This is a genomic window from Paenibacillus oceani (genome assembly GCF_014705615.1).
GTDB lineage: Bacteria > Bacillota > Bacilli > Paenibacillales > NBRC-103111 > Paenibacillus_AB > Paenibacillus_AB oceani.
Genome location: NZ_JACXJA010000047.1, coordinates 1 through 57,671 on the forward strand (window position 1 = coordinate 1; position 57,671 = coordinate 57,671).

47 protein-coding genes, 1 pseudogene and 1 riboswitch (1 of these 49 running past the window's edge) are annotated in these 57,671 nt (G+C 54.9%); of the genes and pseudogenes, 13 read left to right on the forward strand and 35 right to left on the reverse strand.

Translation table 11 applies throughout. The features are described 5' to 3' along the window. The 16 genes and pseudogenes from IDH45_RS27605 to ytxC form a co-directional block, all read right to left on the reverse strand. The coding region (locus IDH45_RS27605) for a transposase (protein WP_317891306.1) at positions 1–133 on the reverse strand (133 nt) is incomplete at its 3' end. A 285-nt stretch (positions 134–418) separates the two neighbouring features. Next, positions 419–976 (reverse strand): DUF2062 domain-containing protein, encoded by a 558-nt coding sequence (locus IDH45_RS27610; protein WP_317891303.1) that lies wholly within the window; start codon positions 974–976, stop codon positions 419–421. Between the two features lie 11 nt (positions 977–987). After that, on the reverse strand, positions 988–1,938 hold the full coding sequence (locus IDH45_RS27615; protein WP_190931379.1) for a 4-hydroxy-3-methylbut-2-enyl diphosphate reductase: 951 nt from the start codon (positions 1,936–1,938) through the stop codon (positions 988–990). 68 nt (positions 1,939–2,006) lie between these two features. Continuing rightward, a complete protein-coding gene (locus IDH45_RS27620; RefSeq protein WP_190931380.1) occupies positions 2,007–3,476 on the reverse strand; it encodes a sensor histidine kinase in 1,470 nt (489 codons plus the stop codon). Between the two features lie 3 nt (positions 3,477–3,479). Beyond that, the gene (locus IDH45_RS27625) at positions 3,480–4,166 is read right to left on the reverse strand and encodes a response regulator transcription factor (protein ID WP_190931381.1); all 687 of its coding nucleotides are present in this window, start codon (positions 4,164–4,166) and stop codon (positions 3,480–3,482) included. Positions 4,167–4,322: 156 nt separating this feature from the next. Then, the gene (locus IDH45_RS27630) at positions 4,323–5,867 is read right to left on the reverse strand and encodes a S1C family serine protease (RefSeq protein ID WP_190931382.1); all 1,545 of its coding nucleotides are present in this window, start codon (positions 5,865–5,867) and stop codon (positions 4,323–4,325) included. Positions 5,868–6,054: 187 nt separating this feature from the next. After that, entirely contained in the window at positions 6,055–6,468 is a 414-nt protein-coding gene (locus tag IDH45_RS27635; RefSeq protein ID WP_190931383.1) for a YugN family protein, read from the reverse strand. A 64-nt stretch (positions 6,469–6,532) separates the two neighbouring features. Beyond that, positions 6,533–7,207, reverse strand: a complete 675-nt coding sequence (locus IDH45_RS27640; protein ID WP_190931384.1) for a response regulator — start codon at positions 7,205–7,207, stop codon at positions 6,533–6,535. Further along, positions 7,204–8,280 (reverse strand): HAMP domain-containing sensor histidine kinase, encoded by a 1,077-nt coding sequence (locus IDH45_RS27645; protein ID WP_190931385.1) that lies wholly within the window; start codon positions 8,278–8,280, stop codon positions 7,204–7,206. Before IDH45_RS27645 ends, IDH45_RS27640 begins: the two co-directional genes overlap by 4 nt. Beyond that, a complete protein-coding gene (gene liaF / locus IDH45_RS27650; RefSeq protein WP_190931386.1) occupies positions 8,277–9,296 on the reverse strand; it encodes a cell wall-active antibiotics response protein LiaF in 1,020 nt (339 codons plus the stop codon). Before liaF ends, IDH45_RS27645 begins: the two co-directional genes overlap by 4 nt. Positions 9,297–9,538: 242 nt before the next feature. Continuing rightward, a complete protein-coding gene (locus IDH45_RS27655; protein ID WP_190931387.1) occupies positions 9,539–9,679 on the reverse strand; it encodes a hypothetical protein in 141 nt (46 codons plus the stop codon). 78 nt (positions 9,680–9,757) lie between these two features. Beyond that, positions 9,758–10,288: an RNA polymerase sigma factor gene (locus tag IDH45_RS27660; protein WP_190931388.1), complete on the reverse strand. Its 531-nt coding sequence runs from the start codon at positions 10,286–10,288 to the stop codon at positions 9,758–9,760. A gap of 150 nt (positions 10,289–10,438) precedes the next feature. Then, positions 10,439–11,182, reverse strand: coding sequence for a 3D domain-containing protein (locus IDH45_RS27665; RefSeq protein ID WP_223837014.1), 744 nt, complete (start codon positions 11,180–11,182; stop codon positions 10,439–10,441). Between the two features lie 200 nt (positions 11,183–11,382). Then, a pseudogene (locus tag IDH45_RS27670) lies at positions 11,383–11,703 on the reverse strand (TGS domain-containing protein); the annotation flags it as partial. 341 nt (positions 11,704–12,044) lie between these two features. Next, the gene (gene thrS / locus IDH45_RS27675; RefSeq protein ID WP_190931390.1) at positions 12,045–13,982 is read right to left on the reverse strand and encodes a threonine--tRNA ligase; all 1,938 of its coding nucleotides are present in this window, start codon (positions 13,980–13,982) and stop codon (positions 12,045–12,047) included. 402 nt (positions 13,983–14,384) lie between these two features. Beyond that, a complete protein-coding gene (gene ytxC, locus IDH45_RS27680; protein ID WP_190931391.1) occupies positions 14,385–15,305 on the reverse strand; it encodes a sporulation protein YtxC in 921 nt (306 codons plus the stop codon). Positions 15,306–15,538: 233 nt separating this feature from the next. Between ytxC and IDH45_RS27685 the strand changes: the two genes are divergently transcribed. From IDH45_RS27685 to IDH45_RS27695, 3 genes are all read left to right on the forward strand, one after another. Further along, positions 15,539–16,417, forward strand: a complete 879-nt coding sequence (locus tag IDH45_RS27685) for an SMP-30/gluconolactonase/LRE family protein (RefSeq protein WP_190931392.1) — start codon at positions 15,539–15,541, stop codon at positions 16,415–16,417. Positions 16,418–16,616: 199 nt separating this feature from the next. Next, a complete protein-coding gene (gene rbsK / locus IDH45_RS27690) occupies positions 16,617–17,540 on the forward strand; it encodes a ribokinase (protein ID WP_190931393.1) in 924 nt (307 codons plus the stop codon). Positions 17,541–17,881: 341 nt separating this feature from the next. Then, positions 17,882–19,498, forward strand: coding sequence for an extracellular solute-binding protein (locus tag IDH45_RS27695; protein WP_190931394.1), 1,617 nt, complete (start codon positions 17,882–17,884; stop codon positions 19,496–19,498). Between the two features lie 84 nt (positions 19,499–19,582). Here the strand turns inward: IDH45_RS27695 and IDH45_RS27700 are convergent, their stop codons facing one another. Continuing rightward, entirely contained in the window at positions 19,583–21,850 is a 2,268-nt protein-coding gene (locus tag IDH45_RS27700) for a helix-turn-helix domain-containing protein (RefSeq protein WP_190931395.1), read from the reverse strand. 146 nt (positions 21,851–21,996) lie between these two features. Here IDH45_RS27700 and IDH45_RS27705 point away from each other — a divergent pair, with 146 nt between their 5' ends. From IDH45_RS27705 to IDH45_RS27715, 3 genes are all read left to right on the forward strand, one after another. Continuing rightward, positions 21,997–23,334, forward strand: coding sequence for an ABC transporter substrate-binding protein (locus tag IDH45_RS27705; RefSeq protein WP_190931396.1), 1,338 nt, complete (start codon positions 21,997–21,999; stop codon positions 23,332–23,334). Positions 23,335–23,740: 406 nt separating this feature from the next. Next, positions 23,741–25,693: an alpha/beta hydrolase gene (locus tag IDH45_RS27710; protein ID WP_190931397.1), complete on the forward strand. Its 1,953-nt coding sequence runs from the start codon at positions 23,741–23,743 to the stop codon at positions 25,691–25,693. Between the two features lie 100 nt (positions 25,694–25,793). Then, positions 25,794–27,680 carry a DUF4838 domain-containing protein gene (locus tag IDH45_RS27715; RefSeq protein ID WP_190931398.1) on the forward strand — a complete coding sequence of 629 codons (1,887 nt, stop codon included), beginning with the start codon at positions 25,794–25,796 and terminating at the stop codon, positions 27,678–27,680. 922 nt (positions 27,681–28,602) lie between these two features. On the opposite strand, the gene mqnC is transcribed toward IDH45_RS27715, so the two are convergent. The 7 genes from mqnC to metA form a co-directional block, all read right to left on the reverse strand. Further along, positions 28,603–29,742, reverse strand: a complete 1,140-nt coding sequence (gene mqnC, locus IDH45_RS27720) for a cyclic dehypoxanthinyl futalosine synthase (RefSeq protein ID WP_190931399.1) — start codon at positions 29,740–29,742, stop codon at positions 28,603–28,605. A 206-nt stretch (positions 29,743–29,948) separates the two neighbouring features. Then, on the reverse strand, positions 29,949–31,568 hold the full coding sequence (locus tag IDH45_RS27725) for a type 2 periplasmic-binding domain-containing protein (RefSeq protein WP_190931400.1): 1,620 nt from the start codon (positions 31,566–31,568) through the stop codon (positions 29,949–29,951). Between the two features lie 263 nt (positions 31,569–31,831). Continuing rightward, entirely contained in the window at positions 31,832–32,824 is a 993-nt protein-coding gene (locus IDH45_RS27730; protein WP_190931401.1) for a hydroxyacid dehydrogenase, read from the reverse strand. A 269-nt stretch (positions 32,825–33,093) separates the two neighbouring features. Further along, positions 33,094–34,482 (reverse strand): extracellular solute-binding protein, encoded by a 1,389-nt coding sequence (locus IDH45_RS27735; protein ID WP_190931402.1) that lies wholly within the window; start codon positions 34,480–34,482, stop codon positions 33,094–33,096. A gap of 131 nt (positions 34,483–34,613) precedes the next feature. After that, a complete protein-coding gene (locus tag IDH45_RS27740; protein WP_190931403.1) occupies positions 34,614–35,978 on the reverse strand; it encodes an EAL domain-containing protein in 1,365 nt (454 codons plus the stop codon). Positions 35,979–36,116: 138 nt separating this feature from the next. Next, the gene (locus IDH45_RS27745) at positions 36,117–37,271 is read right to left on the reverse strand and encodes an aminotransferase class I/II-fold pyridoxal phosphate-dependent enzyme (protein WP_190931404.1); all 1,155 of its coding nucleotides are present in this window, start codon (positions 37,269–37,271) and stop codon (positions 36,117–36,119) included. Positions 37,272–37,441: 170 nt separating this feature from the next. After that, positions 37,442–38,398, reverse strand: coding sequence for a homoserine O-acetyltransferase MetA (gene metA / locus IDH45_RS27750; RefSeq protein ID WP_190931405.1), 957 nt, complete (start codon positions 38,396–38,398; stop codon positions 37,442–37,444). A gap of 214 nt (positions 38,399–38,612) precedes the next feature. Further along, positions 38,613–38,738, reverse strand: a riboswitch (SAM riboswitch). Positions 38,739–39,440: 702 nt separating this feature from the next. On the opposite strand from metA, the gene corA reads away from it, so the two are divergent. Beyond that, positions 39,441–40,376 carry a magnesium/cobalt transporter CorA gene (gene corA / locus IDH45_RS27755; RefSeq protein ID WP_190931406.1) on the forward strand — a complete coding sequence of 312 codons (936 nt, stop codon included), beginning with the start codon at positions 39,441–39,443 and terminating at the stop codon, positions 40,374–40,376. A gap of 108 nt (positions 40,377–40,484) precedes the next feature. Here corA and IDH45_RS27760 read toward each other — a convergent pair whose 3' ends face one another. Continuing rightward, positions 40,485–41,516: an HRDC domain-containing protein gene (locus tag IDH45_RS27760; RefSeq protein WP_190931407.1), complete on the reverse strand. Its 1,032-nt coding sequence runs from the start codon at positions 41,514–41,516 to the stop codon at positions 40,485–40,487. A 205-nt stretch (positions 41,517–41,721) separates the two neighbouring features. On the opposite strand from IDH45_RS27760, the gene IDH45_RS27765 reads away from it, so the two are divergent. The 4 genes from IDH45_RS27765 (at position 41,722) to IDH45_RS27775 (ending at position 44,572) form a co-directional block, all read left to right on the forward strand. Continuing rightward, entirely contained in the window at positions 41,722–43,080 is a 1,359-nt protein-coding gene (locus IDH45_RS27765) for a TrkH family potassium uptake protein (RefSeq protein WP_190931408.1), read from the forward strand. A 314-nt stretch (positions 43,081–43,394) separates the two neighbouring features. Next, positions 43,395–43,694 (forward strand): DUF3055 domain-containing protein, encoded by a 300-nt coding sequence (locus tag IDH45_RS27770; RefSeq protein ID WP_190931409.1) that lies wholly within the window; start codon positions 43,395–43,397, stop codon positions 43,692–43,694. Between the two features lie 64 nt (positions 43,695–43,758). Next, the gene (locus tag IDH45_RS34810) at positions 43,759–43,893 is read left to right on the forward strand and encodes a hypothetical protein (RefSeq protein ID WP_263364873.1); all 135 of its coding nucleotides are present in this window, start codon (positions 43,759–43,761) and stop codon (positions 43,891–43,893) included. 379 nt (positions 43,894–44,272) lie between these two features. Continuing rightward, on the forward strand, positions 44,273–44,572 hold the full coding sequence (locus IDH45_RS27775) for a hypothetical protein (protein WP_190931410.1): 300 nt from the start codon (positions 44,273–44,275) through the stop codon (positions 44,570–44,572). A 384-nt stretch (positions 44,573–44,956) separates the two neighbouring features. On the opposite strand, the gene IDH45_RS27780 is transcribed toward IDH45_RS27775, so the two are convergent. Next, positions 44,957–45,880: a nucleoside hydrolase gene (locus IDH45_RS27780; RefSeq protein WP_317891304.1), complete on the reverse strand. Its 924-nt coding sequence runs from the start codon at positions 45,878–45,880 to the stop codon at positions 44,957–44,959. 141 nt (positions 45,881–46,021) lie between these two features. Between IDH45_RS27780 and IDH45_RS27785 the strand changes: the two genes are divergently transcribed. Next, positions 46,022–46,798, forward strand: a complete 777-nt coding sequence (locus IDH45_RS27785; RefSeq protein ID WP_190931411.1) for a helix-turn-helix transcriptional regulator — start codon at positions 46,022–46,024, stop codon at positions 46,796–46,798. 333 nt (positions 46,799–47,131) lie between these two features. Here IDH45_RS27785 and IDH45_RS27790 read toward each other — a convergent pair whose 3' ends face one another. The 4 genes from IDH45_RS27790 to IDH45_RS27805 form a co-directional block, all read right to left on the reverse strand. After that, positions 47,132–47,602 carry a GNAT family N-acetyltransferase gene (locus tag IDH45_RS27790; protein WP_190931412.1) on the reverse strand — a complete coding sequence of 157 codons (471 nt, stop codon included), beginning with the start codon at positions 47,600–47,602 and terminating at the stop codon, positions 47,132–47,134. A gap of 99 nt (positions 47,603–47,701) precedes the next feature. Further along, positions 47,702–48,571 (reverse strand): 5'-3' exonuclease, encoded by an 870-nt coding sequence (locus IDH45_RS27795; RefSeq protein ID WP_190931413.1) that lies wholly within the window; start codon positions 48,569–48,571, stop codon positions 47,702–47,704. A 147-nt stretch (positions 48,572–48,718) separates the two neighbouring features. After that, positions 48,719–51,178, reverse strand: a complete 2,460-nt coding sequence (locus IDH45_RS27800; protein WP_190931414.1) for a sialidase family protein — start codon at positions 51,176–51,178, stop codon at positions 48,719–48,721. Between the two features lie 153 nt (positions 51,179–51,331). Then, the gene (locus IDH45_RS27805) at positions 51,332–52,648 is read right to left on the reverse strand and encodes an ABC transporter substrate-binding protein (RefSeq protein WP_190931415.1); all 1,317 of its coding nucleotides are present in this window, start codon (positions 52,646–52,648) and stop codon (positions 51,332–51,334) included. A 194-nt stretch (positions 52,649–52,842) separates the two neighbouring features. On the opposite strand from IDH45_RS27805, the gene IDH45_RS27810 reads away from it, so the two are divergent. After that, the gene (locus IDH45_RS27810; RefSeq protein WP_190931416.1) at positions 52,843–53,691 is read left to right on the forward strand and encodes a helix-turn-helix domain-containing protein; all 849 of its coding nucleotides are present in this window, start codon (positions 52,843–52,845) and stop codon (positions 53,689–53,691) included. Positions 53,692–53,788: 97 nt separating this feature from the next. Here IDH45_RS27810 and IDH45_RS27815 read toward each other — a convergent pair whose 3' ends face one another. The 5 genes from IDH45_RS27815 to IDH45_RS27835 all read right to left on the reverse strand — a co-directional run. Beyond that, positions 53,789–56,353: an S-layer homology domain-containing protein gene (locus IDH45_RS27815; RefSeq protein WP_190931417.1), complete on the reverse strand. Its 2,565-nt coding sequence runs from the start codon at positions 56,351–56,353 to the stop codon at positions 53,789–53,791. Between the two features lie 141 nt (positions 56,354–56,494). Next, on the reverse strand, positions 56,495–56,881 hold the full coding sequence (locus tag IDH45_RS27820; RefSeq protein ID WP_190931418.1) for a LytTR family transcriptional regulator DNA-binding domain-containing protein: 387 nt from the start codon (positions 56,879–56,881) through the stop codon (positions 56,495–56,497). Positions 56,882–56,942: 61 nt separating this feature from the next. Beyond that, positions 56,943–57,140, reverse strand: a complete 198-nt coding sequence (locus IDH45_RS35125; protein ID WP_317891305.1) for a cyclic lactone autoinducer peptide — start codon at positions 57,138–57,140, stop codon at positions 56,943–56,945. Then, on the reverse strand, positions 57,059–57,586 hold the full coding sequence (locus IDH45_RS27830; protein ID WP_190931420.1) for an accessory gene regulator ArgB-like protein: 528 nt from the start codon (positions 57,584–57,586) through the stop codon (positions 57,059–57,061). Before IDH45_RS27830 ends, IDH45_RS35125 begins: the two co-directional genes overlap by 82 nt. Continuing rightward, positions 57,579–57,671: the final stretch of a hypothetical protein gene (locus IDH45_RS27835; RefSeq protein ID WP_190931421.1), read on the reverse strand. 549 nt of this gene lie beyond the right edge of the window; only the last 93 of its 642 coding nucleotides appear in the window; its start codon lies beyond the right edge, outside the window; it ends in the stop codon at positions 57,579–57,581. Before IDH45_RS27835 ends, IDH45_RS27830 begins: the two co-directional genes overlap by 8 nt.

The following is a 57,671-nucleotide window of genomic DNA, read 5'->3' on the forward strand; positions in this document are numbered from 1 at the left end:
CGCTTTCAATTTCAGATATAGTGAAGTTGTTATCGGATGCAATCTGAACAAGAATTTCTTTTAGTCTTACGTCGATTTCTTCCACAAGTATCTTGTGTCGGTACTTTACGCACCATACGATGTGGTACTGAATGGCCTAGACGTAACCACGACCACGCTTTATTTCTGACATATAATCACCTCTGATTACAGGGTAACATATGTCAGCGTCGTTCACCTATAGAAACCTTGACATTAAAGGGATTGTTGTAATAGTCACCTAAACATGTATCGGATCGTTTACGTGGCATAAGCCACGCCCTATCCGATGTTTTCTAACTCATGACTAAAGTCACGAGTTTGCGAAAACTATGCATCAAAAAAACGCCGTCGGCACAGGCCTTCGGCGTGTTTGCGTTCATTTCTATCCAAATAGAAGTTAACGGTTCGTTTCCTTCAACACCAGCGCAAGCTGATCCCGGCGCATCTTACGCCGCTCGGTACGCTTCCTGGCGAATAACTCCAACACATATTTGAGCGGCATATACAGCACTGCCGCCAATATCGCCCCGTCGACGATCCCCCCGGCGATCAGCTTCGCGTTGACGGCCAGCGCCTTGCCGATCCAATGTGGCAGCACGGCAAGCCATTCGTCGAACCGGTCCGGTACCAGAAGTCCGCCGACCTTCGCATTCAGGAAAGCGACCGGAATGTAGATGATTTTACCGAATACAAAGCCGATCAAAGCTGCGGCCAGACTAGCCCGAAGCAAGTAAACGAGCGGGAAGATGAGGAAAAACGCAAGCCCGAACGTAGGCAGCGTGAACATCTCTATCGCGAGGCCGATCGAGAACCCCATGGCCACGATCGCGGCCCCGCCTTTTGCGCGCGTCAGCAGCAAGTACTGGTACTTGAACCAGCGGCCCAGTCCCCGAATATACTTGCGTAGAAACATTTTGTTATCGGCTGTTGTTCGACGCTTGACTTGCTCCGCCACGGCTCATCATCCTATTCTTTGGTGTTTAATTTGACCGGCGGCAGCAGCTTGCTCTTATTGATCGTCCGCTTGATTTCCCATGTCTCGGGAGCTTCCGGATCGAACTGTTCCAGATACGTAATGACTTCCTTCGTAATCGGGGTTGGCGTCGAAGCGCCCGAGGTTACGCCGACTTTGCGAATGCCGAGCAGCCATTCCTTCTGGATCTCCGATACGTCGGATACCCGGTACGCTTTCGTTCCGGCAATTTCCTCCGATACTTGCGCGAGCCGGTTGGAGTTGTTGCTGCGCGGGTCGCCGACGACGATGACGAGGTCGGCCTCCTTCGCCTGCTCCGCGACCGCCTCCTGGCGAACCTGGGTCGCGAGGCAAATTTCGTTGTGAATCTCGGCCTGCGGAAATTTCCCGATCAGCCGGCTCATGATGTGACGAATGTCCCACTGGCTCATCGTCGTCTGGTTCGTAATAATGATCCGGTCGGCGCTAAGCTCAAGCCGGTCGATTTCCTCTTCCTTCTCGATCAGATGCACATGGTCCGGAGCGATGCCGATCGCGCCTTCCGGCTCGGGATGCCCTTTTTTGCCAATATAAATAATCTTGTACCCCTGCTCCGTCTTCTCCCGGATCAGGTCGTGCGTCTTCGTGACATCAGGGCAAGTCGCATCGACGACCGTCAACCCTTTATCTCTCGCACGGCGACGGACTTCGGGCGATACTCCGTGAGCGGTAAAAATAACCGTACCTTTATCGATTTGGTCCAATATTTCGAGACGGTTCTCCCCATCAAGCGTAATGATACCGTCGTCCTCAAAAGCTTCGGTGACATGACTATTATGCACAATCATACCCAATATATAGATCGGCCGGGGCAAATCGAGGTTGCGGGCCGTCTGACGGGCCAGCACCATGGCGTCTACGACGCCGTAACAATAGCCTCTCGGAGATATTTTCAACACTTCCATCGCTAGTCATCGCCTGCTTTCGCACCGGATCGTCCGGGAAGTCAAATATTCCATCTATTATATCGCATTCATTCCGTAGAGGGAAGCGAACCGAGCAGCGGCAGCCAGACGACAAATGTGGTACCTTCTTCCTTGCGCGTCTTCACCTCGATCGACCCGCCGTGCTGATCGATAATCCATTTGGCGATCGAGAGACCGAGGCCGGTGCCGGCCTTTTTGCCGCGGGACGGATCGGCCCGGTAAAACCGTTCGAAAATATGCGGGATCTCGTCCTTATCCATTCCGATTCCCGTATCGCTGATCCGGAGCCCCACTTGCCCGCCCATCCGCAAAGCATCAAGTTCGACCTTGCCTTCATCAGTATATTTGAACGCATTCTCAATCAGGATAAACATCAGCTGCTGCAAATAATCTTTGTTGCCACTTACGGCGGCGCCCTCCAGCGGCTCCAGATCGCCGATCACCCACTCCACGGTGCGCGGCAGAAACTGCGCCCGGCGGATGACCTCGTCCACTAGCGGTTTCAACTCGACCGTTTCCCGGTTCATCGAAAACCCGGCATCGGCGCGCGCCAGGGACAGCATATCGTTGACGAGCCGGCTCATCCGCTCCGCCTCTGAGGCGATGTCGTGCATCGCTTCCAGCGAAAGCTCCACGCTTTCCTCTCCGGCCGGTCGGGCCGGAAGATCGCCATCCGGTCTCCTGCCCTCAATCGCCGGCAACGCCTTCCACATTTTCTCAAGAAAATCGACATTGCCGCGAATCGTCGTAAGCGGCGTACGCAGCTCATGCGAAGCGTCCGACACGAACCGCCGCTGCGCCCGGTAAGCGTCATCCAGCTCCGAATACATAATCTGGATACGCGACAACATCCCGTTAATCGTGTCCGTCAGCCGGCCGATCTCATCCTTCGGCCCGTTATAGTCGATCCGCTTGTCCAAGTCGGCGCTTTTTTCGATCGCATTGGCAGCGGTGATGACGTTTTCGATCGGCTTCAGCGCCTTGCGGGATAAAAACCATCCGGCCGAAGCAGCGGAAACGATGGCCATTAACCCTACGAGAATAAGGATAAGATTCAAATTATTCAAAAACTGCTCCACGTCATCCACTTGGGTCGCCACCTGTAAAACACCTACCAACGAGCCTTCCAGCACGAGCGGGCTGTAATACATAAGCAGTTTAAATTGGCCTATTTGGATCATCTGGTACGACCCTTTGCCTTGCAGTGCCAAATTGATGTTTTCTTCTGAATAAGGTAAGTTGCTGTTCAAATTGCTCGATCGTTTGACTTGGCCCTGGATAGATATGCTCTGCATGTAAATGCCGGAAGACTTGAATTCGCGAAGATCCGGCAAGCTGTAAAGGAAACCGAATCCACGGATTTCCCGGTTCACTTCTTGGGCCTGAATGACCAATTCGTTTCGCAAGTCGGTTCGCATTTTATAGGACAAAAACGTATACAGGGCAACCCCGAATACGAGAATAGTAGCAGCCAATATACCCGAATACCAAAGCGTCAACCGCAGACGTATCGACATCCGTCATTCCCCTCTCAGCACGTAGCCCGCTCCCCGCACCGTCTGAATGATCCGCTTTTCCCCGTGGTCCTCCAGCTTTTGACGCAGCAAGGCGATGTACACTTCAAGCACGTTTGATTCCCCGCTGTAGTCGTAGCCCCATATTTTCTCCATAATCGTATCCCGCGACAGCACCCGCTTCGGATTTTGCATGAACAGATGCAGCAGCTCGAACTCCTTGGTCGTCAGCTCGACGAGCCGCTCCGCGCGGAATACCTCCCGGGTGTCCAGATCCAGCAAAATATCATCGTACTGGATTCGATTCGTCCGCTGTTCCTCAGCCCCTCCGCGGCGGCGGAGCAAGGAACGGACCCGGGCCAGCAGCTCCTCCAGGGCAAACGGCTTCACCAAATAATCATCGGCGCCGAGATCAAGCCCCTTCACCCGGTCCGCAATCTCGTCCTTGGCCGTCAGCATCAGAATCGGCACCTGACTCCCGCCCTCGCGTACGCGGCGGCATACTTCCCATCCATCCATATGCGGCATCATCACGTCCAGGATGAGCAGATTCGGCTCCAGAGCCAGCATCTGCTTCAACCCTTCAGCCCCGTTGTTCGCCGTTACGACCGAATACCCTTCGAACGCAAGCGACCGGCGCAGCATCGACGTAATTTTATCATCATCGTCTATAACCAAAATATGCTCTCTCAAGCGGCTCACCCTCCTGCCCATCCAACAAGCTTCTTATCCTTCTATCGTATAATACGCCCGGATACGAACGCAAACAGCCGCACCCGAAAAAAAGGAAAGCAGCGGAACGTTCGTTCGTCCCGATCTGCTTTCCTCGCATCGCCCGCGTATCCGGTATTATTTGTTCATGTCGCCGAGCGTCACAGCCGTCGTCAGTTTCGAGCCGCTCCGCACGATCGTCATCGTCACTTTATCGCCGACCTTCATGCTTTTGATTTTCTCCCGGAATTTCTCGACGTTTTGAACTTTCTCTCCGTTGATGTCGATAATGACGTCGCCCGGTTGAATATCCGCTTTCTCGGCAGGTCCGCCCTGCGTAATGGAGCCTACGATGACGCCGTCCGTATTTTCAAGCTTGAATTCCTGCACCCAGTTCGGCTGAATGTCCTGGATGCCGACGCCGACATAAGGAATCGGAATTTTCACGTTGTTTTTCAAGTTCTCCAGCACCGAGGTGACCGTGCTTGTCGGAATGGCGAAGCCGATTCCTTGCGCCTGGGCGCTGACCGCCGTGTTGATCCCGACAACTTGCCCTTTCAGATTGAGCAGAGGGCCTCCGGAGTTGCCCGGGTTGATCGAAGCGTCGGTTTGCAGCAAATGTTTGTATTCGCGGGTGCCTTGGTTGTCCGGGATATCGATCGGGCGTTCCTTCGCGCTCAGCACCCCTACGGTTACCGTATGGTCGAAGCCGTACGGGTTGCCGATCGCCACGACCCATTCGCCTACGGCGATATCGTCGGAGCTGCCCATTTCCAGGAAGCTGAAGTCTTTGCCGTCCTTCTTCTCGATCTTGAGCACGGCCAGGTCCAGACTGTATTCCGACCCGAGCAGCTTCGCCTTGAACGGCTCGCTGTACCCTTGAACCTCAACTTCGATTTCGTCGGCCCCGTTCAGGACGTGCTCGTTCGTCAAAATATAGCCTTCCTTGTCGAAAATAAAGCCGGAGCCCATTCCCGCGGACTGGCGCTGATTGCCGTTATTATTGGGCGTCTGCTGCCGCTGTCCGTCGCCGAAGAAGAAGTTGAAAATGTCGTTGTTCGTGCTGCTTCTCGAACGGTTGCTCGCTTTGACATACGTGTTGATCTTAACGACAGCCGGGCTCGCGTAGTTAACGATCTCGGAAATGTTCCCCGGTCGTACGACCGAATCGAGCGCAGCGGTAGTCGCTCCTCCGTTGCCTCCGCTTCCATTCGCCTTGTTCACGATACCGGAACCGCTGCCGTTCACGGCCGGGATCGCCCCGGAGCCGCCGAACAGATCCATTTTGTCGGATGCGAACATCAGTCCCCCTACAAGTACGGCCCCAGCCATAAAAGCCGAGAAGTACGACTTGAAGGAAGATTTTTTCTTGGCGTTGTTGTACTCCCACTGGTTTTGCGACGGAGCGACGGACTGCATGTGGCGGTCCTGCTCGGGCGAATAACCGAAGTACGGACGCACCGGGCGCGGCGCCGTTATCTCCACCTGCGACGTTCCCCGCTCGGATGAAGCGGTCGTCGTCTCTCCCTGCTCTTCGGGAATCGATTTGAAAGGTCCGTACGAGTAGTAGTACGAAGGCTTCTCGGTTTTATGTTCGTTCTGCCCGTCGTCATGGGCGCTGCGGTTAGGGGTATCGTCCTGCGGCTTGAAGAAGTCGCTGTAATCACGTTTGTTGTTGTCCATTGTAGATCTCCTCCTCCGGATTCGTTCTCCCTGGCGGTTAACGAGTGGTGCTGTTCCTTATGTCTATATATTGCACCCGCAACCTTAAACGAACCTTAAAACAAACTAAAAGGAATCTAAAAAAGCCGTGTACCCTAGGGATCTTGTCACTACGAGAAACGATGCACCTGAAAACGCCGAAAAGGGGCTATACCAGCCCCTGTTCCACCTCGCGAAGCAGCTCCTTCGCTTGAGTCACCCAATGATCTTCTACGCTCGCGTCTTTGTCGACCGGGTCCTGAAACTGGTCGATCAGCGCCCCGTACGTACGCGGGACTGCTTCCGAATCGAGTCCTTCGTTGTAAATATGTTTCAGCACAAACGGCGTGCCCATCATAATCAGCGTCCCCGGATTGGAAGTCTCGGCGCCTTCCAGACGGCCGCGGGTCACCTCGAACGGCAAGCGCAGCCACACTTTGTGCTCTTCGTCCAGCGCCCGGTCGAAGCATCCCTGCGTGTAATCCCAGTTGCCTCCGAGCGTAAATTGAAACTGCTGGACATGGTCCCTGACATGATCGAAATGGTCCGTGCGGCTCTCAAGAGCAGATGGTATCGGCTTCATGGCTGGCTCCTTCGCTTTTTCCAATAGCTTGGGCCAAACCGGCATAATTTATCCCTTCTTCCATTTAAGCGTCGGGATTGCCGCTCCATCCTTTCCGGTGGGCATAGATGGCCAGCTGCGTACGATCCTCCACCTCGCACTTCATAAGGAGGTTGCTGACATGCGTTTTTACCGTTTTGATGCTGATGTGCAGCTCCTCAGATATGTCTTTGTTCGACTTGCCGTCTGCGATGAGCAGCAACACTTCCTTCTCTCGGCTGGTCAGCCCTTCACCGTTGTCTTGTCCGGACTGGGTCGATCTTTGGCGCAATCCCCGGGTCAGCGCCTGGGACACCTCGGCATTCATCACCTGCAGGCCGCGCAGCGAACTGCGGACGACGTGTGCGAGCTCGTCGGAGGAAACGGTCTTCAGCACGTAAGTAACCGCACCGGCTTCTACGGCCTGAAGCACTTTCTCATCCTCCAGGAAGCTGGTCAGCAAGATAACTTTAATCGCCGGATAAAGCCGGGTGACTTCCCTCGTCGTTTCAACTCCGTCCATAATCGGCATCATCAGATCCATCAGGATCAGATCGGGCAGATTTTCCTCGCTTGTCTCCTTCAGCCTCGTCAGTGCGTCTCTGCCGTTCGCCGCTTCGCCGGTAATAACGAAATCGCCCTCCAGCGATAAATACGTCTTCAACCCGAGCCTCACCATATCGTGATCGTCGACAATCATAATTTTCATCTGTTCCGTCATTCCGATTGCTCCTGTTCCGTTTCAGATTGCCCGCCGCCGGATTCGTCCTCATCCATAAATTTAGGGATGCTGATCTTGATCCGGGTTCCGGCCCCGCTCTTGCTCCAGATGTCCATCTCTCCTCCCAGCTTCTGCGCCCGCTCCCGCATCGTCGACAGTCCGTAGGAGTTCATGCGGATCGAATCGCTGGAGAAGCCTTGTCCGTCATCGTTCATCTGCAGCACGTACTGATTGCCGTTATCGTGAAGCGTCAGTTCGACGTGGCGCGCCGACGCGTGCTTGACCACATTGGCCATCCCTTCCTGGACGATCAGGAACAGCTGGTGCTCGATGCCGTCGGAGAGCGGCCCGTCCAGCCGGATATCGATGCTGCCCTGCAGCCCGTTTTGCCTGCAATAATCGGGAAACCATTTGTCGAGCGCTTCGGACAGCCGTTTGCCCTCCAGCTCGATCGGCCTCAGCTGGGCGATCATCCCCCGGAGCTGCTTCTGCGTCAAATTCGACATCGTAACCAGCTGCTCCAGAATCGGCGCCACCGATTCGGTCTGCCCTCGATGCACCATCTTGGCGAGCGAAGAGGCGGACATATGGATCGCGAACATTTGCTGGCTGACCGTATCGTGCAAATCCCGGGCAAGCCGCTTCCGTTCCTCGATCACCGCCGCCTCGTTCGACTCCGCCTGGAGCATCACGTTTTCTTCTCCGACCTTTTGCAGCAGCTTGACCCTCTTCTCGAGCGATGAAGCCATCACGTTAAAATCATTGTATATACGGTCGAACGGATCCATGCCCAGAGGACGGATCCTTTCTCCCAAGTTGCCGCTGGCCAGTTGCAGGATGGCCAGATGCAGCGTATCGATTTTGCGCTGATACCGGGTGACGATCATATAACAGATGGCTATGCCTGACGCTACCAGCAATAACACGTATTCAACCCAAATATTGTTGTCCGAGAGCGCATCGCGCCACAGGAGCCAGCCTGCGCCCATTCCGCCCGTTACGATCGCGAGCGCGGCCAGAAAATAACTCAACAGCTGCCATTTGATATTGCTCGATCTGCTTAACCGATTCATCCGACCCGCTTCACCCTCACATCTCCAACGAATGTGCTGACGTTGATCCGAATCCGTTTCTCGGCATCCCGATATTGGACCGTTTCCTCGTTCATATTGCGGAACAGCCCGCCTTCGCGGCGGTTGAACACGCTCATATCCCCGATAAAGGCCGAGATCCGGACGCTGACGCCCACCTGCACGTCATTAGGCACGAACACTTTTACGTCGCCGACAAAGGCGGATATGTTGATCGTCGTATCGCCGAACGGAATGTCCGCACGCGTCAGATCGATCACCGTATCTCCGACGAAATGGGAGATGTTAAGCGGCTTCAGCTGCCAATAATCGCTTCCGATATGGATGTCGCCGATAAAATTGTGACGGTTGTCGACCCCTTTGCCGGAGCAGCCGTAGTCGTGGTGGCCGAAGTTTTCTTTCCACTCGTCCTTCCACTCATGCTTCCATTCCCGCTTCTGCTGTCTCCAGTCCCGTCTGGCTCTGCGCCGCTCATCGCGGTCATCGGACCAGGCCGGCGGAGGAGGCGGGGGCGGAGGGGCGAACGACGGATCGGCATGTTCGCGCGGCTCGTTCATCCGTGGATCGGGAGCATCCTGTTGATCCAGACTGGAGGAGTACGGCTGCCAGTCTTTGGGCGTGTAGGGCGGCTCCTGCTGCGGCTCCCGCCGGCGGAACAAGATCCGGAGTCCTACCAGAATCAGAATGACGGGAATCGCAAACTTGATCAGATCGGAGATGCCGAAGCCGGGAATCCATCCGAAATTGTTGTTCAGGAATACGAGTCCGAGGGCGATCATGAACAGTCCCCAAACGAACCCTCCTCCGCCGCCCCGATGGAGGCTGCGCTGCGAAAGAATGCCGCTCAGTCCGATAAAGATCAGCACCAACGGCCAGAAATGCGAAATGATGTATCCCAGGTCCATATCGATAATGTCGATCTGGTTCAGCAGAAACAAAACGCCGATCCCGATCAGCACGAAACCGCCGATCGCCTTGCTCCAAAAGTCGCTTCTCATGATCCATTCCTCCATGCTTTGGGTTTGTCACCCTTTTCCGTACTTTCATTGTATGAGAATTCGAGCGGGAAATATAGAGTCGGCGGATTGAAATCGTTCTCGGTCTCGAGACGGATATGATACTTGGCGAAGGTCGTGCCGCGGCGGGGGATTGAGTGCTAACGGCGATCAGGGATAAGAAATAAAAAAAGGCCGTCCCCGGATCGCTAGATCTTCGGGGACAACCCTTTGCTGTCGTATGATTACTCGCGGTTTGCGTTTGCGTTCGCGTTGTTTTTCGCGTTTTTGTTGTTGGCGCGCGCAGTTACTTCTTCAGCAAACTCAGCGTTATTGTTTTGCTGATTTTGCTCGTTTTGTTGGTTGTTTCTGTTGTTTTTCGCCATGTCCACTCACCTCCACGTATTGTATTATTTGATGGAGAGGCAGAAATTATGTAAGGGATCAGCCTGAAATCCAAAACCTCAGTCCGGCTTCAGCATCGGGTCGTTCAGCATCGCCCTCAGCTGCTCCTTGCCACGGTGGATGCGGGCTTTGACGGTGCCGAGCGGCAAATCCATCCGCTCCGCGATCTCCTTGTCTTTCAGATCGTAATAAAATTTGTATGTTAAAATTTGTCTCGTCTTCTCCTCCAGCTTGGCAATTTCCTCGAAAATAATGTTGCGCAGCACCCGGTCCTCAACCCCTTCGGATGAAGCCAGCACCATCCCGTCCTCCTCCGGCGAACAAAGCGAAACGGCAACTTTACGCTTGATCATGTTATAGGCGGTGTTGGTTGCGATTACTTTGGCCCACTGCATCAGCTTATCCCGGTCGCGCAGCGTGTCGAGCTTACGCAAAATTTTGACCCAAGATTCCTGAACGGCATCCATCGCTTCTGACTTGTTGCGCATAATCGAATACGTTACGATGAACATCTGCTTGTAAACATCCATCAGCAATTCATCTTGCTGCTCCTTGCTGCTTTGGTCCGTTTGAATCAAGCTCGTCCACATCAGGATCATCTCCTATAGAAAAAAAGGAATAGTCCAGCAGTGATGAATGCGCTTTCCGTATGGAACATTTTAGCATATTATAGGTAAAAATAAAAGAAACGAATATCCCGTTTTCGACACGCGGAGTATCCGTTTCTTCTAAATCTTGCATTATAAGGCAATAGAACTCACTTTTCGAGTGGAAACCTCGGACCAGATGTCGTTCCATTGCTGTAAAGTTTCCTCCCGGACGCGTCCTTCGCCCCGTTTGACGACAAATACGTTAACCGTTTTTTTGCCCCATTCTTTGTAAATCTGATCTTTCGTCTTGTAATACAAGTCGATCTTAAAGCCTTTGATCGCAGAGCCGGTGTCCGCTACGATGCCGTATCCGTATCCGGGGATATACAGAATCGTTCCCAGCGGGAACACCTTCGGATCGGCGGCGATCGTCGACAGCACGCCCTGCTGCACCTTGACTCCAGAGTACGTAATGCCGTATTGCGGATGTCCGGGACGTTTGCCGGTCGATTCGACTCCGGCGTAATAGCCGGTAGCTACAACCTCAACCGTCTCCAGAAACTGGGACGGATCGGCGTGAAGCATCGGGAACTGTTTATTTTTTTCGATCAGCTCTTGCCGGGACTTGAGCTTCGACAATCGTTCGATAACCGTGTCGCTGGAAGACGCGGACGCGGAAGCCGCCGCCGTTTGCGCCGGGTCATCCGTCTGGCCGGGCTGCTCCTCCGACGGCGCTGCAGCGCCGATGCCGGCAGATAAGCTGGCCCGGGCTGCCGCCGACTGGGCGTATCCGTCGCCCGACCGGCTTTCCATCGTTCCTCCCACTGCCAGCAGCAGCGCCATCAGCAGCGCCGCCCAAAATCGTCTGGACAGTCGTACTTTCGATGATAACATGATATGGGTTACCTCCCCTTACACAGAAGAGGATGCCCCGATCCGGTTCAGGCTATGCAACAAATACGTTCGGTTATCTTTTGCCCTTCACATCGTCCTCGATCATGCCGCTTACAACGTCTGCCCGGAAGCAGCCGAGGTCGCTCCCGTCCCGCTTGCGGACCGAGACTGTGGCGTCGCGTTCCTCGTTCTCGCCTACGATAATAAAAGCCATCCTGGATAACCGGGCCGATCCCCAGCTTGACTTCCTTGTTCCCGTAGATCTGCTTGAGCGCCTGCGCCATCAGATGCGCCGTACTGTGACGATAGACCTCGAGTCCTTCCGCGCCATCCAGCGTAATAATCTCAACCTTCGCGCTGTTCTCGAGCCTGCAACTTAAATCCACTAATTTGCCGTTTACTTTGGCGGCAGCCGCAAGCTTCTTTAAGGAAGAACTGATCGACCCGGCCACCTCAGCGACAGTCGTACCCGGCACATACTCCCTTACAGACCCGTCCGGCAATTCCACTTGAATCGACATTTGATATTCGTCCCTATTGGTTTATGAGAACGAAAAAACACGCCCATCCCTCGGAAAGGGACGAGCGCTTGTCTCGTGGTTCCACCCTAAGTTCGTACCGCCGCTTCCTTCACCGGCAAGCGCGCGTTACCTTACGGCATCCGGTAACGGGGATGAGGCGGCTGCAGCTAGTGAGACTGGGCCCTAAAGAGCGGTCCGTCCGTTCGCCATAGCGGCTGCAAAGCGGTAAATGTCCGGCGGCGGCTTGAGGGGCTTTCACCTGTTCCCCTCTCTCTGGGAAGCTTTGCCGGCATTCATGTCTTTGGTCATAGCCTGTATCATGAAGTGCGTGAAAAACCTCATTAAGCTTTTTTGCTGCGAATCTCTTCGGTAATCATAGCCACCACGGCATCGGTCCCATGGGCCCCGATATCACCTTCGCCGCGTTTGCGCACCGAAAGCGTTCCGTTATTCACTTCGTTCTCGCCGACAACGAGCATATAAGGCGTCTTCTCGAGCTGCGCCTCGCGGATTTTGTAACCGAGCTTCTCGTTGCGCAGATCCGCTTCGGCGCGGACGCCGGCGGCAAGCAGACGCTCAACCGTTTGCTTCGCGTAGTCGTCGAATTTGTCGGATACCGGGATGACTACGGCCTGAACCGGGGACAGCCAGGTCGGCAGCGCGCCTACGAAGTTTTCCAGCAGGAACGCCGTCATTCGCTCCATCGTGCTCACGATCCCGCGGTGAATGACGACAGGACGGTGCTTGTTGCCGTCTTCGCCGACATATTCGAGGCCGAACCGCTCCGGCAGCAGGAAATCAAGCTGCGCGGTCGACAGCGTTTCTTCCTTTTTGAGCGCGGTGCGGATCTGCACGTCGAGCTTCGGTCCGTAAAACGCCGCTTCGCCTTCCGCTTCGAAGTAAGGAAGGTTCATCTCCTCGACGACTTCCTTCAGCATACGCTGGGACATTTCCCACATCGCGTCGTCCGGGAAATATTTCTCGGTGTCGTTCGGATCGCGGTACGACAGACGGAAGCGGTAGTCTTTGATGCCGAAGTCTTCGTACACTTGACGGATCAGGCCGATGACGCGCGCAAACTCTTCCTTGATCTGATCCGGACGGCAGAAGATGTGGGCGTCGTTCAGCGTCATGGCGCGTACGCGGTGAAGACCGGTCAGCGCGCCCGACATCTCGTAGCGGTGCATCGTGCCCAGCTCGGCTACGCGGATCGGCAGATCGCGGTAGCTTCTCAGATCGCTTTTGTAAATCATCATATGGTGCGGGCAGTTCATCGGACGAAGGACGAGCTCCTCGTTGTCCAGCTCCATTTTCGGAAACATATCTTCCTGATAGTGCTCCCAGTGGCCCGATATTTTGTACAATTCGACGCTGCCGAGCACCGGCGTATACACATGATCGTAACCAAGCGACTCTTCCAGATCGACGATGTACCGTTCGATCAGACGGCGAAGCTTCGCGCCTTTGGGCAGCCACAGCGGCAAACCTTGGCCGACTTCCTTGGAGAACGTAAACATCTTCAAATCTTTGCCGATCCGGCGATGGTCGCGTTTCTTCGCTTCCTCGAGCAATACGAGATGCTCGTCCAGCTGCGCTTTTTTCGGGAATGCGGTGCCGTAGATGCGCTGCAGCATTTTGTTTTTGGAATCTCCGCGCCAGTAAGCGCCCGCTACGCTGAGCAGCTTAAACGCCTTGATCCGTCCGGTCGAAGGCAAGTGCGGCCCCCGGCACAAATCGAAAAACTCGCCCTGATCGTAAATCGTAATAACCGAATCCTGGGGCAGATCGCGGATAAGCTCCAGCTTCAGCGGGTCTTCCATCTCTTCGAAGATGCGGATCGCTTCTTCGCGGCTTACTTCGCGGCGGACGATCGGCAAGTTCTCCTGGGTGATCTTCTCCATTTCCTTCTCGATCTTCTCCAGATCTTCCGAGGAGACCGGCTGCTCCAGATCGATGTCGTAGTAAAAGCCGTCTTCGATAACCGGACCGATGCCGAGCTTCACGCCCTTATCGCCGTATATCCGCTTAAGCGCCTGCGCCATCAAGTGCGCCGTACTGTGGCGGTACACTTCGAGTCCGTCATCGGAATCGAGCGTCACGATTTCCACTTTCGCGTCGGCTTCCAGCTTGTGGTTCAAATCGACTACTTTGCCGTCCACTTTACCGGCTACCGCGTTTTTTTTCAGTCCGGAGCTGATTGATCCCGCTACGTCTTCGATGGTGCTCCCGGTTGCGTATTCCCGGACCGCTCCGTCCGGCAAGGTGATCTTGATCGACATTTTCGTTTTCCTCCTGCTTGTGCCCGGTTAGGGACCGGTTGTTGGACTTGGCGAAACAACAAAAAACACGCTGATCCCGCAAGGGACGAGCGTGTTTGTTCTCGTGGTTCCACCCTAATTCGCTTCGCTGCCGGTCATGGCAGACGAAACCTTATGGCATCCGGTAACGGGGATGAGACGCTGGATTCTACTGCCGCCTGTGCGGGTTCGAGCCAAAGCTGCAAAGGGGTAAATCCGCTGGTCGAACAGAAGGAGATTGCAGCGCGAGTCTCCTCTCTCTGGACAGTCTTGCAGGGATTCATGTCTTTGGTCATTGCTTATTATCGGTTTTATATGCACTCATGATACAAGATCTGTACCGGTGTGTCAATGGCCGCCAATCCGGAACGCTCCGCGTCCCGGTTACGGATAAGACTGGTCTTTGTTCATTCCGCTCAGGACAGTTCCGCACACTTTGCAATACGTGCACACCATCGCCCGGTTCTCAAAGATTTGCATAATCGTCTTGACAATCTGCTCTTCCGGCTCCCGGGTATGAATGACGATTTTTTGCGGCGATACCGAGATGAGCGTGCTCACGATCATATCCTCGAAATTAATCTCCTTGTCGATGAGCTCCATGGTGAACCCTTCAAACTCGGAAGTATTGATCGGTTTCATCTGCTCGTTGTACATCGTAAAGTCGCTGCCGCCGTGATGCATCAGATGAGCGACCGGAATTTTCGTTTCCTGAATGTATACAAAATATTTGAGCAGCGAAATAAACTCCTGATACTGCATATCCATAATGTATTCGTCGATCGCGTACTCCGCCACCTCGCGGAGCTCGCTGGTATAATCGGCCAGCCGGAACCGGATGAAGCCGAGCAGATGCAGCCGGTTATGCTCTTCCAGATAGGCAAACAAAGCATCGGCTATTTTATGCTGCGTCCGCTGCCGCGGCTTGGGCAGACTTTCGCTTGGCTCGGGCTCGCCCAGCAGTTGCTTGCAATATTGCTCAATGGACGTTATTTCTTCCTCTTCGGTATATCGGTACGGTCCCGTGATGATCTCGCGCAGCAGACGCGGCTCCATCTCGTCCAAAATATAGGAGGCCAGCGTATCGGCTGCCATGCGGAATACCGCCGTTCCCGACTCGTCGAGCCGGAATTCGGGCAGCTCCGCCACGCACCGCAGCGTCGTATGCGTCTTGAACGTATCGCATTCGATCCGCACCGGATGACCCTTCCTATGTAAATCCCGGGCGGCAAACGACAGCTTGACGTACAGCTTGTCGATGTAGGACGCCCAATCTTTCGATAGCGTAACGGCAAACAGCTCCACCTGACTCACTCCCTTCTTGCGACCGGTAATACGAACAGCTTCGTACCCGAAGCCTTACATACAGCGGCCGATCCAATTACGGCTTTCTAAAAGTATATGGCTGGAGCAAAGGAGATATACAAACAACAATTTGGCACCTGAACAGCGGTTATCTGATGAGCCGACGAATTGATGACCACAAGCGGACGAAACAGTGTATAATGTAGGAAATATGCCTTAGGGAGGATATCAGGATGTCGCAAGCGGAACTCGCAGTGGACGCCAAAGCGGCGTTGGGAGAAGGACCGAGCTGGGACGAGCGTAACGGCTGCCTGTACTGGGTCAATATCGAAGAAAAAACGTTGCATACATACGATGTAGCCGCGCAAAAAACGGTCGCATCCATATCGGTTCCTTCCAGAATCGGTGCGGTCGTGCCGCGCAGATCGGGCGGGACGGTCATCGTTTTGGAGGACGGCTTCTACGCCTGCGATCCGGCAACCGGAGAACTGATTTTTCTCGGCAATCCGGATGGCCGCAAGCCGAACACCCGGTTCAACGACGGGAAATGCGACGCCGCCGGACGATTCTGGGCCGGCACGATGTCGTTGGACGGAACGCCCGGACAAGGCGCCCTGTATTGCCTGGAACCGGATCTGACGATCCGCACCGTACTGGAAAACGTATCGTGCTCGAACGGACTGGCCTGGAGCCCGGACAACCGCACGATGTATTATATCGACTCCCCTACGAAAAAAGTGATGGCCTACGACTATGACCTGGCCACCGGAGAGATCAGCAATCCCCGGGTAGTCGCGGAAGTAACGGAACCGGGCGCCGTCCCGGACGGGATGACCTGCGACGAGGAAGGGATGATCTGGGTCGCCCTGTGGGGAGGATACGGCATCCGCAGATGGAACCCCGCCACAGGCGAGCTTTTGCTGAAAGTGGACGTCCCGGCCGAGCAATCCAGCTCGTGTTCGTTCGCCGGTCCCGATCTGGATGAGCTGTACATTACCTCCGCAAGAACCGGCATTTCAGAGACAAGTCTGGCGAATCAGCCGCTCGCTGGCGGACTTTTCGTCTACCGGTCCGCTGTTAAAGGTTTGCCTACTTACGGATTCGGCGGTTAATCGGGTTACAAAGGTATCCGGCTTACGGAATTTCGTTCCGGAGCCGGTGCTTTTTTGTGTATAGGCTGATCAAAAAGATAGCCAAATCGTATAAAAGATACCCCAAATCGAGATATCATTGGACTAGATGATTCGCTACTCTACTAAAAGAACGACTATGCAAGAACTAAATCATAGAACTACACAAGGGGGAAGCCCGATGCCGGTCAAAACTCCGCGTATCGTTATCGTTGGAAGCTTAAATATGGACCTCGTCATTTCTATGGAACAAATGCCGAAAGTCGGGGAAACCGTTCAAGCCCAAAGTATTCACTATATTCCCGGGGGCAAAGGCGCCAATCAAGCCGTCGGCTGTTCCCGCCTGGGCGCTCAGATCGACATGATCGGCGCCGTAGGCGGCGATCCGTTCGGCGATCAGATTATCGGTCAAATGAAACGCCATGGAGTGAATACGGAGCATATCTCTGTATTGGAAGGCGTATCTACGGGTACGGCCACTATTTTCCATACCCGTCAAGATAATTGTATCGCCATCGTAGCCGGAGCTAACGAACATTGCTCAGCGGATCAGGTCTCCTCCTGCGAATCGCTTATCCGGCAAGCCGATCTGCTGCTCGTGCAGCTGGAAATTCCACTGGAGAGCGTACGGCAAGCACTCACGATCGCCCGTTCCGCAGGAGTAAAGACGGTGCTGAACCCTGCTCCGGCCAAACCGCTGCCGGATGAGCTGCTTCAGCTGGTCGATCTATTGACGCCCAACGAGACCGAATTTGCCGCGTTGAGCGGCGCGGAGCCCGATTCGGAAGCCGCCTGGCAGCAAAGCATGACCGATTGGGAGCGGCGTCATGGACATAAGGTTGTGGTCACTCGCGGAGCGGCGGGAAGCTCCTATTTGGACGACAGCGGCGCTCTAGTCACGGTTCCGGCCTTGACCGTTTCGGTCGTCGATACGACAGGCGCAGGCGACTCGTTTAACGCCGCTTTAAGCTACGGACTCGCTCTCGGGTGGACGCTTCATCAGGCCGTCTCCTTTGCGGGCAAAGCCGCTTCGCTGTCGGTTACGAAATTCGGCGCGCAGGACGGCATGCCGAAGCTGGACGAGGTTATGGAAGCGGGTCGGTAGTCATTTCTGGCCGGCGTATTCGGAACTATGCCGATCGTTCGATTATATGCGGATCGTCGTAAAAAGCGACAATGCGGCGATAATGAGACGAAAATGCGATATACAACCGTACCGGTGCCAGTTACATTCAATGTAGCTGGCATCGTCCGTTTGTACGGACGTAGCGGAGAGCCCTGTCTGCCCAAGAAGTTCGCATAGTCGTTGAAGGAAAGGAGGAAAAAGAAGTCGCGAATCGTCCCCGGTTATTGTACGATAGGGACAATTACAAGCCAGGCGAACGACTTTGCAGAACAGATTTTGAACATCCTTCGGGATATTCAACGATCGGAAGGGGCTATTCCATGAGAAGCAGAAGGACGATCGCGGCGGCGATCGCTATCGCATCTGTCCTGACCGTTGGATCAGGCTGCCGGCAAGAGTCCCCGGTCAAGCAACCGGAAGACGTTATTACTTCACCCGGGCCGGTGTCCGGCGGAAAACCCGTCCTCCGGGTGGCGACCAACGATAATTACTTTACGGGCAACAGCTATAAGGATCAATTGCCGGTATGGCAGGAAATCGAGAAACGGACCGGCGTTCAAATTGATTGGGAAGTGCTCCCCAGAGAACAATTCGGCGATTCGATCCGGTTGAGGCTGTCGAAAGGCACCGATTTGCCGGATATTTTCTATATCCCGGACAGCGATCCGGTCACGTTGGCCGGCAAGGGGACGATCGTTCCGCTGGACGATCTGATCGCCGCACATGCCCCCAACATAGCCGCCTTCTTGCGGGATAATCCGGAAATCGACAAAAAGCTGCGGCTTGCGGACGGAAAACTGTATGCGCTTGCATCCGTGGTGACCGGCGTCGCCTACACCGATCCGTACGGACTGATGATCCGCAAAGATTGGCTGGATCGGCTCGGGCTGCAGGAACCGTCCACCCTGGACGAATGGCACGCCGTCTTGAAAGCGTTTAAGGAGAACGACCCGAACGGCAACGGTCTTCAGGACGAAATACCGCTGCTGCCGGATTTGGGGCTGAAAGGGTTGAAGCTGTTCGGAAGCGCCGTCGGCGGCCATCTGTTTTATAGCGACGGGTTCTACCCGGATGCGGACGGCACCGTGAAGTATGAGTGGCTGGAGCCGGAAACGAAAGAACTGGTGGAATGGTGGCGCAACTTGTATGCCGAGGGGCTGCTGGCTCCGGACTTTTTGACGAAATCGATGGATTCGTTTCTGTCCGAGGTATCGGCGGGACGTGTAGGCGCGCTTAACGGCTTCCTGAATCTGCGGCCCAAATACGAACTCGGCAATCGCCAGGCGGGCGATCCGCATGCGGAATGGGTGATGACCGCACCGCCAAAAGCAAAGGACGGCAGCGGATTTTATGAGATATACGGTCCGGTCAGCTCCTGGTTCGGCATATCGAGCAGCAGCCCGAATCAGGAACTCGCGATCCGCTGGCTCGATTACATCTATGCGAGCGAGGAAGGCAGCCGGATCGTCAATTTCGGAGTCGAAGGGCTCAGCTATACGATGGCGGACGGCAAGCCGCGGTTTACCGAATATGCGACCAACCATCCGGACGGGTTGGACTTGACCCGGCTGCTCCGATCGTTAGGGGCGATGCCGACGATGCCGTGGATTCGCGCAGACAAAGGACCGCTGTCGTTTCAACCGCAGGCGATGCTCGAATCCGATCCGGTCGGCGCGGAGCTGGCCAAGAAAGTGAAGCCCTATCTGATCCCGGCGATATCGCTGACGCTTCCCACTCCCGAGGAGAAAGAGACGGACGCGCTGTACGGCGCCCCGCTGCGCGCCTATGTCGAATCGGCTTTGGCCCGTTTCATTACAGGAGCGGATCAGATCGACTGGGAGCGGTTCAACGCTACGGTTGCCTCACTGGGTCTGAATCGCGTTCTGGAGGCAAAGCAGCGGCAGTACGACCGCTACAGGGGCGCCCCGGCGCCGTAAGCGCCGTGTACAAGGCCCACCCCGCAGGCAGGCACTGCCGATTCCAGGCAGAAGCGACAGAAGCAAGCTGGGAGTTGTAGGGGCTCACCCTCGGCCGATCCGGTCTTGCAGCGCGATCCGGCGAAATTCGCCCGGCGTAACGCCATATATTTTCTTGAACATGCGGATAAATGAATTGACGTTCCGGTAACCGATCTCCCCCGCCACTTCGCCAATCCGGACGTCTTCGCCGGAGCTGAGCAGTTCCTTGGCCTTGCTCATCCGGAGCGCGTTCAAGTAATCGGTGAAGGTCATGCCGGTTTTGTCCCGGAAATAGGTGGATAAATAACTGCGCGACATTTGCAACTGATCGGCGACCGTCTCCAGCGACAGATCCTGACGGTAGTGCGTCATGATGTATTCCAGAACGAAGTCTTTCACCGGGTCCTGGCGCGCTTTCTTTTCCTGGACCAGCATGCAGGCTTCCTCGGTCATATCCGCGAGCAGGCGCTCCAACTGGCCGATTCCGGTACACTTCCCGATCCGGTCGAAGGGCGAATGACGCTCCATGAAAATTTTCGTATCGAGCTGATAAAACAGCAGCGTTTTCTCGATCTTGGACGATATTTCTTGTCCGAACAAAGCGAACCGATGCGCGCTCGCATGTTTCTCCTCCAGCCTGCGCATACATTTGCCGAGCAGTTCGAAGACGCGGTCCCGCTCGCCGGCCTGCAGCTGGATCGACAGTTCCTGATCGTCTGCCGGAGCGATCAGTAAATCGGGGACGGCAGACGAACGTTTCGTGACGATCTGCGTCTCGCAGGCCAGCCGCCGTTCCAGAAGCATGAGGCAGGCCTCCTCATAGGCCGACGCGAATTCACCGGGACGGCATGACAACGGAGGAACCGCTATCGTCATCAGGAAAAACGTCTGGTCCCGGTCCGCGATATGCTTGAGGCGGTTCAATACGTTCAGAATCTCGCCGGTATCCACTTCGCCGCTCACGAGGGTAAGCACTTGGTCGCGTTCCACTTGCAGCGTGGTCGATTCCGCGAAACCTTCGCCGAGCTGCAGAGCGATCAGCTCCCGGATATAATAGGACGCCTTCTCGCGTTCTTCGGCGGACAGCCCGTCGAACCGGTCCGTGAATGTAAGCCGAAATAGGATCAGCCGGAACGGTTTATCAGTGTCGATCAGCTCGTTCAGGCTTTGCTGATGCATGTTTTTCACCTTGCTCAAGTAGCCGTACGATTTGAGCAGATCGTTCTTCTGAACGAGATCGGTGCGGATTTCACGCTCGGAACGCACGATATCGGATATTTTGTCGCTGATCCAATCCAGCTCGCGAATATTAGTCTTCGATGGCTGCGGAGAGCCCGATTTCTGAAAGCCGGAGATCATCTTGCGGATCGGACTGTTGAACTTGAGACTGAGCACGACCGCCAGGAAAAATCCGATAAGAAGCGCGCTCCCCAGAACGGAAACGAGCACAACGTTAAGCCGGGACACTTGGCCCGCGATATGAGAGAACGGAACGATATTGATATAGGTGAAGCCGGTATCGGCGCCTTTTCTGTAAAACAAGTAGTTATCGCCGCTCTTCACGTGCCCTTCTCCGGAGCCGAAAGACTGCGCAAGCGTATTCATCTCCCACGGCGCACCGTGCTGAAACAACGGCTGGCCGTCCGGGCCCAGAATGAGGAGCTGATTGTTCGGGGAGACATGGAACCGTTCGAACAGCTTTCCCGCGTCGAGAAAAGCAACAATCGCATACGATCCGGATTTCATCAGGATGGGAAACAGCATCCCTTTATCGGAGATGCCGTTGATCGGCGAAGTGGAATAAAAGCCGGCCGCAGGGTACAAGCGGAACGCAGAACTGCCGCTCTTCCATTGTTGCGACCAGAAATCCGCACCGTAACGATCGCTCGCGTATTGCTTCGTGAACAGATCCGGCATGCCGCCGGTCCCGTTTTTCTCCAGAAAGTAAGAACGGTCGGGATTGTAGATGACAATATTGTTCAGAAACAACAGCGGATTGCCAGTTAGCGTTTTCATTTGCTCGATCGCCTGGGCCGCCAGCGTGTAGTTGTAGACGTCCGGACTTTTGCCCAAAGCCGTAACGGGCCGGCTCATGCCGAGCTGCATCAGATTAAACTCGATCAGGTTGAAATGCTTCTCGTAGCTGTCGACCGATTTAGCCAAGCCCAGCATATTGTAGCTGACGATATCCCGGTGAACGTTCGTTTTGAAAAAAGTGAACGAGAACAGATTAAACGAAAGCAGCAGCACGATCAGCAGCAGGAAGGAAGAAAGCAGTCTGACAAATAAGGAATTCCACTTCAGCGACAGCGGAACGAAGCGGTTTATCATAAGCGTTCCTCCTAGCGGTATTCAAGCGATGTAGTAATCGATTTCCATCCTATTTTATTATAGGGTCCGGGCCCGATGCCGGTCAACGGCTGAAATGGGACCTCCCGAACGAATTCATTCGACGACAACGATAAGGGGTGCCAGTCATGAGTAAAAAGGGTTGGACGACAGCGATCAGCGTTCTGGTAGGAGCAAGTCTGCTGACCGCGTGCGGAGGCAATACGACGAGCGAAGGCAACGGGAACGGCGGCAAGGAGACGGCCAAACCGCCTGTCGAAGATCAAGTTAGCCAAGAGCCTGTCGAGCTTGTCATTCAAGATCAGGGCGGAGCTTCGGAGGAAGTATTCAACCAGTCGTACGGCGCTTTCATTAAGCAAAAATTCCCCAACTATACGATCAAATATATTCAGGCGGCGAAAGGCACGACGCTGCAAGATCTCATCGTAGCCGGTCAGCACGTGGATATTATTATCGCAGGCATTAACGGCATGCCGGACCCGCTGTTCGGGCTCGATATGAAGTTCGATATGACCGAGCTGATCAAGAAACACGGCGTCGATCTCAGTAAATTCGAATCGACGCTAATCGACGGGATCAAGACGATGGGCGACGGCAAACTGTACTTCCTGCCGGTGACGAATCTGGTACAGGTGATGTTTTACAACAAAAGCATCTTCGATAAGTTCGGCATTCCGTATCCGAAAGACGGTATGACGTGGGACGAGGTCGGCGAGCTGAACCGGAAACTGACCCGCAGCGAAGGCGGCGTCTCCTATATGGGGTACTCGGCATCCCCCGCCCATATTCTCAATATGAGCCAGTATTCGATGCCGCTCTACGACCCGCAGAGCAAGAAACCGATGCTGACCGACGAACGGTGGCGGCTGGCGCTGGAGACGTATTTCCTGAACCAGGCGACTTCCGGCTACAAGGAATGGGCCACGACGAAGAAAAAGGTGCCGTATTACACCGAGATGACCGCCTCGCAGGAGCTGGCGATGATGGTGTTCAACTCGCAGTTTCCGTTCGACGGCCCTCAGCACGTCAAGGACATCGATTGGGACCTCGTCTCGCTTCCGGTCCTGAAAGACAAGCCGAAGCTGGGCTCGCAGCCGAATCCGAAAACCTTCGCGATCACGAAAACGTCGAAAAATAAAGACGCCGCGATGGAAGTCATTAAATATATGACGTCGGCCGAGATGCAGATGAACTTCTCCAAGCAAGGTTATATGACTGTACTGAATGACGATACGATCAAAAAAGCAATCGGCACGGAAAGCCAGCACAAAGGGAAAAACTGGGGCGCCGTCTATTACAACAACTTCGCTCCAATGGCGTACAAAAGCATCTACGATACGAAAATACTGTCGTTCCTGACGCCGAATGTACTGAAGCTCGTGACGGGCGAAACCGATCTGAACAGCGCGATTCGCAGCGCGCAGGAGCAGGCGGAGAAATATGTGGAGAGCGAGATGAAGAAATAAGAAAAGCTTTTAAACTCTCTATAAAGATAAGAAAAGAAAAGCTTCTAAACGAAGCTTGTTCTACGCGATGAATGACTCTGTGGTCTGTGTAAGAAGGCAGCTTTTTTAGCGAGCAAAATGGGTTCGCCCTTGCTAAAAGCGTATTACGTATGGGCCTTAGAACGAGATAAGAGTCTCTGCCACCCTCTATTTTCGGCCTTTTTGAAAAACCGAAGCGAATAAAGGCGGTTTGCACCCCTTATTTCAATCAGCAAATGGAGTCTGCACCATTTTCGCGGATTTTAGAAGCTTCAAACCGCTCTTATTTCCCTGTCTAAGCTCGGTTCAGACAAAATAAAGGGTGCAAACCACTCTTATCCAAATCAAAGGAAATGCTGCAGCTACTTGAAACACGGGAGGAATTCCGATGAAGGTAACCGACTTGGAACATGGCAAGCTGGGCATCTACGATGTCAAAGATCAGTTGAAGCGGCATGTTTACAGCCGTTCGGCGGAAGCTTTCGCAGCGGGGGACCGGGACCGGGACGAGGTTGTTACGCTGGAGCAGCTAGAACGGCGCAAAAGCCGGATGAGGAGCGCGTTTATTCAATCGCTTGGCGGTCTTCCGCCGAGCGATTGCCCGCTCGATCCGCTCCTTACCGGTACTTTACAGCGCGACGGCTATACGATCGACAAGGTAATATTCCAGTCGCGGCCTAATCATTGGGTGACGGCAAACTTGTACATTCCTGCGGGAACCGGCGCGCCTTCCGCGGCGGTGCTGCATTTGTGCGGGCACAACCCTCTGGCTAAGCAGGGCGACGTGTATCAGATCGTCTCGCAGCATCTTGTCCGCGCCGGTCTGATCGTGCTGACGATCGATCCGATCGGCCAGGGCGAGCGGCTCAGCTATTACGACCGCGATACGAGCGACACCAGGGTTGCCGCCTCCACGCGAGAGCACGAATACGCCGGCAGGCAAAGCTTGCCGCTCGGCGACTGCTCGGCCCGCTACTTCATTCACGACGCGATGCGCGCGGTCGATTATCTCTGCACGCGGCCGGAGGTCGATCCGGCGAAAATCGGCGTCACCGGCTGTTCCGGCGGCGGGATGCAGACAAGCATGATGATGCTGTGCGACCCCCGCATCGCGGCTGCCGCGCCCGCTGCCTTCATTATGAATCGCGAATCCTACATGTACGCGGGACAGGCGCAAGACGCGGAGCAAATATGGCCAGGCCTTGCGAAGCTTGGCTTCGATCACGAAGACCTGCTTATGGCTATGGCGCCGCGTCCCGCGCTCGTCTTGGCGGCAGAGTACGATTTCTTCCCAATCGAAGGAACCCGCAGAACGGTTGAGCGGACGAGACGGTTTTGGGACATGTACGGCAGCTGCGGAGAAGCGGGTCTGGAATATTTCGAAGACGCCTGCGTCCATACGTATTCGCCTCCTATGGCGAAAGCGGCGGCTGTATTTTTCAGCAAACATCTGCTGGGCAAGCCGCCCGTTTGCTCGTGGGAAGGGATACAACCGATTTCCCCGGAGCTGCTTGGGTGCACGAAAAGCGGGCAACTGCGCGGCGACAGAGGCGATGCGCGCGCCATCCATGAGGCGAACTGCGGCCGGCTTGCCCTTCTGGAAGAAGCTTCAACCGCGATGCCGGAGCCGGCAAGGAAGGAGCGGGCGCTCGTCTGGCTGCGCGAGCGGGTATACGGCGGGCGATCGCCCTGTCCGCTTAATCCGCGAAGGGCCGTACTCGGCAAGCTGGACGAGGAGCTCAGCGTCGAACGTATCCTGTGGTGGAGCCAGACGTCGCTGTTCAATCATGGGTTGCTATTCCGTTCAAGCGAATGCGAGGGGCCGGCATCGTCTGTCACGATCGGCCTGTGGGCGCGCGGCACGAAAAGCATCGGGCCACGTCTTCGCTGGATTCGCGAAACGTGCAAGGCCGGCCGGGCGGTATTCGTCCTCGACGTATCCGGCGATGGAGCCGTTATGCCGAACGGCGTTACGGCGGCCGGCGGCATGCACGATTTTTTCGGCACGATCCATAAGTTTGCCACCGATCTGTATGGGCTGGATGACAGCTTGGCCGCACTGCGGACGTACGACGTCGTGCGCGCCCTCGATCTTGTTGAGTCGCTCAGCGGCGGAGAGAATCCCGACATCCGGCTGTATGCGGGCGGACGGTTCGGCATGTACGCAGCATTGGCCGCGATTCTGGACGACCGGTTGAAGCAGGTCGAAACTGTGAACGGGATAAGCAGTATCGCCGACTTCGTTCGTTCGCGTGAGTACGATCCGCTGGACAGCGAAGGCATCATCATGCCCGGTATGCTCCGGTATTTCGACTTGCCGGATATAGAACGGTGGACATAAGGCGTTACAATTCAAAAAGGAGGAAGGAAGGATGCGCAAACCTTCTTGGTCGGCTATTCTGCTATTCTTATTCCTCCTTGCATGCATCGGAGGCGTTATCATGCTTAAGGACCACGAGAACAGCTTGTACTTGGTATACAAAGGGGAACCTAGGGCGGTCATCGTCCGGCAAAATGGCGCGATCGGCAAGGAAGCGATCGACGAGCTGCGCAGCCGGATTCGCAAGGCGACCGGAGCGGACCTACCTGTAGTGGATGCGGAGGAACTGGAACGTCTGGACGTACCCGAGTCCCATATCCGCCTCCTGGTCGGGCCCGGCCCGATGACGGAAGCGGCGGGCATACGTGCCGTTGATCTGAAGCAGGAAGCTTACCGGGTCGCGGTGAGAGACAACCGGCTCGTCCTGACGGGAGCGAGCCATGCCGCCATTTTGTATGCGGTAAGTTATCTCCTCGACGCATCGATCGGTGTCCGTTACTTGTGGCCGGGCGAGCTCGGCACGTACGTCCCCCGCCGGGACACGCTGGAACTGCCCGACATGGACGTGACCCGACAGCCCGAGGCGGAACAGCGGAGATTGCGGGCGATCGAGAAAGGGCCGGAGATCGAGCGCTGGTTAGGCGTCCATCTGATGGGGAGCCGCAGCCAGTTTGCCTTCGGTCATGCCTTCACGGCGTGGTATGACAAATACGGGAAGGCGCATCCCGAATACTTCGCACAGCCGCCTGCCGGCCAGCAGCAGGTCCTCTCCGAACGGGTCAAGCTGGACCTCAGCAAAGAGGCGGTCGATGACGTCATTATCCGTGAATGGCAAGCGGCGGGATCGCCGGACAATTGGAACGTGTCTCCCAATGACGGGAGCGGCTTCTGCATCAGTGCAGATTGCCTCGCGATGGACGAACCGGCCGGGCAATCGATCGACGCGATCTGGAAAGCCGAAGGCCAGCTTACCGCGCGATACGTCAAGTTTTGGAACCGGCTGCTCGGCAAGATGCGGGTCCTCAATCCTAACGTAACACTTTCGACTTACGCCTACAGCTCCTACAAGGAGCCGCCTCCCAACGGCCTGAAGCTGAAGGACGGCATGGTGATCGGCTTTGTGCACACCTTTCAGGCATACGAGCAATGGCAGGGGTGGCACGATACTGGGGCGAAGCTGTTTCTGCGCCCGAACTGGTGGCACTCGGGGGCGATCGCTCCGAATCTGATGCTGCATGCGACCGGCAACTATTTCAAGTTCGCCCAGCAGCACGGCATGATCGGCTTCGACTTTGACAGCATTATGGGGTACTGGGGGACGCAGGGACTTAACTATTACTTAATCGCCCGGCTGTCGGCGCGTCCCGAGTTGTCCGTGGACGACGTGATAGCGGAATACGCCTCCGCCTTCGGGAAGGCTGCTCCGGTCATTCGGGACTATATCGGCTACTGGGAGCGCTTCTCCGAGGAAACGGCCTACAACGTATCCGCCGGCAACGGCGTGACGATGGACCCGAACGGCCGGTTCGAAACCGTCGTCAGGCAGTATGACCTTCCCGGCTCCCCGCTCAACAGCGGCTGGTACACGCTTCCGTACCTGTATACGGACTCGGTGCTCGGCGAAGCCTATGCCATACTCGACCGGGCCGATCAGGCTGTAGCCGGCGACAGGGACGACGCTGCAGAGGAAGTGAAGCAGCGCATCGCCTTTTTGCGCGAAGGGCTGCACCATCTGGAGCTGACCCGTGAGGTGATCCGGTACGGCTATGAGAAGACGCGTCCGGACGGAGCGACGCGGGAGCAATTTATAGCGAAAAGCGAAGAACTCGACCGGTACCGGAAAGAAATCTCGGCCAGACACGTCATCTCGTACGACGCGCTTCTGTCGTCCGAGCAACGGCGGAACATTCCTACGATACTAAGCCGGACGACCGGCTGGGATCAAACGAATCCCGGCGCCGGCGGCCCAAGCGGCGCCGAGCTGGACGAACAATTCCGCGGCTTGTGAGGTGGGTAGCGTGCTACTCACCAATTCCTTGCCTTGTGGCAGGAATTTTCGGGAATAAGTGCCGCGTAAAGCGAGGCTGTCCAAGAAGTCGCCAAAAAGTTGAAGGGACCCGTAAAATAAATTCCTGCCGAAAGGCAGGAATTTATTGGTGAAACCGCCTGGCAATAGCGTTTAGATGGTCCTTTGGCGTGCTAATCCATCCGTTAACGTGTGAGAAGGAATGAGATTGCAATCCAGCGGCTTGCTGCTGACGTTTTGTCGTAACAAATCGACTTCCAGTTGAAGCCCGGCCTGTAAACACCGTTCCTTGCGAACAGCAAGTGTTTCGCTCACGCGCTGGAAGAAACCGCGCGGGCTCAATGACACAATAAGAGTCTCTAGAACCCTTTATTTTCGGCCTTTTCCCAAAATCAAAGCAAATAAAGGCGGTTTGCACCTCTTATTTCAACCCACTAATGGTTTCTTCACCCATTTCGCATAATTAGCAGCTCCGAACCGCTCTTATATCCCTACCCAATAGGATTTTGGACAAAATAACGGGTACAAACCGCTCCTATTCGGGTCCCTGTCTCCGCTTGAAGCAGGGCAGAAAGCCTAACAGCCATTCCATTCCCGATAGGCAAACTGCGTCACTTGTAATAAGACAAGTAAAAAAGGGGACCTTCCTTCGCTTAGATCTATTAAATGTAGAGCCGGAATGGTATGCCTGCTTCTTTACTTCCCGAAGTATCCGGTTCTATAACGCTTCATAGCCCCCTATCATCTCCTCCAAACACTAAAACGCTTGCCCCTACTAATCCCTCCAGGGAGATTAATACAGACAAGCGTTGTAGCTACTACCGTCAATTAACTGTAGTACATACCCGTTAATCTACTTATGAAATATTTACCTCTTTCATCGAAATCGCCCAAATCCCCAACCCTAGTTCTGCATTACAAAATCGTTCTCAACCTTCGCATCCGCATCGTCGAACACGCACAAAATCTCATACTTCGTATTGCGCTGCGCCGGGATTTTGCCCGCTTGGCGAATGAGGTCGAGCGTCGAGCCGATGTTGACCTTGTGCGTCGTGCCTGCGGCCGATACGACGTTCTCCTCGATCATCGTGCTGCCGAAATCGTTGCAGCCGAAATGGAGCGACTGCTTGCCGACCTCCGGCCCCATCGTTACCCACGACGATTGGAAGTTCGGGATGTTGTCGAGCATCAGGCGGCTGATCGCCACGTTTTTCAAGTACGCGTCGGCTCCCAGCTTCTCGGCTTTCAGGTTCGTGTTGTCCGGCTGGAACGTCCACGAGATGAACGCCAGGAAGCCCGGCGACGGGTATTTATTATTAATGCATTCGTCCTGGGCTTCGCGGACGCGCAGCATGTGCAGCACGCGCTCTTCCATCGATTCCCCGAATCCGATGACCATCGTAGCCGTCGTGTTCATTCCGATCTTGTGCGCCGTGCGCATGACGTCCATCCATTCAGTCCAGCTGCCCTTCAGACGGCTGATCTTGCGGCGCGTCCGGTCGTCCAGAATCTCCGCTCCGCCGCCCGGCAGCGAGTCGAGACCGGCTTCGTGAATTTGACGGACAACTTCCTCCAGCGACAAGCCTTCGGAAACCTCCTTCATCTTCCAAATCTCGGCCGGAGAGAAGGAATGCATCGTAATATCCGGGAACCGTTTCTTGATTTCCTTTAAAATATTCGTATAATAGCTGAACGGCAAATTCGGATTCGTGCCGCCCTGCATCAATATTTCCGTTCCCCCGACGTCGATCGTCTCCTGAATTTTCTGGAAGATCGTCTCGTCCGGCAGGACGTAGCCTTCCTTGGAGCCAGGCGCCCGGTAAAACGCGCAAAACCGGCAGTATACATCGCAAATGTTCGTATAGTTAACGTTCCGCCCGATCACAAACGTCGCAACCGGATCCGGATGAAATCTCAGCATGATCTGGTTGGCGGCAGCGCCCATCTTCTCGATCTCGTCGGAGTCGTACAGCGCGAGCCCATCCTCCAAATCCAGTCGTCCCCCCGCCAGCACCTTGTCTAATATGCGGTCGATCCGGCTCATCCTAATCACTCCTTCGCATGTAATTCTATCGTACCATATCGCCCACCGGAAAAACAGAATGAAACTTGGCAATTCATCGACAGGTGCGGACGCGAAAACGCGGCTTACGACGCAAAGAAGCCGCCCCGGATCGGGACGGCCTCCTTGCATGGGTTATGGGTTTGGATAGCTTTGCAAAGCACGTTTCGAATCAAAACACACTTTTTTTATTTGAACGGCTTCAATTGCTTGTCAGCCGGCCTTACTCCGTTGACTTGGTCGACATACGCTTGGAAGATCTCTTTCCCTTTGTACTTGGTCATCAGTTCTTCCCGGTATTTCGGCCAGTTCGATGCGTCTTTGTCGTCCATCAGGGATACCATTTGCAGACGAGCCATTTCCTTACGATAGTCGCCGATGTTCATACCTTGCGGCGGAGCCAGCGTTACAGGCTCTCCCTTATGCTTCGGAATGTCTTGAACGAACTTGAGAACGGCGCGGTCGCGGTCGGATACGCGCGGATCGATGATTTCGAGGCCATGAACCGTCGGATCGTCGAAGTTCGTGAAGAATCTCCAGATGTCCAGGAAGTTTCCGTTTTTCGTAACGTCGGCTTCATAAGCAGCCGGGTCGATCGTAATTTTCTTGCCTTCTTTCTTATAATGCTTGCCTTCTTGACCGTAGTGGGTCATCAGGTAGCCTTCTTCGCTGGCGAGCCAGTCGAGAATTTGAACGGAGCGTTGAACTTTTTCCGGGTTTTTGTCGGCTACAGCTTTCGAGAACAGGAACGGGCTTGCTCCCCCTGGCGTACCTTGCTTCCAGCCGTACGGCTGATCCTTGAACGGGAAGATCGGCTGCCAATCGGCTTTCGGATCGATCAGCTTCGTACGGGTTTGAACACTGGTAGGAACGGAGTCCAATGCGATGTTGCGGTCCGTCGAGAAAAATACGCCGACTTTGCCTTGAGCCGCTTTGTCGAAATGCTGAGGCGTTTTGTTAACGAACCAGTCCGGATCGACTACGCCTGCTGCGATCATTTCTTTAATGTCCGTAATAACCTGCTGTACCTTCGCATCGCTTTGTACTTCTACGAATTCCAGGTTTTTCTCGTCGATCATAAAGTCGGCTACAAGTCCGTTTTTGATCCAGGCCGGGAAGTCAAGCGGAATCCGGTTGCCGGCAGCAGCCGCGCTGAATCCGTACGTATCCTTCTTGCCGTTGCCGTCCGGATCTTCGTGCGAGAACTTCTTCATCGCCGTCATCAGCTCGTCATACGACTTCGGAAGCTGCAGGCCGAACTTGTCGAGCCAGTCTTTCCGGATGTAGAACGAACCATACGTTCCGCGTTGGAACGGCATTGGCGAACGGGAATGCGTGATGCCCTTCAACTGGTAGTTTTTAATTTCGTCTTCCGTGATCCATTTGAAATAGTTCGGCATCGTTTGCTTGGTTACGAATTTGCTCTGATCCGCCAGCAATCCGTCAACCGCGAACTTTTGGCTCGCTGCGCCGTTAGCCAGGAACATGTCCGGATGATCTCCGCCGGTCATGATAACGTTGATTTTCGTATCATAGTCCGTACCGAACGGCAAATATTCTACTTTCAGATTGACGTTGAACTTCTCTTCGATCGTTTTCTTGACGAAGTCTTTGTCGGCCGAAGGCAAGTTCGCCGTTGCAGGCGCGAACAGGAACCAACGAAGATCCAGCTTCTGGTTGTTATTCGCGTTGCCAGCCGATCCGTTATCCCCGCCGGCAGCAGGCTTCTGCTCTTCTTTTGCACCGCAAGCGGTAAGCACCATCGTGCTGGCGATTACGACCGCCCCTAATACTTTCAAAGTTTTCATGGAATGGAATTCCTCCTCCGATATGATGCCGCAGCAGCTCCGGTATTTTGTAAAAAACGTTGGCGACTGATCCCCTTCATCGTGCCCATTCATTCAAATTCAGACGGTTTCCGGCCGTTAGGCCCATTCCGTGATCGACGGTCTCGCCTCACCTCCTGAATAGAATTCTCCACTAGTTTCCTTGGCATTCGGCCAGCAAACGCTTCCACTTGAATTGTAAAGCGTTGACAGGATCAAGATCAATTCCTGTCACGCTGGGAAAACTAGGCAATGACGTGAAGGTTCTGCAGGTTCACTTCGCCTTCGAGCGGCAGACCGGCGATAAAGCGCCGAATTTCTTCGACGGCGTGTCTCGCCATACGCTGCTTGCCATTGTTGACCGCGCCAGCGATATGCGGGATCAAGATGACGTTCGGCAGCTTGCGGAACGGGTGGTCCAGACTCGGCGGCTCCGGTTCGGTGACGTCGATGCATGCCGTGAAGCGCCCTTTGGCCAGTTCGGCCGCCAACTCGTATTCGTGAACGAGGCTCCCGCGTGCAGTGTTAATCAGAACCGCATCGTCTTTCATAATCGAGAACGCCTTCGCATTGAACATATGGTTCGTCTCCGGGATCGACGGAGCATGGATCGAGATGACGTCGGATACTGCCAGCAGCTCTTCGAATTCGACCTTGCGGCAGCCCAGCTCTACGGCTTCCTGGACGGACACGATCGGATCGAACAGGACGATATCGACCTCGAACTGTTGAAGCAGACGAATATAATGCCTTCCGGCTTTACCGGCGCCTACGACGCCGATCGTAATATCGAACATTTCCCGGATATGCTCCTTGCCTTCCTCCCAAGTCCCTTCCCGGGTACTTTGGGAGAGCTCCCACATCCGCTTGAGCGATGTGATCGTAAGCGCGAGCGCGGTTTCCGCTACGCCGACTCCGAGCGCATCATTGGCGCTGCTGACGCGTATGCCGCGTTCGATCAGCTCCGGGGTTACAATTCCTTTCACGGTACCGGCCGCATGAGCTACCAGCTTCAGACGTCCAGCGTCTCGCAGAACATCGGCATCAAAGGCGGGGCATCCCCAGGACGTGATCGCAAAGTCCGCTTCGCGGATCAATTCGGCAACTCGTTCCTTCGAGGGCGCGCCGGGAAGCGTATTGACGACGAGTTCTCCCATTTGACGAAGCTGGTTTAAGTATTTTTCAGTTACAATACTTTCCCAGACGTCGGCACCGGGCAACAAGGCAATTCGATTCATGCTGTTCCCGCTTTCTAATGTCTTTTTTGACTCACAACTAACTCTGAATAACTTCATGATAACGGATCAAAAACGACTTTGTCAAGAAATAAATCGCTTCCAAGTGTGATTGTAACTTATTTGTAACTCACAAAATTCGAATTAGAAGTTAGAATGTGTCTCTTATTATTCCGATTGTTTTAGTGAATGCAGACTGTCGAACGTTGTCGCCTGGCGCTTTACGCCGCTTTTGGCCCGCAAAAAAACCGGCCTGATCGAGGACCGGTTGTTTATGCTTCCTGCCGTTTTTTTCGGCGCAGCTCTTCCAGGGCTACGTCAATTTTGGCGCAAGCCGCCTGCTCGGATTCGAGTCCCGACCAGTACAGCTTCATCTCGTTGATGATCGTCACCAGCATCTCGAACGTTACGTTCAGATCGGTGTACATCCTGTAGGTCGGCACAATATCGCGGTGCATCGGATACCTGATCGGCCGGTACATCGTCTCCAGTCCCATCCACTCGGCGGCAGGCTTCAAGGCCGGGATGCTGAGCGTCCGCTGGCGGATCGACAGTTGGGCCTGGTAAGAGGTCATAAAGTCGATAAAGGTCTGGGCCGCTTCCTTCTGCTCGGACTTGGCGTTGATCCCGAGACCGATCGAGACGAGCAGCGTTTTCGGATTTTCGAAGGATGGAACCGGAGCGATGTCGTATTCGAAGTCGGCTTTCCTCAGCTCGTTCAAGCCGAAATAGGTCGTCATGATCATCGACACCTTCTGCTGCAGGAACAGCTTCTCCGCATCCGCCTCCTCGTAGAAAAACGGAAGGTTCGTCTGACTGAGCAGCGTGTCCCGGCACAACCGAAGCGCCTCCATCCAAGGCGAGCCGTACAGCCGGATCGGTTCGTCTTCGGGCGGCAGCCGCATCCCGCTCTGGAGCAGAAATACCGGCCAACGGTTGCAGGACAGCAGGAAGAAGTAAAAACCGTAACGTTCGCTGGGAACCGACAGCTTCGCCGCGGCCTGCTTCAAATCGTCCCAGGTCCAGCTGCTGTCGGGCTCATGCAGCTGACTTTCCTGAAAATGCTTCCGGTTATAGCACAATACGACCGGGGAGAACAGGAACGGCTGCACGGATTGCTGTCCTTCATGCGTAAACGCTTTGTTCAGATACGGGTAGATGTCGCCGCTGGGCCGCTGGTCTTCCAGCAAATGCAAGGCGTCATGCTCGATCATCTCGTTAAAATTCGGAATATTCACCGTGACGACATCCATAATCCCGCTCTCAAGCGATTGGCGGATACTCACATAATGTTCCAGCATCATCGGCTGAACCCGGATACGCGGATACAGCTTGTGGAATTTGGAGATCAGGGTGCCCAGATCGGCTTCTTCGATCGTCGTCTGGTGGCAGCCGAAACGAATCGTTACGGAGTTGCCGTCCGATACGCCGGCGATCCGGTTGCCAACCTTCGGAATTTTCTCGATCAGGCCTTCGGACACGAGAGCATCGAGACATTGGCGAACCGATTTGTTGCTGATGCAGTACACTTTGCCGAGCTCCCGCTCCGACGGCAAAAAATCGCCCACGTTCAGTTTGCCGGATACGATATCGTCGCGGATCGTTCGCACCATATCGTCCATCCGTTTCGAAAGTGTGGCCCGGCTAGGCCTACTCGCCATACCCACCCCATCCTTTCCAAGTTTTTACATAAATCCTAAAAAGAAAAACCCCGTCTCCATGAAGTTAGGCTTGCTGAGTACGCCTCCCATGGAATCCGGGGACTATGCCGTTGCCCTGTCGGACGTTAAGGTCAGGCGCTGCTCACTTGACGCTGGGTCATGATTTTCTCCTTCAGCCGCTGCAGGTGAAGCTGCTCCGAATCGTGCTGAAGCGGAGCCGGCTTGGCAAAATAGTAGCCTTGTCCCATCCCAACCCTATGCTTGAACAGAACGTGAGCTTCTTCCTGCCGCTCTACGCCCTCCGCTATAACTTGACAGTTAATATGCTCCGCCATGTACAGGATCGTACGCAGCATCACTTGCTTGACAGCCACCGTATCGATGTCGCGGATCAGCGAACGGTCGATCTTGATCATATCAGGAATAATCTCAGAAATCGACTGTAAACTGGAAAACCCCGTTCCCGCGTCGTCCACGGCAAACCGGAATCCGAGCGCCCGGTACTCCCGCACCAGGCCGGAGAGATGGTCGTAGTCCTGAACTTTATATCGTTCGGTAATCTCCAGCACGATCTGTCCGGGCCGGACTGCCGGATACTGTTCCAGCGTGAGCAGCAGAGCGTCCAGAAAGGCGCGCTGGCCCAGCGAGACGGCCGTAATGTTCAGAAAAACCGTTTCCTTCAGCGCTCTGCGCGTCAGTTCCTGAAACACCTTTTTGAACACAAGCTGCTCCAGCCTGGGAAGAAGTCCGGCCTGATGGGCGTACTCAAACAGATCGCCCGGGGAATGAAAAGGCGTATCGCGCGGTCCGCGCGTCAAAAACTCCCACCCGGAGACTTCGCCGTTCTCCAAATTCATAATCGGCTGCGCCAGCACGCGAATATTCTCATCGCGGGTCAGCGCGATCAGTTGCAGACGGGTGGCGCCGTAATCTTCCGGCAGACGTCCGCTTGCGGCCGAAGATGCGTATTGGTAGGCCGTCGACACAGCCGTTTCTGTATCGGGGATATCCGGGGAAAGTAACATGCAACCCGCTACCAGACGAATCCGTCCGTTCCAGGCGCCGTCCGCCGCGTACAGCGAACCGATCCGGTGCTCCAGTTCCAGCCGGAACTGCCGGGTTGTTTTAAGCAAGCTGTCTTGCTGAACCGAATCCGACAACTGGACGAACAGCAGAAACTCGTCATGCCAATGCTTCGCGCCGATCATATCCGATTCCCGGAAAAACAGCGGCAGAACGGTAATCATTGTGTGCTGGACGGCTTGCTGCAAAGTGCGGAACCACTCGGTGGATACCGTCTCCAGAATCGGTAGGGCGCCTTCAAGCTTCACGAGGATCAGCGCACACCTTTTGTTTTTGCGGCGGGCTCCGCTTACCAGCGACAATACCGGGTCCCTGACGGTGAATGACGGGGGGAAATATTTCAACAGCCGGTCGGGCAGCGGCAGACGGAGTGCGGCTTTGAGATGCTGCTTAACATTGTGCACGAAGGCCATGGGAACCCCCAAAAGGTTGATCGCAAAATACCGGTCTATGGGTACAATACTGACATATTACCACACAATTTCGGCGAAATACAGGCCGTAACCGGACCAAAAAAGGAGCCCGATCCACGGGCCCCTCCGGTTTACAATTTACACAAGCTCGGCCTGAGCCACATCGAACGCGTTCGACAAATCCCCGATCAAGTCGTCCACATGCTCGATGCCCACAGAGAAGCGGAGAAGCCGGTCGTCCACGCCGACTTGCCTGCGGATTTCTTCGGGAATGTCCGCATGGGTCTGCACGGCCGGGTATGTCATCAGCGACTCGACTCCGCCCAGACTTTCCGCGAAAGCGATCAGCCGGATATGGCGCAAAATCGGCTCGATCGTCCGGGCATCCTTCATCCGGAACGAGAAAATGCCGGTATTGCCGCTGGACTGTCTGCTTTGAACTTCATAGCCGGGATGCGACGGCAAAGCCGGGTAGTACACCTGCTCGACCATCGGATGAGCCTGCAAAAACTCGGCGATCTTCGTCGCGTTGTATTGATGACGCTCCATCCGGAGCGCCAGCGTCTTCATGCCGCGCATGAGCAGCCACGAATCCTGCGGGTTGAGCACCGCCCCGATCGAGTTATGCAGGAACGCCACTTGCTCGGACAGCTCCTTGCCCTTGGTGACGATCAGACCGGCCAGCACGTCATTGTGCCCACCCAAATATTTGGTCGCGCTGTGTACGATAATATCCGCCCCAAGCTCGATCGGCCGCTGGAAAAACGGCGTAAGCAGCGTATTGTCGACGATCGCGATATACCCTTTGGCTTTCGCCCAGCCGCACACTTTCTCCAGATCGGTAATCATCATAAGCGGATTGGTCGGGGTCTCGATCAGCACCGCCTTCGTATTCGGCCGGCTGGCGCTTTCCAGCGCATCCAGATCGTTCGTATCCACATAGGTAGCGGTCACGCCGAACCGTCCCATCACCTTCTCGATGAGCCGGTATGTACCTCCGTACAGGTCGAGCGATACGATCAGATGGTCGCCTTGGCTGAACAAGGCGAATACGGTTTGCAGCGCAGCCATCCCGCTGGAACAGGCAAAGCCGGCGTCTCCCTGCTCCAGCTCCGCGATCGCTTGCTCCAGCACGGCCCGGGTCGGGTTTTTCGAACGCGAGTAGTCAAAGCCCGTGCTTTGTCCCAGACGCGGGTGGCGGAACGCGGTCGCCTGATAAATCGGGAAGCTGACGGCACCGGTTCCAGGCTCCGACAACGAGCCGATTTGAGCCAAAACGCTTTCTATTTTCATACTCTATTATCCTCCTAGGCATAATGGGAATTATGGGCAAAAGAGAGGCGGTTCCGGGGGGGGCCCAGTTCCGTCTCGTTCGCGCCCGTCTGTTGCGGCACAGCTATATGGCAAGCCGGCGAGGCTTACTTCCTTAATTGTTCCGTTCGTTCGGTGCGTCCGCTCTCGGCTTAGGCCCGGGAAGCTATCCGTTCCTCGTCCGAATGGCGGCCTTGGAGCGCGCTCAGGTCATACGGCGTTTCCTGGTACACGTAGTAGTTGAGCCAGTTCGAGAACAGCAGGTTGGCATGAGCTCTCCAGGTGACCAGCGGTTCGCGCGTCGGATCGTCTTTCGGGAAATAGTTTCTAGGCACCTCGATCTCCAGCCCTTTGGCCACGTCGCGGTCATACTCCCATTTTAACGTACAGGAGTCGTATTCGGAATGGCCCGTTACAAAAATATGTTTGCCGTCTTTGGTCGCGACCAGATAAATGCCCGCTTCCTCCGATTCGGACAAAATATCCAGCTCCGGCACCTTCTCGATATCTTCCTTGCGCACTTCCGTATGGCGCGATTGGGGGACGAAAAACAGCTCGTCGAAGCCGCGCAGCAGCTTCACGTGTTTCGCGCTGGTCGTGTGCGGGAATACCCCGAACACCTTGTGGTCGACCGGATATTTCGGCACCCCGAAATGGTGGTACAGTCCGGCTTGCGAAGCCCAACAAATATACATGGTCGAAGTGACGTTCGTCTTGGTCCATTCCATAATTTGCTGCAGTTCGGACCAGTAGTTCACGTCTTCGAAATCAAGCTGCTCGACCGGTGCGCCGGTAATAATCATGCCGTCGAAGTAGTCGCCCTTCACGTCGTCGAACGTTTTGTAAAATGTCTCGAGATGCTCGGCGCTCGTATTTTTGGATGTATGGGTTTTCGGATGCAGCAGAACGAATTCGACCTGGAGCGGCGTGTTGCCGATCAACCGCAAAATTTGCGTTTCGGTCGTCTCCTTCGTCGGCATCAGATTGAGTATCGCTATTTTCAATGGCCGGATGTCCTGCTGAAACGCCACGCTTTCGTCCATCACGAATATGTTCTCCTCGATCAGCACTTCTTTAGCCGGCAGATGGTCAGGTATTTTGATGGGCATTCCGATCACTCCTTCATGAATAGTAAGTAACTTCCGATCGAGAGACGGGTGAACGAAGCAGCAACGGTCGATGCTTTGCGAAAGATCCGGATCGTCGCGGTAAAAGCGTAATTCCTCGCCATCCGGCTTGGCAAAGACTGCTTTCCCGCAACGATAAAAAGGCCTTTCTTCGTGATGAAGAAAGGCCACCGTTTCGCAAGTGCTCGCATGTCCTCTCTCATCTCCCAGAAACATCAAACATGTTCCCGCAAGAATTAGCACCGTGCGTCCCCGTCTGCTGACGGATCTGTCGGTTGCCGGGCTTCATAGGGCTGGTCCCTCCACCTACTCTTGATAAGAGTTTCAAAGCTATTTGGTTATGGTTACATAGTACTAATGTATCCGATCGCACGCATTTCGTCAAGACGTTCCTTGCTAATCCCCCAACCGCGGCATTAGCGGACAGCCAGGCACGGCGTAGCACCGCCTCCGATCCGGCGCCATACACTGTATAAGCTTAAAGTCGGCCAGCCTGGAGCCAGCCTTCGAAAACCGATCAGATCACGGTACTCCGGCCGGCTTGCACAAAAAGCGTCCATTCCCGCACGTTGCATCTTGTGCCTTGGACGATCATAGCGTTATACTAGACAAGGATTCCCCGACGGAATCCAATTACCGCCAAAGGGGTGAACGACGCATGGACGTGGACCGACCCGGACCGACAACGAATCAACTGAATAGCTCGAAGCGGCAGTCGGCTCTTGCGCCGATGTGTCGATTGCTTCGGTAGACGCCCGGACCGTTTCCGGACGTACCCCTGTCGCTTCCGAGCAGCTAAAGCAGTTCGTTTGCTGCGTCTTGTTGGCCATTTCTGAGAATTAACGGCCTGCATTGCCGGCAACCGTCTTTATTTGGCATGGCGTCCGCAGCGGACGCGGAAAGTGCTGCTTCTTCTGCAGCTTGCTCCCGCCCGCACCTGCGACCGATGTCTTTTTGACGTTTTCAGGCAAGCTGCATGGTGACAACCCGCAAACCGGGGAACACTGCTAATGGGGTGAGACAGATGAAGGTACGTCTGGTGCAAAACGGATTGTTTACTCAAATTGAAGATATCGCTACAGCCTTGATCCCGCCGGCTAACGGCTTTTATTGGATCGATGCCAACGTCGAGGATCTGGAAATTCTCCAGCCGCTCTTTCAACTGCATGATCTGGCCGTCGAAGACAGCTTGATCGAAGAGGAGCAGCGGCCCAAAATCGAATTGTACGACTCGCACTATTTTATCGTTATTAATAGCATCCGGTATGACGATGAGGAGATTTTTCTGCGCGCCTTGAACATCTACTTGTTCAAACATGCCATCATCACCGTCACCCGGCAAAAAATAAACGAAATCCGCTCGATCAAGCCGGTCTTGTGGGAGGAGGAAGTCAATTCGCCCGACCGATTCCTGTATCATCTGGTCGATATGGTCGTCGACAACTACTTTATCGTCGGAGACCGGATCGAAGCGAAGATCGAATCGCTTGAGGAAGATATCCTCATGCATACGAAAAAAACGCATCTTAACGAAATTATCGGACTGCGCAGCGAAATATTATGGCTCAAAAAAATGCTCGCTCCGCAAAGGGATGTCATCTGGGCGCTGAACCGCAAGGAGCTTCGCCTGATCGACGACCAACTGCAGAAATATTTCGGGGATATCCACGAAAACGCCGTAAAAATCACCGAGACGTTCGAGACATTCCGCGATCTGATGGGCAACTTGCGAGAAGCTTACCAGTCGAGCCTGTCCAACCGGGCGAACGAAATCATGCGGATTTTCACGGCGCTGACGACGATCTTTATGCCGTTAACAATTATTACCGGTATATACGGGATGAACTTCGAGTACATGCCTGAGCTGAAATCGCCTTATGCTTATTACATCGTGCTGGCAGGTATGCTGGCCGTCGGCTCGTCGATGGTTTTCATTTTCAAAAAGAAGGACTGGTTCTGAACGTCCTTCCCGCTGTCAGCAGGCAGCGAAAGCAGGAAACAAGACCGCCCGGGGCCCGTTTTGAGGACCGGACGGTTTTTTTTAATAAGTAAGCCGCTTCATTTTCATTCAGGCGGTCTGTTCGGCTGCGGCTTCCTCCTCCTTGACAGCGCCGCTCTTCGTCTTCCGGTAACGGAGCCGGAGCAGGCGAAGCCACTCGTAGGCCCGGCTGAGCGCTTCGTCATCCAGCGACTTCTCATCGTACAGACGCTTCAGCACCGGCCGCAAGTAACGGTCGCCCGAAGAATCGAACAGCTGCCATGCTTGTTCCACGACGTCCGCCGGCACGGCGGCAAGCTCGGCTTCGATCAGCGGCTCCATCTCATACCCTTCCTTATCCAGATCCTCGATCCGGGTCATCAGCTCCCTCCGGCTTAAGGAGACGAGCGGCTCCAGCTCGCTTAACGTTTTCCCTTCGGCTACGGATTGCAGCAGCGTTTGCTTCAATTCCTTCTTCGCTTGTTCCCCTTTTCTCCGCTCCTCCTGGCGCTCCTGCATCCACTGCTCCACTTCCTGAACGCCAATCGCCTCATCGACCCAGTCCAACGGGAAAGAGGTAGTGCGAGCCAATCCGGCAGTCAGCGCAAGCACGTGCTCTCCGTACATGGCCGACTTTTGTTCGCCGAAACCCGGGATGTGCTGCAGCTCCTCCGCCGTCTGCGGAAGGAACGCGCTGATCATCGCCAGCATCCGGTTGGACGCCACGATGAAGGCCGATTTCCCTTCGCTGGCCGCCTGCTTGCTCCGCCACTTGCGAAGCGACTCGTACAGTTCAGGGTCGGAGTGTCTCTCTCCGTACAGCTCCAGCTTGCGAACAAAGACCGAACGTCCGCCGTACGTCTGCTGACGCCCCTCATCAGGCTCGATCAGCGGACGGTATCCGTCGCGCCGCTTCTCCCCGATCCGTCTCCGGAACTCGCCGATCATCTCGTCCCATGCCATCCCAGTATACCAGCTTTCCTGGAACGGGATCGTCTGGTCTCCCTTCTCATGCCACCATACCCGCCACTCCCCGAACTCCTCCGCGATCGACACTTGTGCGCTTACGATGCCTTCCAGCTCCGTTACTTTCTCAAAGCTGTTCAAAAAAACGAGGTTCATCCCAGTTCCCCCTTCATTATACGGCACAACAAAAAGCACCCCTTCCACGTAAAAGTAGAAGAGGTGCTTCCTCCGGCCGTCTATTCAATTCGCTTTCATATTACCATATTCACCCTAATTTTACAAGAGTGTCATTCGGCAAATGATGGCATTTGTCTGCAAATATAGTACAATGAACGTTATTGGAAATACTGGAGGTCGCACAATGAAAAAATGGGCCGGCCGGCGATTGTCCGGTTTAACACCTGCGCAATTTATCATCGTTTGTTACTTGGCTGCGACGGTCGTCTCCACCTTGCTTCTGATGCTGCCGATCAGCTTGAAGCCGGGAGTCCGCTTATCGCCCATGGACGCTTTATTCACGGCAGCAAGCGGGATCAGCGTCACCGGGCTGACCGTAGTAAGCACAGCCGATACGTTCAGCACATTCGGCACCTTCGTCCTTATGGCCATCCTGCAGTTCGGCGGAATCGGCATCATGACGCTGGGTACATTTCTATATATCATCCTCGGCCGGAGCATTACGCTGACCCACCGGAGGCTGATCATGCTCGACCAGAACCGGTACAATCTGGCGGGGCTCGTCCAGCTTATGCAAGCGGTGCTGATGCTGGCTCTGATGTTCGAAGCGGTGGGCACGGTCATTCTGGGCATTTATTTCCGCCTGGCCGGTTATACCGAGGGCTGGGTCCATTCCTTTTACGTAGGATTGTTCCACTCCATCTCCTCGTATACGAATGCCGGCTTCGATCTGTTCGGGGATTCGATGAAATCGTTCAGCGACGACTACTTCGTACAAGCGATTACGATGCTGCTGCTCTTTCTCGGGGCGATCGGTTTCCCGGTGCTGATCGAGTTTCGGGAATATTTGATCCGGCGCAAAGGATTCCGGTTCTCGCTGTATACGAAAGTGACCGTGTCAATGTTCCTGCTCCTGATCGTCGCCGGGACGGCCGGCATCTGGATTATCGAGAGCAGCGTGTCCTTCGTCGGCATGGCCTGGCACGAGAAGCTGTTTTACTCGCTGTTTAATTCCGTTTCGACGCGAAGCGGAGGTCTCGCTACGATGGACGTGACCGAATTCGCTACCCCGACCCAGTTTCTGCTGTCCATTCTGATGTTCATCGGGGCTAGCCCTTCGAGCGTCGGGGGAGGCATTCGGACGACGACGTTCGCCGTCATCCTGCTTACGCTGTTTACGTACGCGCTCGGACGCAACGAGGTGCGGGTATTCAAGCGGTCGATCGGTCAGGATGACGTGACGAAAAGCTTCGTCGTCTTCAGCGCCGGCACGATGCTGGTCATCGGCAGTATTATGATTCTCGATGCGCTGGAGCGTCAGCATTTTTCGCTGAACAAAATTATTTTCGAAATCTGTTCCGCCTTCGGAACGTCGGGTCTGTCCACCGGGATTACGTCGGAATTGTCGAATCCGGGCAAGCTGCTGATCGCGCTGCTTATGTTTATCGGGCGGATCGGCATCCTCGTCCTGCTGTATATGTTCCGCTCCAAGAAACCGAAGGAGAAGTACCGGTATCCGAAAGAGGATCTCATTATCGGCTAATCAGGGCGTGAGCGGGAAACCGGCGTAACCCGCGCGGCAAGGCGCGGCCGTTTGTCGCAATCCAATCAAGCGGGAGTGCGCGGATTGGGCGGCAGCTTGCTAAATCAAGCGTTAGCAAAAGCCAGCAAGCGGGAGCAGGCAGCCATTCGGCAGAATCTGGCGGGACGAGCCTGGTGCGGTGCAGTTGGATATCCTGCCGCTGCCGGGGATTTTGGGGACGAGCCTTGGAGGGACAGGCCGGCTCGTCTTTTTTTGCCGGAAGGTGGGGGTTCATGTATAATCGAAGTACGACAAATACGATAACGGAGGTCCGCATGTCCGCGAACTCATTCGATTTCTTATACGACCATTCCGAGGACACCAAAACCCGGTTCGTCTGCTTCATCTCGCCTTCGATGCAGCGCTTCGATCTGGCCATTACGACAACCAGCCGATTCTACGGCAAACAGCTCATCACCGATATCCAGTCCGGCAAAACGGCGATCATCGGTCCCGACGATCTGGACGAACCCGGTTACTTGGAGCATATCTACAAGCTGTCCGAGGAGGACGCGGAAGACCTTCGCGATTTCCTCGTGGAAGTGGTCGGGATGATCAACTTTACCGATATCTAGGTTGAAGTCGCAGCAACTGGCTTAGAGGCACTAGCTCGGGAAGGAACCGGGGCCTCCTCCGGGCATGCTGGATAAAGAAGGCCGGACGGCAGAAGTGGAAACGCTGCTGCTTCCGGCCTTTTTTGCGATCCGGGCGAAGACCGAGTGTGCGGAGCGCTGGGGGCGGAGGTGCGGCCGGGCTGGCGTTGCGATACACTGACCAAGTAAATAAGAGCTTTTTGTAGCAGTTATTTTGCGTATAAACAGGAAAAATGACTAATAGGTGATGTTTGCAGCTCTTATTTGGCCGATTGGAGGCAGTTTCGAGCAATGCCCGGTCAAATAGAAGCTGCAAACCGCTTCTATTTTCCCAAAAGTCCGCCCCCAGCGAGAAATAAGAGCTCCAAACATCCACTAATTCGAGTTTGGCCGCAGACCCACCGCCCACCGCTACCGCTCTTATCCCGACAGAACGCAGCACTATCGGCCGACAGCCGGTCAACTGACAACCGACTGCCTGAGCCCGCCAGTCCCAAGCACATAAAAAACACCCTCCCGAGGCACACTGGAAGTAACCTGTGTACGAGGAGGGATTTGTTATGTCCGAAGAAGATAACAAGCCGGTAGAGAACGGATTCGTTACGGAGCGTCCGCGTCAATACCGGGATCTGGCCACTGTCGAATCGCAGCGCAACGATCTGAGCGCCGAGGAGTTTCCCGAAGGCCCGTACGGGGCCGATCTGCTGACCGAATCGCTGGGCAAAAGCTCGCCTTGGCGCAGAGACCAGCGTACGCAAAGCGCCTTCACCTACGAAAACCGCCTCCTGCACGAAGGGGTGGACCGCGGAGGCTACCCCGGCCAGCATGATACGCATGACGACCCGGCGGCGGACGAATAACCCGTCATCGGCTTGGCTGCCGACAGCCTCGAGCGGCTCCCGCATCAGCGACCAGCCGTTGACTCGATTTCGCCCGATCTGCGAAGCCGTCTACAAATCAAACTGCAACGGATCGAGACAAAATTCCAATACTCGCCCGTATGCTCCCCATTCGGAAAAAAGAACGAATACAGTTTGGCATTCCGCGCCCGCACCTTGACTCGAATAACCTCGCGTTCGAGCTTGCTCAAGTCGGGCTTTCCCTTCCACTCTACTTTGGCGGCGATGCTGTCGCCCGTAAACGGCACACACTCACTCGTCCCGGCTGTAAGCGAGCTGGATGTCCATCGTCCACGCCATCTTCGTAAAGGTTAGTTTGGACATGCCTCCATAGCCTCCTGATGGTTAGTGGGATTCCTTCAGCTTCCGAAACAAATCTTGGAAAACCCGGTCCCTGTGAATATAATGGACGTAACGGATAAAGTGCCGGGACGCGTCAAAGCTCCAGCGGCAGTCTTCGGACAACAGCGGACTGTGCACCAGATCGCTGGGCAGCCAAGTCTCGTTGATCAGAAAAGCGATGGCCGAGATATCCCAGATGACGCGGGAGTAGCCGAAGTGGTTCGGACTGCAGTGCTCGAACGTCTCGTACAGGTACTGGCCGATCGCTCCCTGATCCTTCACGTAGTCCCTTACTTCCGACAGCGTCGTTTGCAGATGGGACGCTACGCCTTTGCAGGGAACGAGCACGAGCGGGACGCCGCTGTTCAGGACGATGCGGGACGCGTGCAGGTCCTGGTGCATATTAAACTCCCGGGTGTTCGGCCAATGCAGGGCATGACCTCCGAGCCATACGACAACGATTTTACCGATAATACGAGGCTCCATCAGGATGGCGGACGCGACATTCGTGATCGCTCCGATCGCCGCAACATACAGCGGGTCGTCTTCGGAGCTCGCCATCGCCCGTGCCACCAGATCCCGGGCCGCTTCGCTGTCCACCGGAGTTTCCGGACCCGGCAAGTACGCTGTCGATCCGCGATAGATCGGGAGTCCGGACATTTCGGGGAGATGGGATGCGATCTTCAGCAGCTCCTGGTAGCTTTTCTCCATCCCGTCCCCCGGCCCTTCCGACAAAACGTTGTGGAACGGCGCTGCGTACATCGCTTCCACCTGCAGCTGATTCGGCGATTTCATCGCGTAGACGACGGCGAACTGGTCATCGATTTCGTTATACGTATCGGTGTCCAGCACCATCCTCACCTTGCGCTTCGGATGAGTCAGCCGCTGCAGCCGCTGCTCTTGAGTCAATTTCGGATAATCGATCACTGTTTTTCCTCCCTTGGTGTTGCCTATACCTTACAACCCACATCCATCTTACACCAGCGGCAGCTTCATAGTTTTTCACGATTCGGCGCATTGTTTATACGATTTGGCTATCTCGCCTGGAATCGGAAGGAGGAACGTCCTATGCTCGCACAAATGGATTTTATTTTTCACGGCATGCGGGAGGCGGACAGCTACATGCCGATCCATCGGCATCGGTGCTACGAGCTCGTCTATTATGTGTCGGGTGCAGGCTCAACGCGTCTGGGCGAGGTCGATTACCGGTACAAGCCGAACACCTATACGCTGATCCCTCCGGGTATGCCTCATGACGAGAGAAGGATCGAGGAAACCGAAGTGATCTATATCGGCTTCAGTACCGAGAGCCGGGAGCTTCCCCCGCTCCAGCAGGGATTGTTTCAGGATCACCCGGACCGCGCGCTCCTGAGTCTGCTGCACAATATGAGGGGGGAGATGCAGGAGAAGCACGTCTACTTCGCCCAGAAGCTCAATTTGCGGACAAGCGAGATCGTAATCGAACATCTCCGGTCCGTGACGACCGGCGAATTGAACCGTCCCGACGACAATCTGCTGTATGCCCGCACCTTTATGGACGAAAATTTCAATCAGAAAATAACGGTGGAGGAGCTCGCCGATATAGCTGGATACAGCTACCACCACTTCCGTCACTTGTTCAAGAAAAAGTTCGGCGTCTCGCCGGTCCATTATTTGATGAGCAAACGGCTGGAGAAGGCGCGCAGCCTGCTGCGGCATACGGAGCTGTCGATCACCTCCATCGCCATGGAGTGCGGATTCTCGAACGATGCGCAGTTCTGCACGATCTTCAAGCGGGAGATCGGCGAAACTCCCCGCACGTTCCGGCAAAACTGGTATCGGTCTACTTTGCGGAGCTTGGTATGATAGGATGCGCGGATCGGGGCGGCAGACTATGAGTAAAGAAAAAGTGCTTTACCTCGTAGGACTTATCAGTTTGTCATTTCTTCTGTATATGGTGATTAACACTTTAACATTCAAAGGAATTTCAGACGAATTGGAGCCCATTTGCATCTTTCTGTCTATAATTACCTCGCATCTGATCGTAAGTAAGTTGAATTCCAAATAAATGGAGTCGTAGTCTGGACGGAAGATTATATCGCCCTCTACGCCGGAACAACGGACCCTAACAAATTCAACCAAAAAAGCAGCTGAGCGAACCTCATCGCCCAACTGCTTTTATCCGTTCTACTCCCGAGTTTACCTAAGCATTCCCCGATAGGCCCCCGGAACCGAACCTTCGATCGGGATCGCCCCAATCGTCTTGTTGTAAAATTCGGTCGGACCCGCGCCGCCGATGATCGCATACGCGTAGCCTTCGTCATGCAGAGCGTGCATGCACGCCAGCAGCAGCGCTTTGCCTACGCCTTGTCCTCTCATCTCCGGGTCTACGCCGGTCGGGCCGAAGTAGTTTTTGCAGGTCGCTTCGTAGCAGCCAAAGCCGACGACCTTGTCGTCCTTCGTCGCGATAAAGCAGGAAACCGGCGAACGCGAGAACGCCACGTCGACTTCGCTCTCCCAATGCGCCCGGAACGTCTTCAGCACCCACGCCTTGACGATATGCTTCTCCGGGGCCAAACCGCGGCGGATAACGATTCCGGACTCGGCCAGCTGATTGATAATCGTTGTTTTCTCAGGAAGGTCGTACAATTTGACAAGCATATCCGGCATCGGTTTTATTCCTCCTGTGTGATGGAAAATAGCGATTCTGCCAACTCGTAAACGATCTTATCGTAGTGTAGCTTGGAATGAAGCCCGTTGCAAGATCATCTAGCCGATTTGCTGGGCGAGTCCTTTAAACTCCAGCTCCTCGAACTTGGCGCGCAGCCGGTGGAAATCCGGCGCCCAGAGGCACGAGTCGATCGGGCAGCTAACCGGCACGTCGCAGCGGATCGTCGCCAGATCCCGGCACAGGTGCAGCATGTCGAGCGATGCTTCGATTTTGCCCCGGATGCTGGCCGATACAGCCGCGAGATTGGCCAAAATCCCGTCAATATCGCCGTATTCCGCGAGCAGCTTCAGCGCCGTCTTCTCCCCGATCCCTTTGACGCCCGGGTAGTTGTCGCTGGTGTCGCCCGTCAAGCCTTTCAGCTCGATGATCTGCCGCGGCGTCAAGCCCCGCTCTTCGAGAAGCCCGGCCAGATCGTACACCGCATAGTTGGACGCGCCCTTCTTCATAATGACGACGTGAACCCGTTCGGAGACAACCTGCAGCAGGTCGTGATCGCCGGTCAGGACGAAAACATGCGTCTGGTCGTCCGCATAATGCTGGGCCAGCGTCCCGATGCAATCGTCCGCTTCATAACCGTGCAGGCCGACATTCGGTACGCCGAAGCTGTCCACGACTTCCTTCACGAGATCGAATTGCGGAATCAAATCTTCCGGAGGAGCCTCGCGGTTGCCTTTGTACGCCTCGTATTGTTCAGTTCGAAATGTAGTACTCCCCATATCCCAGCAGCAGACGACATGCGTCGGGCGGAACCGCTTGACGGCATCCATCAAATATTTGACGAATCCGTGCACGGCATTGGTCGGCAATCCGGCACTTGTCCGCTTAATATAACCGCTGTACGAGCTGGCATAATAGGCCCGAAACAATAACGCCATGCCGTCGACCAGCAGCACTTTACGATCGGTCATTCTCTCAACTCTCCTTGTCCCACTAGCACTCTCGCCAATTATAGCACACTGGCAGGCAGGGTAAAGGAAACATTGACTGCGCGATCTATAAAGATATGGATTTAGACATTCCCGATAGTGGGATGCCGCTGGAAAACGGTACACGCCTCAAGGTACTTCGTAGAAGCGTCGCTTCTGGGTTTGATACATCAATTCGATTTCCTTCAGCGACAGTGTCTTGCCGAAGACGAAGAAGTGGCCCAACTCGCCCCCGAAATATCCGTTATCGCCGGGGCTACGGCCGATCGAGTCCGCTTGCGAAGGCACGAGCCGCTTGTACGCACGGCTGCGGAATGAGACGGAACCGCCGTCTGACGGCGACAGCTCGACGCCGTCCACATACAGCCGGATCGCATTGCCTGCGAAGTCGAGAATGCCGACGGCATGATGCCATTCCGAATCGCGGACGTACGGGAACGATTTCGTCTGGAAACTGTCCGCGCTATCGCTTCTGCCAGCAACGCGGATGGCTGTTGCCGTCAAGGTCATTTCCGCGCCTGCGGTTGCGCCGTGAATCCGAGTGCCGAACAGCCACTTCGGGTTCGAATCGGCTACGTTTCCGTCACGGAACCAGCCGGCGATCGTAATAGCAGGGGCGCCGTTCAGCCCGGCGGACGGCTTGTAGCCAAGAGCGGCGTAGTCCATGACGCCGTCCAGTCTCACTCCGCGTTCCGGGTAGCCCGGGATACCGGCACCGCCCATCCGTTTAGCGTCATTGCCGAAGCGGGAAAGATCGGAATGCAGGCCCGTCGCCGCTCCATCCAGCGGCCAATAGCCCGCCAGTCCGTCATAGACAAGATGCCGGATTTCGCGCGGGTCGAGGGCTCTGCCGTAAATGCTCATCTCGTCAAGCGCCCCTGCGAAAAACCCGCCGCCGAACGGGCTGCTGCCGATCGTAGAAGCATATCCGGGCGTTTGCGGCGCGAAGGAGCGGCTGCCGAATACCGGTGTCTTGCCGGACAGCGGCTTCTGCTCGATTCCGTCCAGATACAGCCGGATCACATTATGCTCATAATCGATCACCCCGGCAGCGTGATGCCACTCTCCGGAGATCGAGAACGGAAAGTCCGCGTACTTATAGTCCTCGTTCGGCGTGCTCCTTCCTCCTACGCGTATCCGGTTTCCGACCATCCATACTTCGGCCCCGGCCGATGTCTGCCCGACAGGGACGCCGAGCAGCCAGTTGCCCGTCTGCCCGGGCGGGGGCAGACTGTCGTTTCGAAACCAGCCTGCGATCGTAACGGCCGGCGCCCCCTGCAAATTCGTCACCAGCGTATCGGGCAAAAGCACATGGTCATCCAGGCCGTCGAAATGAAGCCCACCGTTCCGGTAGCCATCCGTCCAAGCCGCCCCCTGAACCGTTCCGTGCGCCTCGTACGTCGAGCTGTCCGTAGCGGCCGTGCCCGTTATATCGTCGAATTTCCAATAGCCGTGCGGCAAATCCAAAGCATACCGCGCATTCTTCAGCCGATGGAACGTGATCCGGTTAGCGTTATGGTACGTGTCTGCACCGTCATAGGAGGTGCGGGCGACAAAGATAATATCGTCGCCGTCCCAGTGCCAATCCGCGTACTGAAAGCCGACCTTCGCGATCGAGTAGGGGACCGGCAGCTGCGAATCGTCACGGATCAGCAGCTTGGCGAAGTTCCAGTGAAGCAGGTCGGACGACGTATACAGCGACAGCCGGTTGCGCTGCTGAACGGCGAACGGGTAACTGTTGTCGTTGACAAGTGCGGCATACAACTGGCTCTCCGCATCGTAGCGTATGGTGAATTTGTGCATGCCGCCGGGAAAATCGATGAATCCTTCGGCAGGATCGAAGCTGATGCTGGCGTTGTCCGAGGATAGATGGATGACAGCCGCCTTATCCACGACAGGTTCGGAATTGAGACGAATCACGTTCAGAATATCTCCGTTCGGTGCCTGCACCATGTTGCCCTCCAGCCATCCGGGCCGGCTGGCCGACCAAGCTGGCGGCAGCCAGGCCGGATTGAAGGCAAGCTCGTTCGTTTTTGTCCAGCTTGCCGCATCAAGCAAGTCAGCGTGCTCGGGGGCGGAGATGACCAGCGCCTTGAAATTTTGCGGCCAAACGTAAGGCTTGTTGCTCTCGAACGCTTTATACAGGCGGCCATTCGCCCGCAGGACAGGCGTGGGGGCCGTATGGTAAGCCGAGGAGCCGGTGCTGCCGCCCGGAAACAGCAGACCGCTGCTTGCATCGTCAGCCGTCGTCCAGGACGTTCCCCTGTCGTCGCTTTTGCGGATGACGATCGATTCGAGCGGGCCGGACGTCCCGAGCAAGTAGACGCTTCCCGCGTGCGCAAACAGGCTGGCCCAGTAAATGCCGTCCAACATAACGAGATGCTCCCACGTCCGGCCGTTGTCGGTCGAACGATACACCGACGTTTTGCGATGAGGCGAATTCGGTCCGGAATAATCGTGGGAAACGAGCAAGCTGCCATCGTCCAGCCGCAGCAGACTGGGTGAGCTTAGAAAGATGCGGGTACTTGCTTTCATCTCGTTCACTTCCGACACCAGCATGTTGGCGTAATCAGCTGTTCGGTCTTTCATATCGTTTGCCTCCTTTTGATAGGGAGTGGGGTCCGTCCGGGAGACGGAGGGATTGGCTGTCAGCCTGTAGAACCATACGGTGCCACACACCAGGATCAACGCAACCAGCGCCACGAGCACGACCAGTCGAAGGCCCGGTCCCCGTTTCACGGCCTACTTAGCCCTTTCGGATGCGATTGCCTTGTTCGCCGTCTCTTCCGCCTCGCGCAGTACGGTGTTCAGGTCTTTACTGCCGAAGATGAATTGGCGCAGCGCCTCGGTGTACGCGTTGGAGGCGACCAGATCATATTTCGTAGTAATATACGGCTCGGCTACGTTATTGTAATAAAACGCCGGAATGTTTTTGCCGCGGTAGACCGCAGAGTTTTCCAGAAAATTCTGCTTGATATCCTTGCGGTCCAGTACCGTCATATTCCCGTTTCGGGTCGCTTCGGCCTGAACCTCCGGCGACAGCAGGTGTGCGATTGCCTGGAACGCTTCTTCCTTGTGCTTGCTCGTCTTCGGAATGACGAAGCCGTTGGCGAACACGCCGATGCCCGTCTTGGGCTTGTCGGCGAAAACGGGGAAGGAGGCGATATCCCAGCCGATGCCTTCTTTGTTGAATTGATCCATCGCCTGACCGATGAAGATGTCGGGTAAAATCGCGACATTACGGTCCTTCGTAAACCGGTTCAACCCATGATACAGCACGCCTGCGGCTGGCGGACGATTGTTCGGTATGCTGAAGATGGTCTGAAAGACGCTAAACATGCTGCGCCAGCCCTCATGCTGCTGGATCAGCGCCTTGCCTGTAGCCGGATCGGTGAAAGGGAGCGACAGCTGGGTTTGCAGCCGGTTGAAATAGCCCATCTGCAAGCCGTAGTAGCGGCTATCCCTCTCAACGACGGTCAGCCTCTTCGCCAGCTCGATATATTGATCCCAGGTCATGCCGTCGACCGGATAGGCCACGCCGAACTTGTCGAACAGGTCTTTGTTATAGTAGGTGGCGAATACGTTTTGCGTTCTCGGCAGACTGTACAACTCCCCGTTCTGTCCAAACTGCTTGAAAAATTGCAATATTTGCGGCGTAATCGCACCAAGCTCGAATTCGTACTTGCGGACCAGCTCGTTCAAATCGGTTGGCACATCCATATCGAGCAGGATCGGTATATTCGTAATACCATCGTCGATAATATCCGGCAACTCCTTCGCGACGATCATCTGATTGAACTGGTTGGCGTCCGTACAGTCGATCTTCTGAAGAGTAATATGCGGATATTTTCGGGAGACAGGACCGGCGAAATCCCGGGCAAAATCGTCGTCGCTTACGGCAAAGCATTTGAAATACATAGTCAAGGTGACCGGCTTTGCCGCCTCATTTGTCTGGACGGATGGATCGTTCGTCCCCTTTCCGGAACTGGAGCAGCCCGTCGCGGCCAGAATCAGCAGGGCGGCGAAGCAGGAAACGAATACGGTTTTTACAAAAGACATTATTGAGATTCTCCCCTTTACTTTTCAGTTAGCACCATCCTTGCCATGAAGAGATCACGGTGCGAATGGTCTGTTCCGCCGCACGGCAACGGAGGACAACGCTTACAGAGCACTTTGAAAACAGTTGAATTGCAGGTAACCGTTCCATATAATCGGAATAAATGGAACGTGATCTTGTAACAAGGGGGGACCGTATGTCCATTCTTACTTTACACACACAGCACATTATGGAGCCTTATGAAGACGCCCGCTTCGCCTTGCCGCCCAGATTCGGTTACTGGTCGATTCCGCATACTCACGATTTCTACGAAATTTTCTTGGTTGCAGCCGGCACCGTCACGCACGTCGTCAACAACATCAGACAGGTGCTTCCGGCGGGGACCCTGACCTTCGTCAGACCGCATGACGTTCACAGCTTCGAGAAAAACGGAAGCGGCGACATTTGCTACATGAACGTCAATTTCCGTGCGAGCACCATCATGCACGCTTTCGATTATCTCGGCTCGGGCTTCAAATCGGAGCGGTTGAATGAGTCCCCGTTGCCTCCGATGTTATCCGTGTCGCCCGAGGATATAGAGCAGACGCTCGGCTTGTACAAACGAACGGTCGCGCTGCTCACCCATTCCCCATCCACCGATACGACTCCGGTCCGAGCCTTCCTGATGGAGATGCTGCTCCGTTTCTTCTACCCGCAGATGGAGCAGACGGACATGACAGGGCCGAGATGGCTCTCTGAATTGCTGGAGGAGATGGACAACGAGAACAGTCTTGCCGAAGGACTGACGAGAATGCAGCGATTGTCCCCCGTCAGCACGGAGCATCTGTGCCGCACGATGAAAAAGCACATCGGTAAAACGCCGACGGAGTGGATCAATGAAAGACGGCTTCGGGCTGCAGCGAGTAGGCTAACGGTCAGCACGGACGAGATCGCCGCGATTTGTTTCGACATCGGCTTCAACTCCCTGAGCTACTTCTATACGTTGTTTTGCAAGCAATACGGAATGTCCCCCAATGTCTACAGAAGAAACAAGCAACAGATATGAACCGCTGAGATTGTTGTAACTGCATCTCCTCCTTTTTTACGTGCCCCAGACTTTGCTCATCGCCGCCGCTTATGGCGTCACCGACTGTCTAGGGTCATTATAGTTGTTTCTTCAGCCGCTTTCTTCTGCCGGATTGATTCGGTTTTGCTGCATATTGATATCTCCGATTAGGCCGAATCGGAGTGACAAGCAGGCCATTACCAAAGACTATAGGACCCTGCGCAAGAGGCAGCTTGTTGGTAATAAGATAGAAAAAAAGAGGTACCCCAAAACCATAGCTGGTTGCGGGATACCTCTTTTGGAGCTTTAGTCGATTAATTCGGATTTCTGCAGAAGCCGCCGAACAATAACAGCCGCCTCCGCTTTGGAGATAAACCTGAGGCGCCAACAGGCAGCCGTCTCTGCCGGTCACGATTCCCGATTGCAATCCGGCTGCAACCCTGCTTCTCGCCCATTCCGACACATCCTCTGTATCGATGAATGGCTTCAGCAGCTGCTCCGGATCGGCGGACGCAACCGGTTCGGCTAGACCGGTAAGTTCCATCGCTTTCGCAATCATGACCATCGCTTGTTCCCGTGTGATCTTGTCGTCCGGGCGGAACGAACCGTCTTCGAATCCGCTAATCAGACCGTACCCGTATGCCGTCTGAACCGCATCGCTGTACCACGAAGCTGCATTTACATCTGTAAAGGATGCGCCATCCTTGCCTTGCTCCATTCCCAGCCCCCGGACCATGATAGCGGCAAACTCCGCACGCGTAATATCTTGATCCGGACGAAACCGGTTGCCGCCGACTCCGCTCACGATCAACCGCGACCCCATATCGTTGACCGCAGCTATCGCCCAATGGTTGGCCGCGTCCTCGAACTCCAGCGGATTCCAGATCAGCGCATAGGTGCTGTTGGTCAAGCTGCGGATCACCGCATAATACTTGCCGTCCTTCACCACGATTCGGGTAGGCACGTGACGTACCGTTCCATCCGGGCCGATAACGACTGCCGTAGTGATCTTATTCGGGTCGACGCCGTCAGGCAGGGCAATCTGCCGCTCCACATACGCGTCGAAGGACGATACCGGGATCGAGCTGTCACCATGTACGGCTCTGATCGTATAGTCGATCGGCGGCAGTACCAGATGGAAGCCTCCTTGAGCGGCCGCCGCTTCCACAACTCGCAGCATCTCCGCCGCAGGCTCGGAAATCTCGATCTGAATCCGGATGTCCTCCAGAGCAACCGTCTTCCCGATCCCGGCCGACAGGGCATCGATACCGAGACGTTCCACAGGCAGGATATACGTCGTCCGGCCGGTTCGGATCTCGATTACGGCCTGCCGCTGCTCTAACGTTTTCACCAATTGGCCGTTCAGTTCGCCGATGACCACTCCTGGCTTCCCGTCCACGGATAGGGTGATGATCGGCCGTTGTTCCGTCGTCAGCTTGTTCTCCAGACTTTTCGGATCAAGCGTTATCGTTAGAACGGTCTGACCGTTACGAACCGTAGTCTCTACGATACCCGCCTGTTCCGGCTTGCCGTTGACAAGGATCGTCGCTCCCTTCCCTTTCGGCTCCTCGACCGGAGGCGTAACGGATGTAACGGTCTCCTCCTGAGCCGGACTTTCTTCACTGGAAGACGAAGTCGGCACGACAGCATTGGATGCGGCCGAAAGCGTACCTTCACCTGCGCTATTCAATGCCCGGACCGCAAACGTATAGCTCGTATCGTTGGACAAACCCGTGATCGTAATCGGGCTGGAAGCTCCCGTTACGATACGTCCTCCCGGCGATACGATTACCTCATACCCGGTAATGGCGCTGCCCCCGTCGTCCGTTGGAGGAGTAAAGGTAAGAGTGGCTTGCCCGTCACCGGCAACAGCCTGAACGCCCGTCGGCGCCGCCGGCGTATCCGGGTTCACCTGCTGGGTGACGGTAAACGTCACATTCGTCATACTGTTCGCCATAACGGTAACCGTTGCCGTATACGTGCCTGCCGCCAAACCGTCCTTGGCTTGCACCGTAAAGCTGGTGGACGCTCCGCTATTCAGCGTCGATGCAGGCTGTGTGAGTACAAAATCGCTGCTGTTCCCGCCGCTGAACACCGCACGGAGATTGACCAAATTCGCGTTGCCGGTGTTCGTGATCCCGATCGCTTTGCTCTCCTGCGTGCCGGCGGTATAGCCTTGCTTCAATACCTCAGCCGTCTGGTTGCCAATCGCCTCGATTGTATAGGTCGGTAACGCGTTCACCGTGATGCCGGCCGTCTTCGAATCGGTCGAACCGGCTGCATGCGTCCATGCCGATCCGTTCCACGTTTGCTTCTGAAAGGCCGCAGTCATGGTATGATTGCCGTCTGATCCGGTCGTATAGGAAACCAGATAGCGGTTGGCGTTCAAATAGAACGTTCCGGACGTACCGTCCGTCGACGACCAGCCTGTCGGAATGTAACGTTCGTCGCCGGCCGTCGTTCCCGGCATATCCTGACGATCGCCGGTCGCCTGCAGCATAACCGTCTCTCCTGCCCATACGGTCGTCCGGGAAGCCGTCAAGCTGTTCCCGGCGGCATTCGCCGCTTTCGGAACCGGAATGACCGTGATCTTGACAACGTCGCTCACGGCCGTTTCCGTCTGTCTTCCGGTAGCGCTCGAGTCGGTGTTCGTCACCTTCACATAGAAGTAACCTTCCGCACCGCCCGGCAGATGTCACGATTTTGTCATATGACGATATTATATTTTATGGTAAATTATTTCCTATTACATTTGAACAGAATAGGAACAAAGGGGTTGGTTCTGGTTTGGAGTAGGCACAGCCTAGGAGGAAGGGTCCGAAGCTTCCTTGTTGTTCGTCTCGATCCACTCCCGGAGCTGTTTGCGGACTTGATTTTTCTCGAAATTCGAGATTGTTGCAAATTTACTGTTATTTGTAAATTCAGGCTCAAAAAAAACGACCGCCCGATGCTCATCGAACCCTCGTATTTTATGGATATTCACCAGATTCGTCCGGTCCAGCTTGCGAAATCCGATCGGGACCAGATGCGATTCCAGCGTAATGATTTTCGGAATTAACGGATAGAATGTCCCGTCGATCGTATGAAAAATAACGCTACGATTGTCGCTCTCGACAAAGACAACGTCCTTTATATCCAGATATATGATTTCACCGGCATTCGCGGGATCTTTCGTTACAGGATAGATCATAGATTCGCTCCGTTAAGAGAATTGGCTGCCCGACATGGAGTTGGGCAGCCGATGAAGACTACTATTTCAATTGCTCTGGTACTTCAGGACGGTGAGTTACAGCAGGAGAGGCTGTCTGTACAAAATAAACCGAAATTCTTTCAAGAACAAACGATACTCCTCTTGCAATAATGGACCTCATGACTTCACCTCCCTTCTTAGCGGCAGCAACAAGACCCCTTGCACTATAAACACGATAGCCAGAATTGATGAATGCCATAAAAGATTTGATCCAACAATAAGAACTGAAACAATTTTCATAATTGGGAAATACTTCTCTGGCATTCGTGCATATCCTCGTATATTAGCAGGTGCAAGTATGAAGATAAGCAGAAGGCTAACTGCTGTGCATATCGTTATCCAGTGATCTGACAGAGAGACATGTGGCGGAATCGAAATGATAAGGATTGAAACTACTGTACAAACATTGGCTGACTTAAAATGAAATCCTCCTGACGCCAATCGAAGTAATGTAAATGCCAATACAGAAAACAAAGTTCCGGAAAATTGATTTGTAATCCATCCTATTGTAAGAGAAGCCACAACAGGGAGTGCATAATTAATAACTATGATTAGCCCGTACTTCAAAACTTCGACATGTGCTGTGTTTTGTTCATCGGCCCTTTTGATCTTGTTTGCAATCTTCCCAGCTAAAGCTTCAATCATAAGAAAACTCCTTCTTACGAGCGAAATAGAGCAACAGCATAAGAACTATTGTTGAAACTAGAAATGCTTCTGTACTTTTTGTTGC

Coding starts and splice junctions, on each gene's coding strand:
- IDH45_RS27615 (WP_190931379.1), bottom strand. CDS start 1,938: ATGGAAGTGTTGAAAATATCTCCGAGAGGCTATTGTTACGGCGTCGTA.
- IDH45_RS27620 (WP_190931380.1), bottom strand. CDS start 3,476: ATGTCGATACGTCTGCGGTTGACGCTTTGGTATTCGGGTATATTGGCT.
- IDH45_RS27630 (WP_190931382.1), bottom strand. CDS start 5,867: ATGGACAACAACAAACGTGATTACAGCGACTTCTTCAAGCCGCAGGAC.
- IDH45_RS27635 (WP_190931383.1), bottom strand. CDS start 6,468: ATGAAGCCGATACCATCTGCTCTTGAGAGCCGCACGGACCATTTCGAT.
- IDH45_RS27640 (WP_190931384.1), bottom strand. CDS start 7,207: ATGACGGAACAGATGAAAATTATGATTGTCGACGATCACGATATGGTG.
- IDH45_RS27645 (WP_190931385.1), bottom strand. CDS start 8,280: ATGAATCGGTTAAGCAGATCGAGCAATATCAAATGGCAGCTGTTGAGT.
- liaF (WP_190931386.1), bottom strand. CDS start 9,296: ATGAGAAGCGACTTTTGGAGCAAGGCGATCGGCGGTTTCGTGCTGATC.
- IDH45_RS27655 (WP_190931387.1), bottom strand. CDS start 9,679: ATGGCGAAAAACAACAGAAACAACCAACAAAACGAGCAAAATCAGCAA.
- IDH45_RS27660 (WP_190931388.1), bottom strand. CDS start 10,288: ATGTGGACGAGCTTGATTCAAACGGACCAAAGCAGCAAGGAGCAGCAA.
- IDH45_RS27665 (WP_223837014.1), bottom strand. CDS start 11,182: ATGTTATCATCGAAAGTACGACTGTCCAGACGATTTTGGGCGGCGCTG.
- thrS (WP_190931390.1), bottom strand. CDS start 13,982: ATGTCGATCAAGATCACCTTGCCGGACGGAGCGGTCCGGGAATACGCA.
- IDH45_RS27685 (WP_190931392.1), top strand. CDS start 15,539: ATGTCGCAAGCGGAACTCGCAGTGGACGCCAAAGCGGCGTTGGGAGAA.
- rbsK (WP_190931393.1), top strand. CDS start 16,617: ATGCCGGTCAAAACTCCGCGTATCGTTATCGTTGGAAGCTTAAATATG.
- IDH45_RS27695 (WP_190931394.1), top strand. CDS start 17,882: ATGAGAAGCAGAAGGACGATCGCGGCGGCGATCGCTATCGCATCTGTC.
- IDH45_RS27700 (WP_190931395.1), bottom strand. CDS start 21,850: ATGATAAACCGCTTCGTTCCGCTGTCGCTGAAGTGGAATTCCTTATTT.
- IDH45_RS27705 (WP_190931396.1), top strand. CDS start 21,997: ATGAGTAAAAAGGGTTGGACGACAGCGATCAGCGTTCTGGTAGGAGCA.
- IDH45_RS27710 (WP_190931397.1), top strand. CDS start 23,741: ATGAAGGTAACCGACTTGGAACATGGCAAGCTGGGCATCTACGATGTC.
- IDH45_RS27715 (WP_190931398.1), top strand. CDS start 25,794: ATGCTTAAGGACCACGAGAACAGCTTGTACTTGGTATACAAAGGGGAA.
- mqnC (WP_190931399.1), bottom strand. CDS start 29,742: ATGAGCCGGATCGACCGCATATTAGACAAGGTGCTGGCGGGGGGACGA.
- IDH45_RS27725 (WP_190931400.1), bottom strand. CDS start 31,568: ATGAAAACTTTGAAAGTATTAGGGGCGGTCGTAATCGCCAGCACGATG.
- IDH45_RS27730 (WP_190931401.1), bottom strand. CDS start 32,824: ATGAATCGAATTGCCTTGTTGCCCGGTGCCGACGTCTGGGAAAGTATT.
- IDH45_RS27735 (WP_190931402.1), bottom strand. CDS start 34,482: ATGGCGAGTAGGCCTAGCCGGGCCACACTTTCGAAACGGATGGACGAT.
- IDH45_RS27740 (WP_190931403.1), bottom strand. CDS start 35,978: ATGGCCTTCGTGCACAATGTTAAGCAGCATCTCAAAGCCGCACTCCGT.
- IDH45_RS27745 (WP_190931404.1), bottom strand. CDS start 37,271: ATGAAAATAGAAAGCGTTTTGGCTCAAATCGGCTCGTTGTCGGAGCCT.
- metA (WP_190931405.1), bottom strand. CDS start 38,398: ATGCCCATCAAAATACCTGACCATCTGCCGGCTAAAGAAGTGCTGATC.
- corA (WP_190931406.1), top strand. CDS start 39,441: ATGAAGGTACGTCTGGTGCAAAACGGATTGTTTACTCAAATTGAAGAT.
- IDH45_RS27760 (WP_190931407.1), bottom strand. CDS start 41,516: ATGAACCTCGTTTTTTTGAACAGCTTTGAGAAAGTAACGGAGCTGGAA.
- IDH45_RS27765 (WP_190931408.1), top strand. CDS start 41,722: ATGAAAAAATGGGCCGGCCGGCGATTGTCCGGTTTAACACCTGCGCAA.
- IDH45_RS27770 (WP_190931409.1), top strand. CDS start 43,395: ATGTCCGCGAACTCATTCGATTTCTTATACGACCATTCCGAGGACACC.
- IDH45_RS34810 (WP_263364873.1), top strand. CDS start 43,759: ATGCTGGATAAAGAAGGCCGGACGGCAGAAGTGGAAACGCTGCTGCTT.
- IDH45_RS27775 (WP_190931410.1), top strand. CDS start 44,273: ATGTCCGAAGAAGATAACAAGCCGGTAGAGAACGGATTCGTTACGGAG.
- IDH45_RS27785 (WP_190931411.1), top strand. CDS start 46,022: ATGCTCGCACAAATGGATTTTATTTTTCACGGCATGCGGGAGGCGGAC.
- IDH45_RS27790 (WP_190931412.1), bottom strand. CDS start 47,602: ATGCCGGATATGCTTGTCAAATTGTACGACCTTCCTGAGAAAACAACG.
- IDH45_RS27795 (WP_190931413.1), bottom strand. CDS start 48,571: ATGACCGATCGTAAAGTGCTGCTGGTCGACGGCATGGCGTTATTGTTT.
- IDH45_RS27800 (WP_190931414.1), bottom strand. CDS start 51,178: ATGAAAGACCGAACAGCTGATTACGCCAACATGCTGGTGTCGGAAGTG.
- IDH45_RS27805 (WP_190931415.1), bottom strand. CDS start 52,648: ATGTCTTTTGTAAAAACCGTATTCGTTTCCTGCTTCGCCGCCCTGCTG.
- IDH45_RS27810 (WP_190931416.1), top strand. CDS start 52,843: ATGTCCATTCTTACTTTACACACACAGCACATTATGGAGCCTTATGAA.
- IDH45_RS27820 (WP_190931418.1), bottom strand. CDS start 56,881: ATGATCTATCCTGTAACGAAAGATCCCGCGAATGCCGGTGAAATCATA.
- IDH45_RS35125 (WP_317891305.1), bottom strand. CDS start 57,140: ATGGCATTCATCAATTCTGGCTATCGTGTTTATAGTGCAAGGGGTCTT.
- IDH45_RS27830 (WP_190931420.1), bottom strand. CDS start 57,586: ATGATTGAAGCTTTAGCTGGGAAGATTGCAAACAAGATCAAAAGGGCC.